This window comes from Paenibacillus sp. NPDC056722 (assembly GCF_042790635.1).
Lineage (GTDB): Bacteria > Bacillota > Bacilli > Paenibacillales > Paenibacillaceae > Paenibacillus_AQ > Paenibacillus_AQ agri.
In genome coordinates, this window is sequence record NZ_JBHTYV010000002.1 from 572,484 (window position 1) to 630,154 (window position 57,671).

The following is a 57,671-nucleotide window of genomic DNA, read 5'->3' on the forward strand; positions in this document are numbered from 1 at the left end:
TTCAGTATTTCCGAATCGGTCATTTACTCCTTAATGGAGAAAGAGGCCGGCGGAGGCGGGAAGGACATTTTCATCATCAACAATGACGGTGTGATCCTGTCTTCTGCCGACAAGCAGCTGTTGAACACGAGTCTGCCGCAGCTGCTGAACCATAAGTTTGACGAGGCGGCATCCGGCAGATTCGATACCACCTACAACGGGGTCAAAGCTTTTGCCGTCTACAATACGCTCAAAAATGGCTGGAAGACGGTGTCCATCTTCCCGTATGACAGCATCATCAAGGATGCCCGGTCATTGTCGCAGATCATCATCAAAATCTCACTGGCCTTCATTGGCGTCGCCCTGTTGCTTATTTATATCACTGCGTCGCTGTTCAGCAAACGTATCCGCATGTTAATCCGCATGACCCGGCGCATTGAGCGAGGGGATTTCAACACAAGCAAGGACGAGCAGCTCGGTAATGATGAGATTGGTCAGCTGCATTTTGCCTTCCGACAAATGACGAACCGCCTGAAAAGCCTCATTACCGAGGTGTATCAGAAGGAGCTGCTGGGCAAGGAAGCGGAGCTGGATTTGTTGCAAGCCCAGATTAACCCTCATTTTCTGTACAATACGCTGGGCTCCATCTCCTCCTTGGCTATTAAGCATCAGGACCAGCGGATTCAGGATATGGTCCTGAATTTGGCCAAGTTCTACCGCATCTCCCTCAATAAAGGGAAGAGCATCCTGACGATCAATGAGGAGATTAAGCTAACGAAAAGCTACAATGCCATTCAGTTGATCCGCTTCAAAGGGCAGCTGAATATTACCTACACGATTGATGAAGCCATCCTGCCCTACTCTACGGTGAAGCTGACCTTGCAGCCTTTTATTGAAAACGCGGTCATACATGCTGTGTGGAATCAAGAAAGCCCGCTGAATATTCACATCAAAGGGATCATCGAGGACAACGACATTATCCTGTCCGTGATCGATGACGGCATGGGCATGAAGCCGGAGAAGCTACAAACACTGCTGGAGGACAAGCCCGGACGGGGCTATGGCATTTCGAACGTGGATCGGCGAATCAAGCTGAAATTCGGGGAGCGTTACGGCGTAAAAGTGTTTAGCAGACTGGGCATAGGGACCACAGTTCAGATTCGCCTGCCGCAAAAGGTGATGTTGTAACAACGACATAGCATGTTCGTTGCTGTGACTGTTGTTACGGGTGTTTGACGTGTTGTTACGAGTAGTTGACGAGTTGTTACGAGTGTTGTTACGAGTAGTTGCTCCGAGCAGGATGCGCGGTCGCTTAGGTGGTTAATTTGGTGTCGCCCCGCCGAGTAACGGACTCCAGATCCCTTATCGTCTATATATTCGACCGCTTGGGATGCTAACGGACTCCAGTGACTCTATGGGCTGGCAGAATGATCAAAATGCAAGGTTTTGGAGTAAATAGCGGCTGTACAGTCCGTTACTCTCCTTGTGTTAGTTATGGCCTCACTGGTGAGGTCCACTTTAGCAAGTATCGAGTAGAACCTGGTGCTGGCCCCGCTGACTAACGGACTCCAGAGACCTTATTGTCTATATATTCGACCGCTAGGGATGCTAACGGACTCAGTTGACCCTATCGGCTGGCAGACTGATCAAAATGCGAGGTTTTGGAGTAAATAGCGGCGCTGGAGTCCGTTACATGTTCCAAAACACAGTTTTATCGCAAATAGCGGCTGTACAGTCCGTTACACTCCTTGCGTTAGTTATGGCCTACGATGAGCGATTGACCAGAAACAAAAAGCAGCAAGTCTCCAAAACGGAGACTTGCTGCTTTTTCACATCATAATATTAGATTAACGGTTCTCCTTACTTCACAATCAAGTTGTAGATAACCTGAGCCGCTTCGGCCCGGGATGCGATACCTTTAGGCGCGAATTGTCCTTGGTTTTGCCCTTTAATCAACCCTAGGCTGGCGGCTTCATTAACAGAATCGGTTGCCCAGGAGGAAACCTGGTTCAAATCCGTGAACGCTGCATCAGAAGCAGCAGGCGCTTTGCCATGCTTCAGTTCATAAGCCTTCATCGTCATCACCGTGATTTCTTCACGGGTGATCTCTGCGCCCGGCTCAAACTTATCTGCACCTCTGCCACTTACGATACCAGCCTTGTAAGCGATGGAGATCGGCTCCGCATACCAAGCCGTCGGTGCAACATCAGCAAAGCTTGCTTCGCTCGTTTCGTTCAGTCCAAGGGAATGCACGAGCATGGATGTGAACTCAGCACGCGTAACTGCGCGTCCCGGTTCAAACTTGTCACCGCTGGTGCCTTGAACGAATAACTTGGCCGCTAGCTCCTTGATAACAGAGCTGGCCCAATGACTGGCCGGAACATCGGTGAACGTCCGATTCAGCTCTAGAACCGCATATTTGCTGAAGTGGCTGATTTGGGCTGTCAATACGCCATCAGCATAATCAGCTTGAATATATTCAAGCTTGCCGTTATCGGCAATATAGTAGATGCCTCCACGCGAAGCATTGAACCCTTCCGCTGCAGTCAGGCTCAGCGTAATTGGTTGATCAAACGTGGAGAGTGTTTGTGTTGCACCTGCTTTTGAAGTGATCGACAGGCTGAATTCATAAATATCACCCTTGAGTGCTACATCCGCATGGTTGCTTCCCGCAGCAGCGGCAATCGCTTCACTGGCTTTGCTGCCAAGCGGTACCATCTTCAGGGAGATTGTACTGTCTGCCCGCTGATCAGCAGGCAGCTTGTTCTGCAGTTCGTGAATCAGATCCGCAGGCACTTGGAGCGAGAGCTTACCGGATTTCACTTCCAGCGTGTGATTTCCGAGTTGAAGAATCGCCGCAGGGGACAGTTGTATTTCCTGTGTATCTTCCTTAATGTTCACAACTGCTTTATTACCTGCACTGTCCACTTTAAGCAAATCTGGTGTGATGCTCAGCGGTTTAGCGGCATTGGATGAATCTACAATACTGCCCGGAACACTGCTGCCGGTATTGCCATTATTTCCGTTATTGCTGTTGTTTCCGTTGTTACTGTTATTTCCACTATTGCTGTTATCCCCGGGATTGGCAGGCACATCTGGATTACCCGGGGTACCCGGATTCTCGGGATTTCCTGGATTTCCCGGATTTTCCGTGGTGGCAGCTTTGACTGTAATCTCAGCTGTTGCTTTAAATCCACCGTCAACCGTCTCTACAGTAATCGTTGTCTTGCCTTCTGCAACAGCGGTTACCGTGCCATTCTCTACAGTAGCTACTGCAGCATTACTTGAATTCCAAGTTACCGATTTGTTAGTCGCCACTTCCGGGTTCACCGTTGCAACCAGCTTGCCGGTTTCGCCAACGGTCAGTGTAAGCTCGCTCTTATCCAGAGCTACGCCTGTTACCGGCTTTGGACTTGCTGTCAATTTGACCAGCTTCGATTCTGTCTTTTGCAAAGTTAATGCCCAGGAACCAGTTACCGAGGAAGTTTCCCCCGTCCACAGGTCTTGCATCGTGTAGGATTCAGAAGCATCCAGTCCAGCACGGGCAAAATCAACGGTTTTGTTGGCCGAAGCATTAGCACTATAGTTGAATACAGCCAGGTAATAATCGTTGCCATCCTTCAGTACAAAAGTATCTGCAGCATTGGCATTCGTGTTGCCTTCCAGCGGTTTGAACGCTTTTCCTTTCAAAGCTACTTCAAGAACATCCTTGTTGTTGTACAACGCTGTCATGTATTCCTGTGCTGTAGCATCGTTCACATCATCACTATCCAGCATCACCGTTCCGGCGATGACACCGGAGTTCACACGGCTGCGAGCTTCAGTCAAGCTGGTAGCACGGCTTAATGCCAAATGATCCGGGTCTGTGTACGGATAGATTGTTCCATTTTGCCAGAAGCCATAGGTTAATGAATTCAGCATGTATTCTGTCTCATTGATCCTGCCGAAAGTGTCACAGGAAATCCGTCTGCTGTGCGCATATTGGCTTGGGAAAATCGGCGCGATGGATTCGCTGATGAACATTTTTCCATCCAGACGGTCTTTGACATAACGCATTCCTTCATTATAAGCCTGAATCCCTGTGGTCACATTCGGATCATAGTGTTGGCCTTCCAATGCACCATGAGTCAGGAAATCCAATTTGATAAAAGTAAACCCAAGATCCTTGAACTTATCCAGGAAATAATTCATACGCAGTTTCGTACCCGGATGTGTCACATCGAGGGCATAAGCCCCGTCCAGAGTCGGCAGCGGGTTACCCTCAGCATCCCTAAGGACGATGTCGCCATACGTATACTGGCCGTTAGTGCCATCTACCGTCTGACTCATATTGTCGCCCCAGTATACAAACGGCCCCCAATAAATACCTGCATGCTGCCCATTGCCTTTAATGTGAGAGACAACGCTTTCAAGCTGCTGATCACTCAGATTATCCCAGTAGGAATCCATATTGATGAATACATTGCCGTTATTGTTGAAGTCCTTCAGGTTCTCTTTAAAATAATTAGAGACATCCACTACGTCTTGATACGACAGTGAGCTTTCGTAAGCTCCCCAGCTGTTCCAGCCGACCGGTACACCTTGCGGCAATTCCGGGTTCAGCTCCAGCGGAGGCGTGATGATCGCATTAGCTTTGCCGTATTCTTCAAGCCCGGTACGGTAATCGCTGAATCCACCCACCATCACCAATGGCGAGGATAGCTCGGTGCCTGTCAGGCTACCGTGTGGCTGGGTGTCGCGGGTAACATCACTTGCTGCACCACCATACACCGCCAGCTCGTTGAGCCGGTTGGAAGAGCCTTTCCAGTCAATGCCTGTCTTCCAGGTGTCGTGCGTCACGGAACCGATGATCAGCCCGTTACGGGTCGTATTGTTAAAAATAGCCGTCATCTCATAGCTGGTATCTGCCCGGTTCATCGTTTGAGATTTGTAACGAATCCACGCATCGTTGTCAAAAGGCACGGTCAGCACACGATTATCCGCGCTGGCGCCAATATCTACACCACCTGTACGTTTCAACGTAATCGGTGACATATAATTGCTCTTGATTGCCGTATCACTGGCTGCATCAAGACGGGTCAAGAAGTATGTTCTGTCCTCATAGAATTTGTAGACTTGCTTCAGTGTTGGCTTGCCTGCCGAGGTATGAACGAACGAAAGCTCTACCCCTTTGCCAAATCCATCCTGAATCTCTACTGGCGCTCCAGCGCTTTTATGATTCTCGTAGCTTTTGGTCTCCACAAGCTCATCACCGAGCTTAATGCTGCCGTAGATCCCTTTCAGCTTCTGTCCATCGGCCCAGCTGTAACCAGCATATCCAGTCTTGGTATTATAGGACACTTGATATTGTCCATTGGACACCAGCTGGCCGTAAGTATAATCGGTAACCGTGATCGCCCCGTAGCTGTGCGTATCGCCCGGTGTTCCGAGGTCATCCTCTTCTTCGCCCGGATTCCCTGGCTCTGAGCCCATCGCAGGCTCTACGATAATCCGGTCCAGATCCGGTGCATACCAGTTACCGTCCGAGAATGTGATCGTATTCTCACCCTCAGTTAGCGGTAGTGTTATGTCATAGTTGCCAACCGTATCCCAGTCTGCCGTCTTCGGCAGCTCGTAGTATTGCTCCGTGCCCCCATTGGCGCTGACATAGAAGCTGCGCGGGTCACCAGAAATGTAGGCTACAGTGATTTTATAATCACCGGTCATAGGGGCAATAATCTTTTTGAAGATCAGAGAGCTGCCTCCATTCAGGTAGCCTACCTTTTTGCCGCCGGAAGCATTGGGGCTGTCAGAAACACGGGCTTCGCCAGTCAATTCATTGACCGGAGATTCCGCTTCATAGCTGATCGTATAAGGAATCACTTCGATCTTATCCATATCCGGGGAATACCAGTCATGGTCTGAGAAAGTGATCGTATTCGTACCCGTTTGTAGAATCACTTCCACATCATAAGTGCCTATCGTGTTCCAACTTGCCGTCTTCGGCAGATCAATCAGCTCATCGGGTCCACTATTCACCTGCATATACACAGGCCGTTGATCGCCCGAAATATATGAAATGCGGATCAAATACGTTCCGTCAGCCGGTGCATTAACATTAGTGAATGTCAAGGAGCTATCCTTGTACAGACCCGTTACTTTCTTACCATTAGAGCTGACACTGCTGTCTTCCACTTTAGCATTGCCTGTAATAATATTCTCAGGCGCTTCAGCCTCAATGACTACACCACGTAGATTCTTCTTCCAGTCGCCTTCATGACCTTCTCCCGGATTGCTATTGTCAAGCCCGCGGATCACGATCTTGTCGATGTCTGGAGAATACCAGTCGTTATCATCGATCAGGATGGTATTGACTCCCGCGTTCAAGGGAAGCGTCACATCGTAGGTACCCACGGTCTCCCAGTTCGCCGTCTTAGGTGGTTCTTCGAACTGCTTGTTGCCACCGTTGGCACTGATATAGAATGGGCGCGGATCGCCAGAAATATAGTACACTGTAATTTTATAATTTCCGGTCTCGCTCACCGTTACATTATTGAACTGCAAGGAACTGCCTTGATAGATACCCCCGACCTTCTTGCCGCCGGAAGCTGTAGTGAGATCCGATATAGAAGCGTTGCCAGTCAGCGTATTCCCTTCTGCCTCAGCCTCATAGGTGTTCGTATCATCGGCATATACCGTCCTGGCGAACTGTCCGCTACCGGTAGCCACCAGGCAGATCATGATAAAGAGCAGAAATCCTTTTTTCATTACCTGTCCAAGCATAACATCCCTCCGTTTGGTGTTGTATAGTTAGTGCTTTCTTGCTGCCAATTCTTCTGTTGTTTCACTGTAATACTCGGGCCATGTTGCTCAAATCAAGTGATACAAAGGAATCCACGCGCCGGAAAATACTATCTAGTCATTAATGATATCGCTTCCACAACAAAGCGTTACAGCCCCTTGACAGTTCGATAGCCAACGAACATCTGTCCAACTGGCCGCAGGCAAATAGCGTCTGCTGTACCAATGTGCAGCTACACGTATTTCTGTAATCGCTTTCGTAAAAGAGCTATCAAATGCTCTCTTCTCCTTTCTGTGTTTGTCTGTCAATCCTGAAAGCGCTGCCGAATTATAATAACTGAAAGATTCCCTTTGATTGGCACTGATGATTTCAGCCCGTCTCTTGCACTATGTTTTGAATACATGCCTAATTGTAAAAAGCGGGCGGAGAATTATCTATACCGTAATCTTACTATTCATAGAGGAAAGCGTCTTTCATTCACCATTCTCTGGAGGATAGCGTCTTCCGTATTGACACTGTCAAATATTTTTCCTGTATTCGTTCGGTGTAACCCCCTGGTTCTTCAAAAATAGCGAAATAAAATAGGACGTACTTTCATAGCCTACTCTCTGGGCGATATCCTGAATCTTGAGTGAACCGTCCGACAGCAATTCTTTGGCCTTATCGAGCCGAATGCGAGTCAAATAATCGTGGATCGTCATACCGGTCTTATCTTTAAAAATAGAGCGTAAATAATTCGGCGACAAATAGACCTGATCAGACAGGCTATTGATCGTAATCGGCTGATCATAATTCTGATCAATCATCGTCCGCACCTTGTGGATCAGCTTTGCATTTTTGTCCATAAAACGCTCGCCCAGCAAGCTCACAGCATTCTCGGCAGTCCCTAAAATCAGATCCTCAATCTCATTCAGGGTCAGCGCATTATAGATGGAATGGTATAGTTCCGCCCGCTTGAAGCCCTCAGGAACAGGCTCGTGAAGCTGCTCCAGAAGCTCATCCACAAGATCAATAGACCAGTCGCAGATGATTTTTTTCTTGATTCTCAGCGTTGCCAGTCCTTCAATATGCCGGTGCAAATCCTGTGCAGCCTGCTCGAAATCTAGCCGATTAATGGCTTCAAACCACTCTTTTCTGGCAAAAGGCGGTATATGTTCGCTGTAGAACTGGTTACAAACGGCATTGGCATGAATAATCGTACCTGTACCTTCATAGAATCGCTCATTCAAAATCACACGCATCCCCTCATAGAGTTGATGCACATGAATTAATTCAGCATCCTGACCGCCGACGGCAGCAGTCACCGTGAAATCCAGCGTACCTCGAATTGCTTCGGCCAAGTCCTCCCATGCATAATGCCCCAGTTGCTCCGACGCTTCCATAAACACGCCTATCTCCCCTTCTTTATAGGGAACAAAGACAACCTCCAGGTTCTTCGCCTTGAAAAATTGGTCCAGAAAAGAGACCAGACGGCCTATACAGTCCTCCAGACTCCGTCCCCCTTCGGCCTCCTTGGGGTCGATGCTGAACAATGCCAACGCATAGCGGTTACTCTCCGGCAGGCGGGTTAGTCTGCTAAAGCTGGAAGCCAAATCGGCAGCGCGTTCTACATTTTTCTCATAGGAAAGCTCCTTCAGGATATTAGCTTTGGCTGCCTCCATCGAGCGTTTCTTCATCCGTACTTCCTCACAGCGCTGTTTCACTTTTTCGATAACGCTTACAATCTCGTTTAAATCAAGCGGTTTCAACAAATAACCGACAGCACCTACATTGAGGGCCGATTTTACATAATGAAATTCATCATGCCCGGTCAGGAACATCACTTGCATCCCTTCGTAGCACTCGTGTATATTTTTAGCCAGTTCAATTCCGTTCATAATTGGCATTTGAACATCCGTAAGGACAATATCCGGCTGCGTGGCCTCGATCTTCTCCAAAGCCTCCCTGCCATTGCCTGCTGTTCCAACGACATAGATACCCATCTCTTCCCAGCGAATATAATCTCTCATCATCTCGAGTCCCAGTTCTTCATCATCTACAAGAAAAATACTGTACATCGAAGTCCCCTCCTCTTTGTTGTCTGCTCTGTCTCTATTATATTCTTTTCCCCCACACCAACCATGGTACATATAAATGAAAGTCATTTTCAAGCATAAATTGTTAAAATGGAGTGTTTCAGCATGCACTTCACACATAAAAAAATAGTGGTGCAGGAAGTTAAATCCTACGCCACCATTTAAATTTTGTCTACTGCCATCCGGATTATTTTGTGAAAACACCAGATTATCGTCATCAAGCACTGTCCTCAAACCCTCAAATCCGGATACAACTCTATAGCACTTCCAACCGGGTATTAAGTCTGTATCTTCCGCCTCTTTCAGCCTGGAAAGTAGTTCTTTGATCACCCCAACGCACCGTTACCGTTCCTGGCGTAAACGTGCGAACCACGGCTTCAGTCAGTTGGCCGCTCTCCCAGACAATGTCGACCTCGGCATTACCTTTGGCCCGCAGCCCGCTTACTTCCCCTGTACTCCATGCTTCTGGCAGCGCCGGCAGCAGATGAATTTCATCCGCATGGCTTTGCAGCAGCATTTCCGCAATGACCGCTGTACCGCCGAAATTCCCGTCGATCACGAAGATGTTACTCTCCGCTCCGGCAATGCCGGATTTGGAGTAAGTGAACAGGTTATCGAAGCATAAACCGCCGATCAAGTGGGAGATATGCTTGTAGGCTTTCTCCCCGTCATGCAATCTGGCAAAGCCCAGGCCGAACAAGGCCGCGGTGAATTCCACATCCTCCAGCTCATCTTGAACCATCCGGTTCTCCAGCGTCACTCTTACTGCCGCACTGAGTTCCAGTGTCCGGTCCGGTGTGATTTGACTTGCCGGATACAGTGCGAATAGGTGGGACAGGTGCCGGTGTTCCGGCTGTGCCTCCTCATAATCCTCCAGCCACTCCTGCAGCTGACCTTTCTTGCCAATCTGCAGCGGCGGTAAGATAGCGATAGCCTCCTCCAGCTTCCGCTGCAGTTCTACGTCCCGATCCAGAAGAGTCGCCGATTTCAGGCAGAATTCGAAAAGCTCGCGTACCAGAATCTGATCCATGGTTGACCCCATGGATAACTGCTGTCCACCCTCACGAGAATCGCTAGGATAGAAAGAATTCTCCGGCGAATTGGAGGGACCAGTCACCAGCCAGCCATACTTCGGATGCACAGTCATGTAGTCCAAGTAGAAAGCAGCAGCCTCTTTGAGTACCGGATAAGCTTGGGTTTCGAGGAAGACCCGATCCTGGCTGTATTCATAATGTTCGATGAGATGTGTTGCGATCCAAAGTCCGCCAGTGACGTTAAGTCCCCATGAGGTCTCCCAGCCTGGAAGCGTAAAGCCCCAGACATTAGAGAATACGTGTGCAACCCAGCCTTCACTACCGTATAAATTACGAGCCGTAGATCTTCCCGCCTGAGCCAGATCTTCAACATAGCGCATCAATGGAAGATGGCTGTCCCCCAGATTCGTAACCTCTGTCGGGTAGTAATTCATCTGGGTGTTGACGTCCAGGTGATAGTCACAGCTCCAGCCCATTCGGCAGGCTTCGCCATCGTTCCAGATGCCCTGAAGATGCAGCGGCAGCGGTGAATCTCCCCGTGAACCGGCGATTGTCAGGTAACGTCCATACTGCAGGAACAAGGCAAATAATTGCGGATCTTCTGTCCCGCCCTGGGCCAGCAATTGAATCCGCTGATCGGTAGGGAGACTCGCCTTGTCAGAGGCCCCCAGTCGGATATTCACCTTGCCATACTGCTGGCTGTAATCGGCGATATGATCCTCTTTCAGCCGGGCATAACCTTTGTCCAAAGCCTGCTTTATGATAGCAGTGCTTTCTGTTTTCCAGTCCTCGCCGGTCCGGCGATAATCAGTGCTGACAGCAAAATAGATTATGGCCTCATCCGCCCCGGCCACTGTCAATCGGCCGTCCCCGCTCTGAATCGTACCGCCAGTGATGACTACCTTGACAGAGCCCTGAGCCCAGACCCCGCATGCACCATTACTGTGCACTTTTTCCGTGGCCTGTCCTTTGAATTCCAGCGTGGTGTTGTTCGAGGCTACAACCTTGAACGACTCTGACCCTCCCTCCAAACGGAGGGTGAAGGACACCTCACCTGGGGCCTCACTCCAAATTCGTGAAGCCACGAGATCATCGGCATGGGTAGCGAAGACCTCACGGTACAGCGTGGTTCCATTGCCCTTAGCCACCGCTCCGGCCACCGCGCTACTCAAATCCAGCTCGCGCTGGAAGGCTCCGGCTTCACCAGATTGTGATGCCTGGTCTGCAAATTCAATTACAACCTCGCATAAACCAAGGTTTGTACCGAAATTCCGCTTCTTCGGCTGCAAATGCTGCTTGGCTAGAGAATCGCCAGTTTCATAATCGCCGGCGAAGAAATGCTGCCGCATCTCTTCCAGTGCAGCTTTCCCGCTTCCAGGAAGAAGCTCTGGATCGGCCTGACCAGACCAGTAGGTGACCTCGCTCGTACTCCATACCTCGCGGTGCGGGGCGGCCATAACAACGGCTCCTATTCTTCCGTTCCCAAGCGGCAGGCCTTGAGACCAGCCCGCTGCAGGGGCCAGATACCATAGTTTAAAATCGCTCATATCCTAATCTCCTGTCTATAATATAATCTGTACAATCGCGTGTAGCTCCAGCACCGGTAGCTCTATGATCGCCCGGGTTCCATCCCATTTCCATGCCAGCTCTATGTTCTCCGGCTGCAGCAGTACCCTGCTTGGCTTCGTAGGAGCCGCTACGTGGAAGGAAATGCCCTGGACCGGCATAATCTCTTCATTATGAATCACATATCCTGGGCGCTTCTGCGCGAAATAATTCAGGAAATGCACCAGAAGCTCCTCGCCGGAATCCATACTGCGAGCATTCAAGACCATCTCAACATGAAGCGGCTTTTGCACTTCGATGATTCGAGTGTCCCGAGGGTAAATATCATTTATGCAAACGTCCAGCCACTCTCTGATCAAACGATGTCCTTCAAGGTAATACAGCGCAAACAGATCACCGTTCAAGTACATAACCCTGCCTTGGCCGTAGTTATGTAGCGTCACCGCTGGAGCTGCCACATGATTCCCCGCGGGGGCAGCGCCTACTGTGGTATAATGACGCCAATCCGAACGCCGTTTCCGGCGATCAGCCCAGACCTCCTCCACCGGCTCCAGCAGCTGGGCTAACGGCTCTGCTCCCTCCAGCTCAGCGTGGAGCGCCGCGCCCCAGGCTTGCAGCCGGATCTGCCCGAACGCCAGCTTACCGGCAAGTTCATCCCCGGCCTGCCAATAATGCAGTGGGGCGGGAAGCTCTGCACCACGTGTCAGACCCAGCAGTCCAGCGAAAGGATCGCCCCCGCGTCTGCGTCCCTGCTCATCCCACAGTCCCGATCTGCCTGTAACGATCAGTCTGCCGCCGTTCTCGACATAGGTCTCCAGAGCAGCAATTGTAGCGGCCTCCATGAGACATTGATCCGGCACTATAACCAGTGCCTGACGGTCCAGCTGCTCCCTTAATGTCGCTTCATCATAGATGAGATGCTGAATGCCCATCTCAACCAGAAACTGCGATGCGCCGTCCACGCGGTCCATTCGTGATTTGGGCAGCGCACCCCAGTGCTTGTCGCGTCCCCATTCCGCTCCGGCCACCGGTCCCAGCAGCTGGGAGGGCAGGCTAGCCAGCACTGCCACCTCCGGCACGATATGTGTGCCTGTAGCATAAGGCTCCCGTTCCTTCAGAAATTCATGAACGGCCCCCAGCTCCCGGTACACCGCAGACTCCAGCCGCCCGTCCGGATAAGGCTGATCCGCGAAGAAGCCTCTCGCCCCCACGGCCAGGATCGTAGCCATCTCCAGCTTCCAGTCGGTGGTTGGACGTATTTGCCACTCGCCCCAACCGTGAAACCGCTCGTTCATATAGTCATAAGTCAGCCCCGTGGTTGCCTGATAACGTCCTTCCTTACTGAAAATCATCTCATGATTGGCCCCGAAATGAACCGGATCACAAGAAAGCCAGTCCAGCCCCAGCTCCTTTGGTGTTAGCCAACGCACAAACTTGCCACCCTCCATCAGCGGGAGGCCGTAGAAATATTTGCCGAGGTTATTCTCAGCCACCAATGTCTCCGGTGAAACCTCCTTCACAGCTGCGACCAGCTTGCGCACATAATGAAAGATCTGTCCCCGCCGCCACAGGCGCCATTGCAGCCAGTCCGGGCTATCCAACTCTTCGCTAGGCTCAGGCATTGGTCCCAGTGGCAGCTCTCTGCCCGTATCTTCAAGGAACTGCTTGCGACAGTTCTCACAGTAGCAAGGGTACTCCACAGTCCAGCTGCCGCCATCGATCCAGACTGCATCCGGCTCGTGACGTGTTACGGCTTCCTTCAGGAGCGGAAGATAATACTCATCCAGGAAACCGGAAGAGATACAAGCCTGCGAAGCCTCATGCTGAAGCCAGGCCCCTCTCGCCAGAGTGCCATCCTCAAGAACGCGCAGCCATTCCGGATGATCCTTTTGCAGATGCACGCTTGTGAACGCGTTCAAGTATAAGATTGTGCGGAGGCCAGCCTCTTTAAGCGCACGTGACATCAGGCCCGTATAATCATTCTGCAGTCCAGGATGCGCCGGGGCGATATCCGAAGGGTAAAAGGTATGTCCATAGTGGTCATAAGCGAAAAATTCAACCGCCTCAATGCCAGCTTCCTTGAACATTGCCACCTGCCGCCGTGCCTCTTCCTCTGAAAATCCGCCAGCCACAGCTTTCATCCATTCCGGCTGATGATAGTCCAGATGCAGTTTGCGGAAGGTACTATTTATCCAATTATTCATTGTTCTCACCTCTGTACACAAGATTGTGCCTTTCGTCTTATGTTGTTAATTACTCCGCTATCCTTCAATAGAATAAGGGGGGATAGACGTCGAAATCACGCCTCTAAATTCAGAACTCTTTTCTCTATTAAGTTTCCTTTATTAACTTACATACATGTTATTTTCCAGTTCAATTTGTATCATTAGAACCTTACGGATTCATTGCATTTATAGTATCATCGAGACGATTAGCTGTCTTTGCCCGCTGGTTCATTCATTTGACGATTTGTACGGTTACTTATATGCTGCAATAGAGACCAGGTCGATGAGACCGGAAAGTGAAGGCACAGCATGAACAAACTATCCGCAATCACGCCTTATGTTGGCGAAACCATGACTTATCAGTATGATGGCAGCAGTAATGAAAATCTGCGGGTCTGCAATGTATATGCATTCCATTTATTTATGGGTGGCCCAGGTGAGATGGAGATTGACGGAAGACGTTATCCGATCGAACGGGGAACACTGATTTTTCTGCGTCCGGGCCAACCCCATGCCTTTCATATTTCCCCCTCCAACCCGCTCTCCTCCTACAATTTCTATTTCGATTTATGGGACAACCAGTCTCCGATGTCTGATAACCATTCGTTTATCTATGCCCCTGAACCCTTAAGCTTTGAAAAAAAAGCGCTACAAGCGGCCTGTCCTGAGCTGGACCAGCTCCCCAGCGTATTCCAACTGGCGACTCATCCCATGCTCAATGACAGTCTGGTGATGATTGCGAAGACGTTCAACGATGCGCAGTTTTACCGGAGCGAGGCTGTGAACAGCTATATGTACGCCTGGATATTGAGCTGGTACAATGCGCTGCACTTGCATCAGCCAAGCGATTACCGTATTGTCCGGTTGCTGGAATACCTGAACGCCCATCCCGAGCGCGGTGAGTCCATTGAGGACTGGGCCAGGATGTGTGGATTGAAACGAACCTATTTCCATGAATTATTTCAGCGCGAGACCGGGGTAACCCCGCGCACCTATCATCACAATCTGGTTATGCGGCGGGCAGCGGGTCTTCTACTGGAAAGTGAACTAAGCGTGACCGCAATCGCCGAGAAGCTGGGCTATCCTTCAATTCATCCCTTCTCCAGACACTTCAGCGCTAGTTACGGAGTGAACCCGACTCAGTATCGCCTGAATCCGCGAAGCCGGATTCGAATGTAGGCCACAGGCCAGTCAACAGACAAAACGCGCTGTCCGCAAGAAGCGGAAGCGCGTTTTGTCTGTTTTTATATAACCGCTTAGCGGTTTTACTTGTCTTGGTGAGGCATCATCACCATGCTACCTTGGCTCTTATGTTGTCTGGCCACCAGCATGTGATCATTTTCAGTCTGCCTTTACCGTCAATTTAAAGATTTTGGATTCAGCTGGCTCCAGATTCAGCGTCAAAGTACCTGTCGCTTCTCCTTGTGAACCCTCCCACAGATCTTGAAGGCTATAACGCGCCGTGCCATCCAATCCGGCACGTTCCAGGGAGATGGATTTATGCGCAGCTTGTGCAGCATCGAAGTTGAAGACCGCCAGATAGAAGGCATTCTCTTCTGTAGCTTCTAGCACAAACGCGTCAGAAGCCTGCTTGCCAAGGTCGCCTTCCACAGGACGGAAGGTCTGGCCCAAGCGAGCTACGTGCATGATCTCCTTGTTGCCCAGCCATTCTCTTGCCCGTGCAGCGGCCTCCTCCTTGCGGAAGTCATCCCCCATCAGCAGCACTGTACCGGCGATGACCGATGCGGTCAGGCGGCTTCGGCCTTCATGCCAGCCAGTAGCCTCCTGGTTAAAACTCTTGTACAGCACGGAATGGTCGGGGTCATTGTAACGGTACAATGTGTTGCTCATCCACCAGCCGTGTGTCAGCGAGTTCAGCAAATATTCGGTGTCCTGCAGCGTACCGAAGACGTCGCAGGATACGCGGCGGCTGTGTGCAAACGCATAAGGGAACAGCGGAGCAATGGACAAATTAATGAAGAACGGCCGGCCGATGACTTCCGGGGAGAGCTTGTTCTGCAAGTAAGTCATGCCGTAATGGTAGGCCGCGATTCCGGTTGTGATCTCCGGATTGTGATGCTGACCTTCCAGCGCACCATGTGCCAGGAAATCCAGCTTGATGTACTCGAACCCTTCCGAGATGAATTTGTTCGTGAACCAGTCGATTCTTTGCAGGTTCCCTGGATGTGTAGGGTCAATAGCCAGACCGCCATCAACATCCGGCAGAATCTCGCCTTCACTGTCGCGCAGCAGAATATCTCCATAAGTGTATTTACCGTCTGTCCCTTCCACAAGCTGCCCAAATTGTGCCGGACTTCCCCAGAAGGCAAATGGCGTCCAGTACGTTCCCGGTCTGTGGCCGTTCTGACGTACACGCTCCAGTGCATCCTTCATTTCTTCCGGGGTAAAGTTGTCCCAGAAAGCATCGAAGTTGATATACACGGTGTCCTCGCTTTGGAAGCCGAGCGGCTGTACTTCATTTTTCAAAAAATCACTGGTCGATGTGTACAAATCATAATCCAACTCGGCCATTGCCGCCGACCAGCTGTTCCAGCCTACAGGAACGCCACCCTCCCATGGGAGCTGGGCTTCGATCCAGGTGTTGGCCAGGCCATAAGCTTCGAGACCTGTCCGGTAGTCGTCATAGAAGCCGATAAATACGAGCGGGGATTCCACTCTCTTTCCCTTCACATAACCGTGCGCTTGACTATCGCGGGTCAGCTCACTGACAGCACCGCCGTAAAGATCAAGTTCTTCGATCCCGCCAAGCTTTTCACTTTTAATACGAATACCCGTCTTCCACACCTTGTGGCTGATGGAACCCATAATAATTCCCCGGCGGCTGTCTGCCGCGAACAAGGCCGTTGCCTCGTAGCTCTCGATATCTAGCGGCGGCTTCACAACCGTATAGCGAACCCATTTATCATTGTCGAACGGCACACGCAGAATGCTCAATTCCTCTGGCTGTCCCGCTGCTCCGCCTACAGTTACCTCTTTGGTCTGCACAACGGCCAGACGGTTGGTCTTCAGCTCTTCATCACTTACAATTGCACTTTGTACAAGGACAAAAGGTGAAGATTCATAAATATAGAAATGCTGCTCCAGCTGCGGCAGCAAGGATGTTTCGTGCAGGATTACCAGATGGATGCCTTTTCCGAAGCCTTCACGAACAACCTCTTCCTGTGACTTCAATTGGTGGCTCTGGTAGTGTTCCGTATTATATTCCCGGCCCTGCCAGCGGAATGCGCTGCGGACTCCCTTCACATGTGAGGTGTTACTCTCGAGGCTAGCTTCACCTTTTTCGAGATCAATCTCCAGGCTTACATGACCGTTCATCACCCGGATCAGGGTTTCATTCTCTTGTTCTACTTGCACTTGTACAGATGTATCGCTAGTTAGCATAAAATGCCTCCTTAATGTTGCGTACTGTTCCTTGAGTTGAACAAGCACTGTTCTTACCCAAGTCTGCCCTCATTATAAAGACAGAATAAAGCGTTTACCATACACCGATCTTCCGATCCATATCGCGATTTAACACATCTTGATCCGCTGTTCTGTACATCTTCTGTGGTGCTGAATTCCTGCCATAAATCAACGCTTAGCGAGTGTACAAAAAAACAGCGGCGGGAATCCGTCTTTCGGGTTCCCACCGCTGCCCTCGTAACCTTGCTGATAAGTCTAGTGCTGTCCGCGAAGGGTCAGTTTGTAGGTCTTTCCTGCTTCCGTGGCAAAGCTTAAGGTTCCCGCAGCGGAATGTTCAACTTCAACCGTATGGCCAGCTTCGGTGACTACCAGCGAAGCCGCGCTGCGAATCACACAATCCGTGCCCAGCAGGGAGACGATCGTAGCTTCCGCTAACTGTCCGTTCTCCCATTGGATATCCACTTCAAAGCCGCCGCGTGCGCGCAGGCCTTCCACGCTTCCCTCCTGCCATTCACCCGGCAACGCTGGAAGCAGCTCCAGGTATGGACGATGCGATTGCAGCAGCATCTCTGCAATTCCGGCGGATGCCGCAAAATTGCCGTCAATCTGGAACGGCGGATGTGCGCCAAGCAGGTTGGCGTATACACCACCGTGATTGTACTGCTCCGATTCTCCGTCCTTCACCAGTCGCAGCATGTTTGAGAGCAGGCGTAAGGAACGGTTACCGTCTCCGAAGCGGCCCCACAGGGCTACTCTCCAGCCCAGGCTCCAGCCTGTGCTCTCATCGCCGCGCCGCTCCAGCGAGGTCTTCGCGGCAGTGAAAAGCTCCGGTGTCTCCTCTTCTGACAGCTGACGTCCCGGATACACCCCGACCAGATGCGAAGTATGCCGGTGGTACGTGTCCTCATCCTCGAAGTCCTTCGACCATTCCTGCAACTGGCCGTACTTGCCAACCTGGAGTGGCAGCAGACGCTCACGGGCGCTCTCCAGTTCTTCTCTGAAGTCTTGATCCGTGCCTAGCTGCGTTGAAGCTTCGATACAGTTGGTGAACAGCTCCCAGATCAGCGAGATGTCCATCGTGGAACCAGGGCTGACTGCAGCTACGCCTTCTGCTGTCCGGAATTTATGTTCCGGGGAAGTCGACGGCGAGGTCACCAGATGACCGCTGCCATCGTCAATGAGCCAGTCCAGTGCGAACAGAGCTGCTTCCTTCAGTACAGGATAAGCGGTACTGCGCAGGTACTCTTCATCTCCGCCAAAAGCATAATGCTCCCACAAATGCTGTGTCAGCCAGATGCCGCCCATCGGCCAGTAAGCCCAGCTCGGATCACCGTCGCCGAAGTCGCCTACCGGAGCGGTCTGTGCCCACAAATCGGCGTTGTGATGCGCGGTCCAGCCCCGTGTTCCGTAGTTGACCCGGGCTGTCTCGGCGCCATTCTTCGCCAAATTCCCGATCATCTCCAGCAATGGCTCATGACATTCTGCCAGATTGCAGATTTCAGCCGGCCAGTAGTTCATTTCCGTATTGATGTTCAGTGTATAGTTACTGCTCCATGGCGGACGGGTAAATGCATTCCAGATGCCTTGGAGATTCGCAGCTTGCGTACCAGGACGAGAGCTGGCAATCAACAAGTAACGTCCATAGTGAAAGAGTAATTCCACAAGCCCCGGATCTTTGGCAGCATAGGTTGTAATCCGCTGTTCAGTGGACATATCCTCCGCTGCAAGCGACTTGCCAAGTGACAGCTTCACCCGATCGAACAAGGAGCGATAATCCGCGACATGTGCTTCTCGCAGGACCGGGTAAGACTTGTCTACCGCACCCACAAGATGGGACGCAGCAATCGCAGAGGCATCCTTCCCTTCTTTACCCGGAATTTTGTCATAGCCATTAAAGCCTGTAGCCGCGCTGAAATAGAACGTAGCCGCTGTCGCATCCAGCACATGAACGCCGCTGCCATCAACGGTTACCTTGCCATCTTCAGCTTTCACAGTAAGCTGGCCCTCAAAGGCCATCCCCTTGCTATCGCCGGGTTCGCCGTATCGGATAGGATTGTCACTTGCAAAATAACTAGGATCAACATGCTCTGGCGCTGTTCCTGATAGTACAAGACTGTCACCCTGTGCATGAAGGCTGTGCCGCAGCGGGCTGTCCAGGGTCGCGTGTACATTCAACGCACCGGGTGCGCTGGCAGTCAGTCGCAGTACAAGTACCTGGTCCGGGTGCGACGCGAACATTTCACGGGTATAGGTGACATTGCCGATCTGGTATTCCACACGATGAATCGCATTCTCCACATCCAGCGTCCGCTTATAGGAACGGTAAATAGAGCCGTGATCAAACCGGAGCAGCAGATCGCCAAAAGGCAGATAAGATTGCGTATACGGCCCCAGCATATTCCGGGTCTCCGTGTCAGCCTCTTCATAGCGGCCTTCTTCAATCAGCTTCCGGACCTTAGGCAAAGCTTCCTTGGCGCCAGGATTGTTCCCATCCTTCGGGTATCCTGACCAGAGCGTATCCTCGTTCAGACTGATTTTCTCCTGCTCTACACCACCGAAAATCATACCACCCAGACGGCCGTTACCAATCGGCAGCCCTTCAGTCCACACATTTGCTGGCTTGTCATATTGAAGTTTCATATGCTCTCTCCCCCACTATCAATCTTTTAACAGTATGTTCGATCAGATCTTATTCAGCTGTGAGCGTATTATCCGCAATATCCACTCCGCTGCAAGCGGTTAAGACAATGGCCTCATCAAGGCTGGACAAAGCGCTTCGGCCATCGCTCACGATTTCATTGGATTGGAAAACCAGGCCGGATGTGCTCTTCGCACTCAAGGCCAGCGTATCCTTCAACTCGAATCGGTTCCCCGTTATGATAATCCCCTGGTGAACGGGAGCGTTCTCATCAATGTCCACGTTCTCCGGCGCAATGAAGATCACTGGATGCTCGCCGCTGCCGCACTCCACAAAACGATTGCCGGTGATGGTCACATCCTCCACCTTTCCAGACTCATACCAGGACTCGGCATCCGCCGCAATCAGAACCGCGTTCATATGCATGCGCTCAAACGTATTATTCGCGATCACCGCTTTACGGCGGCTCGTCACGAGTACGCCACGGGTCGGAACACGGGCAAAGTGATTATTGACTACCTCAACCTCTGCGGTCCAGGTTACGTTCTCGATAACATCGTGGCTGCCAATACCTTCGGGAGCCGGGTCAGCCAGAGTTAATAGAAGCTCACGCGGATTTAAAAAATCCACAGCAACCACTTTCCCCTTCGCGTAGCTGATCAACGAGCCGGAACGGACAAATTCAATCTCATCGCCCGGGTGAAAAGCCAGGAATCCGTAGGTCTGGTGATGCATGAACCGGACCTTAACTTCATTCGGCGCAGGCTGCTCTACAATTCGCAGATAGGTTCCGTGAACATTAACGGGATCATCATGGGAACCGGCAAAATAACCGTCCGCCACGGTAACTTTTCCCCGACAGCTGGACATATGGATGAAATCTGCGAAACCAGCGACAGTCCGCCCCGTTTCTGGTCGTGGTGACAAGTCCATCCGGCGGAAAGTAAGATTTTCGCTGAACTGGCCTACAACTCCAAGTCCATGCAGAAAATGCAGCCCAACATCCGTGAAGGTAACATTGGAGCTCCCCGTAATGAAGACCCCGACCTGATCGCGAATCCCGTCACGGTTCTGCAGGACATGCCCTGGAACTACCTCTGGATGAAAATCAAAGTGCAGACGCAGCTTCATCGGTTCCAGCTCTTCGACAGATGTTGCCTGTTCCAGCCAGTTATCCATCCGCCAGGTCGCATTGCGCACCGGATCATAGGTCTGCATTGGGCCTTCCGTGAAGCTCCAGCCCTCACCGATCCAGACCAGCCGGCCGTCCCTGATCTCATAGCGGGAATCAGGATGAACCTCCGTATCGAAAGAATGCGTGCCGCCGCTAGTAATGGTCATCTCGGTTACGGTAGGCCGGTAATAATCGGTATGCAGGTTGCGGAGCTCCACATTGGAGCAGCCGTCCAGCAGAATCATGGTCTGCTTGCCATGGAAAATAAACAGGGAGCCATTGCCCTCTAGTGTAAAGTTGTGTAGACCTTTCAGTAGAATACCAATGGTCTTGGTCACATCTGGATTTTCAGTCTCACTAGTCGTATTGGAGATATAATAGGGCGCTCTAGTAGCCTCATCTACGTAAAAATGATAGCGTCCTTTGGGACAGTCCAGCACAACAGGCCCGGAAATCCCGGCTGCCGCCTGAAGCGCAGCGGTCATGGCCGCTTGGTTGTCCAGCTCAGTATCCGGCTGTGCTCCGTAATCCGTCAAAGTAATGATTGTCGGCGTTGCAATCAAGTCTTGTTCTGCAGAATGAATGGGTCTCCCCGCCTCTCTATTCTTGTAACCGCTTAATAAGAGGCAGTATAATACCTCTTCACCAGATAATCAATTACTTAATATCTTCATAATGCGCAAACTAGTGCCCTTACTGGCTTCATCCTTCGTTCCGGTGATCCGAACCGTGACCTGTAGTTCCCCTCGCTGCTCCTGTAGTGGAAACATCGTCAGAATAGGTCTGTGCGCCATCGGACACCACTCGTCGAACAGATTTACAGCTGTAAACGAGCTGCCGTTTACCGAATACTCAAAAATCCCGCTATCCGGTCCGTAAAGCAGCAACAGACCTGCGCTTTGACCAGTAACGGTAAATGTGTACACCGCTTCCAGACTGTCCGTATATAAATGCTCCGTTCCGAAACGCCAATTCATCAGCGGATCTTCAGGTGACAACTCACGGAGTTCGAACCCTTCTGTGTGAATACCCGCACGAAAATCAAGCAGACTGCCGTATTCGTAATTCTTTACTTCCAGAGGAGATATAGTTCTTTCCTCCTCAGCGTTCAATACGGTACCCTCTGCGACAAGTGCCATGTCTAAATATTCACGCAAAAAGCCCGCATAGAGGGCATGGCCATCGTCATTGGGATGATATCCGTCCGGAGCCAAGTCTGTCCATTCCATACGACCTGCACGCGTCTGTTCATAGACTCTGGCGGCAAAGTTGACTGACGGAAGATGATAATGTGCTGCCACCTCTTCATGGACGGCAATGTTAAACGGATGACTCCCCGACAGATTCTTCTCCGCTGCCGTATACAGGAAGCAGATATCGGTATCCGGCGACACTCTACGGCACTGGCGGACAATCCCTTCCATGCCCCTGATAGATTCTTCCCGGTCACTGCCGTCATTGACGCTAAATTCAACAAACAACAGATCGATTCTTCCGTGCCGCAGCACATGCTCCTGGAGCCGATGAGCCCCCAGTGTGGAAGTAGTACCGCCCACTCCGGCATTGATGAAGTGGAACTCCTGATCTGCGAACCGTTCCTGCAGATACCTTCCGGTTAATGCTCTCCAGCTAGATGTATCGGCATCCGAAGCCCCTGCTCCCTCTGTAATGGAACCGCCCAGAAAGGCAACGGTCACTGGCGCTTTTTCCGCAAGTCTTGCACGGATACCCGGCAGTCCTCTGCGTGAAATCACAAATGAATGATTGCAATGTTTCTCGTTCGTCATGGCTATCCTCCAGAAATAATGCGTATATCTGCCCTGAATATAAAGAAACCAGGTGCTGGGTCTATCGTACAGCACCTGATTCTGATTTTAATAGTTATTATTTAGAACTATCATAAGCCTTTTGTAAAATTTCGAGATAACGGTCAAGCTTCAAGTTCTGAAGGCCTTTCACATAAGCGTCCCAGTCCTTGTTCAGATCCTTGTTGCCAGTGATGAATTGCAATTGGTTTTGCTCAATGTAGTTCTTCAAGTTGGTTTGCAGCATACTGGCTTCATCAATCTCGTTTGGATCAATCCAGATGGACCAGATTGGGAACAACTCTTTAGGTTCATGACCTTGGTATAGCAGAGTCGCATCATACAGTCTGCGTTCATAACTGCTGGAATCGTAGATATCAGTACCTTGAACGTAGGTATCACGGTATTCTTTTGGCTCATAGAAGTGACCCATTCCGCTCCAGCCCGCATTGGAAGGTGCAGCACCTTCAACCGGTGGAATGGTTTTGACCATTGGTTTAACATCTTTACCCAGCGCTACATCGCCTTCTTCAGGATCTGTCCAGCCAGTCCCCTTCATACCTGCTGCAGCGTTCGTTTGACCTTCAGGTGTAAACATGTAATCCACCATTTTGATCAGAGCAATTTGTGCTTCTTTACTTGCTTTGTTAGTGATCACGAATTTCGCACCTGGAGCTACACCGCCCCCATCATGAGTGGCATAGGAAACCCCTTGAGGTCCGGAAATCGGAGGCAGTGGATTATAATGTGCCGAACGAGTATTGCCCGGATCGATGTTCACGAAGATCGCTGGGTGCATACCCGCACCTGCTCCCAAAATTTCTGCATCGGCGTTTTCACCGATTTTCTTGAACGCTTCGGCATTTTGTGTAAATGCGCCCGGATCAATCAGGCCTTCGTCAAACAGGGATTTGATGTAAGTCAATCCTTCTTTCCACTCTGGTGTAATTGCAGAGGATTGAACTTTTCCATCTGCCATTTGCAGGTAGTTTCGATCGTCATCATAGACAAAGGCATTCATCAAGTAAGGAACAATCCGTACTCCGAACTCCTCGATGGAACCACTCAGTGGTACTTCATCCGCTTTGCCATTGCCATTTGGATCTTGTGTTTTAAAGGCTTTCAGAACGTTCTTGAACTCTTCTGTAGTTTTTGGCATTTCCAAGTTAAGCTTTTTCAACCACTCGGTATTCAACCACATTTTGTTAGGGTAGGAACAGTGGAAACATTCTGTGTAGGCTACAAGTCCGTAGATATTGCCGTCAGGCGCTGTATTAAACGTCTTCAACGCAGGGTTCTGTTCCATGGCTGCTTTAATGTTAGGAGCATATTCATTAATTAGATCGTTTAACGGAATGAGTACGCCTTGCTTACCATATTTCAGCAGGTCAGCTTGCGAGAACTGATCAATATAGTGGGTAAGCAGGTAAGCATCAGGATAGTCACCACTTGCCAGCGAGATCTGGCGTTTTTCCTGAGCACCGTCCGAAGGGTTAATCTGCCATTTAAATTTGAAGTTGAACTTGTCTTCCACAAATTTTGTGAATTTATTGGTCGGAAGGTCGATTCCGGATTCCTGAACAGAGAACACACTGATCTCAACCGGTTTGTCAGACGAGTTGCCGGACTGTGAGTTGGATGTGTTATCTGTATTTTTACTAGCACATCCACTAATTACAACCGTAAACGCCATCACTAGAGTTAGTAAAGTTATCAAGCTTTTCTTCTTCAAATCCCATCACTCCCTTTTGTAGTTTAGCAGTTGATACGAAGATACCTTGAATGTAAAACTGCGGGCATCCCTCCTCTCCATGTAGTTCATTCCAAAGATCAGCCCTTCACAGAACCGACCAGCATTCCCTGTACAAAATAACGCTGTACAAACGGATAGATAACCAGTACTGGCAAGGTGGCGACCACAATCAAAGAATATTTCAATAGCTCGGAAAGCTGCTGTTTCTCCACCATTTTCCCGACGTCCATAGCACCGCCGGCGCTGTTATTCTGAATAATGATGCTTCGCAAGACTAGCTGCAGCGGGAACAGATCTGCTGATTTCAGATAGATCAATGCATCGAAATACGCATTCCACTGGCCTACTGCGTACATAAGAACCAGCACGGCGAGAATCGGCTTCGACAATGGAAGTACGACGCTCCAGATGAATCGCATATCACTGCAACCGTCGATCTCACTGGCTTCCATAAGCTCATCAGGAATTGAGGATTGAAAGAAAGAGCGGGCAATAATGACCTGCCATACCCAAATGGCATTCGGAATCAGCAATGCCCAACGGGTATCAATTAAATTCATTTCTCTTACCACCAAATAGGTGGGAATCAGACCCCCGTTGAAGATCATGGTGAAGGTGATGATCATCATCAGGGTGTTCCGCCCGAAAAAGCCTTTGCGGGATAGCGGGTAAGCAATCATAACCGTCAAAGTTACACTAATCAGCGTTCCCGCCGCGGTGTAAAAAATCGAGTTAGCATAACCGGTAATAATTTCAGGTGTTTTGAATAAAACTTCGAAACCTTTGAAGGATATATCTACAGGCCAGAGCCAGACACGGCCGGAAGTAACCGCTGCCGGGCTGCTGATCGAACTGCTGATGATAAAGATCAACGGGTAAAGCACAGCGATAACCACGAGGCCGAGCACAAGATAGATCGTGAATAGAAACGCTTTGTCTCCGGCGGATTCTTTAATCTTTTTTTGAACTGTTGCTGCCATAAGTGTGCTCCTTTCCTACCAGATGCTGTTCTTAGTAATTCTTTTCGCCAAACCGTTCACTGTAAACAAGAGGATCAGGTTGATGATCGAGTTAAATAGTCCAACGGCAGTTGCGAAGCTGTAGTTGGCATTCAGCAAACCAACCCGATAAACATAGGTCGCAATGATCTCAGAATTGGCCAAGTTTAGCGGATTCTGCAGCAGGTAGACCTTTTCAAAACCGATCGCCATTACATTCCCTACATTCAGGATCAGGATGATGACGATGGTGGGTACAATCCCTGGCAAATCGACGTGACGGATTTTTTGAAAACGTGAAGCACCGTCCACTTTCGCCGCTTCATAAAGGGTCGGGTCTATTCCCGCAAGCGCTGCCAAATATACGACTGCGCTGTAGCCCGCCGTCTGCCAAATATCAGACCAGACATAAATCGAACGGAACATCCCGGGTTCACCCAAGAAGTTAACAGAATCCAGTCCGAAGAAGTTAAGGGCGATGTTGACAAAGCCGAGCCGCGGTGCCAGGAATAGCATAACGATCGACACCATAACAACTGTTGAGATGAAATAAGGTGCAAACGATACAAGCTGTACGAATTTTTTGAACCTTCCTCCGCGCACCTCATTAATCATGAGAGCCAGAATAATCGGGATCGGGAATCCCGCCAGTAACTGATAGCCACTAAGCATAATGGTGTTCTTAACCAGAATCCAAAACTGTGGATTCTCAAAGAATAGTTGGAAATTTTTAAAACCAACCCAAGGACTTCCCCATATTCCCTTGATAACGTTGTAGTCCTTAAAAGCAAGCACTGCGTTTATCATCGGGTAATACTTGAAGATGAGGAAAAACAGCAAGGGCGGAATGACCAGCAGATGCAACTGCCAGTGCTTCAGCATACTTTTGCGGGCATTGTACCAAAAGCCCGGTCCCTTGCTCTGCGGCAACGACTTACGGTTTAAAGCGATTTGTTTCTCCAGAACAATTCCCCCTATCCAACAGCCTCTGTTTTGTATTTTGTGATAGCGCTTTCTACGACTTGATCATAGTAGATCTTCATGTCCCCTGAATAGGTACAATTGCGCGTTTCAGCGTACAGATAACCCGTTTTTGGGGGCACAAAACAGCATAAGAACGGCCATTTTTCCGGTACCCTGCCTGTAAGGGAGAAAAAGGCTACGCTGTCCGGAACCGGACAACGCAGCCTTAGGTCTTGAAGATATTTATTCATCAGCACATTGTCTGTATGCGCTTGGTGATATGCCCATCAACCGCTTAAAAGCCCTTCTGAACGAGTGCGAACTATTGTATCCAACCCGTGTGGCGATCTCGTCAACGGTATATCCGCTCTCTTTTAGCAACACTACAGCCTGATCCATTCTGACTTTGACAAGATGGTCGGAGAAATTAACACCTGTGACCTCCTTGAACAATTGGGAGATATATTTTTCGGGTCTTTCCACTTGCTCAGCAACCCGGTACAAGGTCAGTTCCGAATCAGAGTACATCTCTGCCGTATACTCCTTGATCTGTTTAATGATCTGAATATGAGCGTCCTTCTTCTTATTGGCAATAAGCCCGCAGAGTTCTTCCATAATTTCATTGAATTCAGACTGGATGGTCTCGAGCGTCTCTGAGGACCCGATGTCAATGACCCGCCGTTTGACGCTCTCGATGGAAGCATATTCCGTAAACGCTTTTTGATCCAGCAGCTTAAGGAAGGTACCCTTCATTTCCCCCACAAGCTGATGTTTCATTTCGATAGACAGCTCCCGCTGCTCCATATTCTGCACGATAATAGCATGGACAATCCGCTTGGCTTCCTCAAGTTCTCCGGCCCGGATCGTACTAATCAGCCGCTGCTCTGAATCCAAAGGATAGTAATAGGTCGTGTTCTCAGTCTGGGCCTCATTGTACCACATAATTCCTTTTTTATTCATGTAGACGGCGTATTCCAGGGCCTGGTTGGCCTGATCAAAGGACAGGCTGACCTCAGTTACCGAGGCGAACAGTTCGCCAAAGCCCGCCTGAATCGTAATGCGGTACTCATTAAATACATACTGCGCCAGGTTCTCCATGGTATGGTTGATATCCGCAATCTCATTCTCTTTACCCAATTCTTCATTCATTGAAAAGAACAGAGTGACCACTTTATCGGAGCCTATATCGGTCATCAGAACGTCCACGCCAAGCTCAGACAAGCCCTGCTTCACGAGCAGGCGGGAAGCACTCAGCTCATTCAGAATCTCCACGCTATCCATACCCGCATATCCGTTAATCTGGATGATTCCGGCATACCCCTTGCCTTGTAGCAGGTCGATATCCGCCTGCTCGGCAGCAGAAAGAATCTCATCCCGTGATTTGAACTCACCGGCAATCAACCGCTTCAGGAACGCATCCCTGACTAGCGGAAGCTGACGGTTCAGCTCTGACTCCAGGAACTTGTTCTGGGTAATCATATCGGCGATATTTCCGCTCAAAAAGTCAAATTCATTCCTCGGACCTGCTTCGTCCTTCCCAAACTGCTCCTTCATAACATTGAGCAGACGGTTAATCGGCGCGCTTGTACGATAAGCCAGCACCAGACCGACAATCAGACCAATCAGTAGCGTGCCTCCTGTAATCAGCCAAGTCATTTCCTTAATTGTGTTGGCATTCTCCATCAGAACCTGCCGGGGGATGCCTGCCCTGTATACCCATCCATTCTTATTTGAAGTGGTAGTGATCACCAAATCATCACCATAGAACTGGCTGACTTCATTTTTGTCAAATGACGGATCAGACACCATCTTGACCATTTCCGGCTCACTGCTCCCTTGCAGGACAATGGTCTGCCCTTCAGCATCGCTGATATGAACCCAGCCGCCATACCGCTCCGTCAGACCGGAGAGCAGACTGGCAATGATTTTCTCGTCTATGATTACAACCGCAACAGCTGGTGAAGTATCATTGAAACTGTCCAGAGGTAGTGACTGCATGTACGTAATCACTGAAGTTTGTGTCCCCCTGCTGACAAAAGAACTGAGCGGCTTGATTTCGCTTCGATGAGATTTCTCCAGTACTTCCTTACTCCATTCTTCGAGCGACAAGTCGTTGTAATGGAAATTATCGTAATAATGGTCCGGTCTGTAAGAAGAACCCGGAGTTAGAATCAGCTTGTAATTGGCTAGGTAGATATAATAATCTTGTAGAAAATCATTGGTCTGTCCGAAAGTCAGGACATTCCGCATCGCTTTCCATATGCCGTAGACATTCCTCTCATTATCCCGCTCGTTCATCAGAACGTTCAATTCCTGGTTTATCGCAAGTTGTCTAGTAAAGCCCTCTACCTCCGCCATACGGCGCTCCAAAATATCCTGACTCTTCTGAAGCTGGGTCACACTGTTCTCAATCGAGATGGACCGTGTCACCGAAATCGAAGTTAGATAAGACATGTAGCCGCCAATGCTGGGTATAATCAAAATAACCACATAGGAGATTAGAAATTTGCGGAATACACTGGAATATTTAAGCATGTTGGACCCCTCTCCTGGATGTGGCATTGGTAGCGCTGTCATGATTATAGATTAAAACATTTTTCAGTATAGTCAAGTGTTCAACCTCATTCCGTCACGCTATGTACATTCGGAAATGCATAAAAAGCAGCGATATCCCGCTGCTATCACTGCTTTTTATAAGCAATCCCGAGTTCTGCTTTTTTCCGCGCTTCAATTCCCCTGATTACCGTCTTTCTTGCCTCGAGTTGACCTTACAGGCACAAAACCAAATTCTTCTTTGAACCGATCCATAGTATATAATGGCCTATAATTATGACCCGGGAAATGATAATAATCCAGATTATGGAAATCTCCTAAAATATTACTCATAATCTCCGCCACAGGCAAATTGCTGGTTACATCCGGCCCCACCAGGTTCAAAGTTCGCACTCCCGGCCTAGGTGGAGCATGCAGTGCTGCAGCGATTCCCCGGACTACATCATCAGCATAAACGTGGGCCATTGTGATAAACGGGAGCGGAGGCCTGGAACCCGTTTCCAGAATAGGCGGAATCCAGTCCTCTGCAGCTACGGCACCAAGACGCAAATTAATAAAGTCAGCATCGGTGTGAATACGGTGAAAATAGCGGGTCAGTTCCTCTACCATAGCCTTGCTGAGTCCGTATGCATCCGTGGCCAGACACGAGTGCTCATCAGGAATAGGCAACTCCAGCGGGACAAAATCTTCATCCAGCCCACCTGCCACGGCAATAGAGCTCGCAGTAATAAACTTCCGGCAACCACGATCCAGCAAATATCGGAAGAGCCTCCTTGTGCCTAATACATTAACCGCGAGTCCTTCCTCTTCACTACAGCCTCCCGTCACAGCAGCAAGATGAATAACGGCTTCAATGTCGTAAGCATCAAGCCCTTTCAAGTCCTCTATAACATCAAAAGATCCCTGTACATAAGCCGCCGCTCCCTCTGGAGCTTTCCGTGACAGACAAATAACATAATGCTTGTCCGCCAGGTGCTTGACCAAAGCTCTACCGATAAACCCACTGGCACCGGTAATCAAAATATTCATATGGCTTCCCCTTTCGCTATCGACTCTATTCATTCAGAAAAAAGGGGCCAAAGGGGCCCCTTTTCTCCAGTCCTTCTTGTAATTATTTTACCAGTTGTTCTCCGCCTATTGTTCCGGGCTTGGAGACATGATCTCTCGAAGCTTCTTCAATGTCGCCAAACGCCCAGTGGGACGTTGGAACATCACTCCACTGTGGTTGTAAAACGCCCGTAAGCGGGCCTCTGCCCAGCACTCTGTTGATGGCAACAACCGCTTCCGCACGTGTTAGAATTACACCAGGACGGAAAGTACCGTCAGCATAACCATTCAAGATGCCTGCACCTTGAGCTTTCAAGATGGCTGCTTGTGCCCAGTGGTCTGCAATGTCAGAGAACCCACGCCCCACAGGTGCATCTGTCTCGTCGAGAGCAGCTACTAGAACTGCCAGCTCTGCCCGGGTCAACGATTGGTTCGGCTTGAACGTACCATCCTGGTAACCTTTCATCAGACCCATCTTGGCAACCTTGGCAATAGCTTCTGCAGCCCAGTAATCAGACTTAATATCACTGAATACGACATTTGGTTCAGTGGCCTCTGTCTGAGCGACACCTGCAAGAATAGTTGCCATTTCAGCACGGGTGATCTTGTTATCCGGTTTGAACAAGCCACCAGGATAACCTTTGATATACGCCGTGTGTTGAATGGTTTGAGTATCATCCCCAGCGCCCGGTGCCGGAGTGGCAGTAGGAGCAGGGGTTACTGTTGGAACTGGAGTAGCAGTAGGCTGAACTACTGAGCTAGACGGACCACTTGGATTCGATGGTCCAGTTGGATCAGTTGGTCCAGCAGGATCCGTTGGCACTGGTGTTTCTGTTGGTGCTGGTGTTTCAGTCGGACCCACAGGACCGCCGTTATCTGCAGCAACAACTGTGAACTTCAACTGGTCTGTCAACATGAAATCACCGGATTTTTTGACAGCTTTGAGCGTGTGTACACCGCTCTCCAATCCCGAGACACTATAGATCTCCTGTTGATTTTTACGGCTTGGACTGTAAGCATTTACGGTCTGCACCAGCTGTCCGTCTACATAAATATCTACTTCACCTTGCTCTGGTCCAGTAGGTGTGATCAGGCTGATTCCAGTACCCTTGAATGTATATTCAAAGGAATCACCATCCACCGCTGTATAATGCACATCATTGTGATAATCGCCCCCGAAGGTAAAGCTGAGGTTCAGTGTACCCACCGGTTGCGTAGCCAGATAAGATTTGTTCAGTGTAACATGGTTCCCGGTAAGCGTATAATCTGTCCCTGGAATTAGATTATATGATCCATTGGTAATTCCCGTGAAGCTTTCCGCTTGTTGCAGCAACGTCACATCAATATCCGCCTGGGCAGAAGCTGACTTATCGAAGCTAGCGTGTACCGGATTAATCAAATTCGGAATTTCGACTTTCAGCATGTCTAGCAGCATGAACCGGCCTGATTTCTTCACGGCCTTTAGTGTGTGCATTCCATCCGATAGATCAGAGATACTGTACAGAACCTGCTGAGCCAAACGTCCATTACGGTAAGCACTAACAGTTTCCTTAAATTGACCGTCAATATAGATATCCATATCTCCCTGTGACTGGTCTACTTCTGTGATCAGCTGAATTCCCGTTCCTCTGAAGGTATATTCAAAAGAATCGCCGTTCACCTCAGCGTAATGCACATCATCCTTGTAGTCGCCCATCCCTCTTCCAGTGCTGCGCGACCAGGAGCCGTTGTACTTAATGCCAGGATCGTCGTTATTGATAAGCGCATAACGTATGCCTGTAGAATCGCTGATTCGAATGGTCAGCGGCTGCGGATCACCCGAACTAAAGATTACGTTCAGACTCGTTGTGCCAGCAGGCTGCAATGCGAGGTACTCCTTTTTAATAGTAAGCTTATCATTAACTACCGTATAATCGTCTGTACTGAGGGCCACGTCGTCATTTTCAATGCCGGTCAGCGTATTGCCGTTCAGGGACAATGAAACAGTGACATCCTTCTGTTGTTCTACAGCCTTGTCAAAGCTAGCCGATGCAGGATTAATGGTGCTGTTCTGTCCTCCTGCCGGTGTTTCTGTTGTCACTCTAAGCGCGTCGAGCAGCATATACTGGCCCGAACCCTTAACTACCTTGAGCGTATGTGGACCGTTGTCTAGACCCGACACACTGTATACAGCCTGCTGTACTTCTCTCGGTCCATTGTTATTAGCGCTTACAGTTTGCGGTGTGCCATTATCGAGGGTAACAATCATGTCCCCCAGATTGCTATCCTTCTCTGTCAGCACGTCAATGCCTGTACCCGTAAAGGTGTACTCAAAAGAATCGCCGTCCGTCTCAGTGAAATGCACATCGCCATTGTAATCACCAAAGCTTCTACCGGTGTTCGCACTCCACGATCCGGTGTATTTAATATTGCTGTCATCATCATTAATATAGACTACATTCGTAACGGTTGCATTGTTTGCCAGTGATGAATTTGCAGCATTGTCAGCTGCATTGTTCAGGTTATCAGCTTGTGGAGCAAGCGCTGGATTAGCACTTGTGGTATCTTTGATTGCTATGCTGATATCCTGTGCCCCGTTCAACTGCTCCTTGCCACCATTGCGTTTCCATTCTCCGCTGTAGCGCATGCCTGTATCATCGTCATTGACGGCAGATGTGCCGTTCAGCGCAGTCACTTTAAGCATCCGTGAAGCATGGGGTTCGAGCACACCGCCACTGAATTCTTTTTCAAAATTACCTAGCTCGGAATGGCTCCACAGGTCACGTACCGAAGCTGGGCCCTCAAGTCCGAGATCACTCCATTTCACTTTAACCTCCGCACTCCGATTGCCCAGATTGAACAGGGCTACACTGTAAGTGCCGTCTCCGTTATTGGCATACCACACTTGCTGCTGCGTATCCATAGATACCGGATGACCCGGACGACCAGCCTGATTGACTGCAATTACTTCATCATTGGTAAGCAGTTCCAATCCATAGTCGTCAAGCCTTGTCAAGTCATTGCCTGTATAGAGCTGGGCAGAAGAGATCGACCAGAAGGTCATTGCAGACTTCCGCTCATCTCTGGTCAGACCATCCATGGATCCATTTCCGATATTCAGGGAATCAAAATCATTCCAGCCTCCCGGTCCTGCATCCCGCCACCAGATGGCCGCAAGCGGGAACAAACGGGAAATACTCGGCCATTCCGTTAAGCCCTTACTGCTGTCGTAGGCTTCAATATCCCAGTCAATCCGCCAGCCGTTAGCATACTTTTTCCAGAAATCCACATAGTTATGGTCCAGTGCCCATGAAAGCTCGAACCAGATGTTGTTTCTTGCGAGTGCCTTAGACCAAGCTTCTACATCGCCGCGAGCATCACGGCTCAGGTTGTTGATGCCCGAACCAGGAGTCACACTGTCAAATTTGACAAAGTTAATGCCCCATTCGCCAAGAAGATCCGCGATGGAATCAATATACTTTTGGGCGCATGGGTTACTGAAATCAATTTTATACGTATAGGAATCCCAATAGTCCATAACGGTCAGCGGTTGTGCCGCTATGTCCTGCATACGACATTGTCCGTTAGTTCCATAAATTTCATAGTTCGCGTTATAGCCCGTTATCGACATTCCCGGAATCAGATAAATACCGATCTTCTGTCCATTGTTATGAACATAGTCGATAACCTCCTGAAATCCGTTCGGATACAGGGTCTCACTCGGAATAGGCCGGCCGTATTGATCCTCGCCGCCGTTCCATCCCGCATCAATATTAATATATTCATAACCATGGGCTTGCAGCTTCTCACGCATAGCATCCGATTGCTTCTTGACGCCTTCTGCCGATGTCCAGTTGCCTGCCCCATCATACACCTGCATGCTGTAACTGCTCCAGCCCATATACGGCTTTTGAGCCATACTGGCATCAGCCGCATGCGCCACATTACTTTTCGTTCCTGCAAAGCCCAACTGCGCTACTGCAATAATGAATACCAGCAGACTCATTCTTAACCTTTTCCCGATTACTTTCAAAATCATCCCTACCCCCTCATAGAATGTTGGTGTAAATCATTTTGATAGCGCTTTCTTACGAGAAGATCATAGTAGAAGATGAATTTCCAAGATAGGTACATTTCGGTATTTTGCGTACAATTAACCCTTAAACAGGGGGCAAAACAGCATAGAACGAACAGTTTTCCATTTATAATGAAGAAAAGCAATAAAAACAACAAAACGCCGCCCTCAATAGAACGACGCTCATTTTAGTCCTCTCACCAAATACTGTTGGTTCGTTTGTTCCCTCAATCCCATTTCAATCGGGTACATTATTAGAGATGACGCCAATACTGGGCGAACCTAAATAACCAGTCCCCGGTAGATCTTGGGAGACTGGCTATTTAAACTTGCAACCTTTTGGGATCTCTGCCTCACAAACGAGAAACAATCCCGTAAGCACTGAAAAGAAGTCTTATCGTCACGCTAAACGTTCGAGCTCTATGGACAGCAGTTCTATAGTACCTTGCTGAAGAGCTACTTTTATTACCGATTCCTGTGATCTCTTAAACGGACCTACACGGACATGAGTTTTCTCATCGTCACTCTGCAAATGGACTACCTGAATTTCCTTATTATCTTGCTCTATTGTTAATTGAGCATCTTCTGTACACTTCAACTCCAACTGCGCATAACCTTCGTCATTAATTGCGCTGAAAGTGTAGCAAGCAAACTCCTGCTCTCTGAGTTCAAGTCCTAATAGGTCCCAGCCGCTGTCAAAACCAAAACGCTTCTTCTCCAGCTTATTGGATAACGAGATCAGCTTCATCCCTGTCGTGGACCTGTAGCGATAAATATTGCCTTCTTCCCGCAGACCACTAAAGCTTTGACCTTTACCAGGCAGCTCATCGAAATCTGTTGCACGGACGCGGCAGCCCGGACGCCGGAATGCCGAATCCGTTACCAACGGATTTGCACGGCAATTCTCTAGCTTCATATTCTCAAGGAAAGCATCCAGCGTTCTTTGCACATCCTTTTCCTCCGGTCGAGGGCCACTTTCAGAGTACGCCAGAAATTCTTTCCATCCCTCAGGTTGAGCTATAGAGAACGGAGAATTGGTACACTCCATTTTTTTCCACGGCCACAAATTGTAACCGATTCCCATAGAAACCGCTAAAGGATACATAGCAGCGAACCATTCCGGATAATTCTCTCCCGTCTCACCGAGCCACAAAGGCTGATTCAGACGCTGGGAGGTATCCAGGAACTCCTGCAAAGCTTCGATTCCTGGCATACAGGCGTACCGATGGAAATGAATAACCATGTTGTCATCGTAACGTTTGTAGAACACGGAAACATCTGTAGACCAATGATGACCCTCTATAGATAACATATGCACTGGATCAATAGCACGGATCTCGCGGATAGCCTCATCATAGAAATCTGCCAGCTTTTGCAGAAGATAATACTGGTGGTAACCTTCATTCAATCCTGGACGCAAAGGCTCATTCAGCAGGTCATAACCACCTACAATCCAGCGGTCCTTATAACGGCGGGCCAATTCCTTCCATAGCTCAATACCCTTATTCCAGCTTTCAGGATCGGTGAACAGCCGGGGGGAGTCATCCACCGAATCATCGATATTCGCGCCTGTTTGTCCACCAGGAGCACCGTGCAGATCTAAAAAGGCATACAACTTAAATTCCTCGCACCAATCCAGACATCGGTCCAGCAAAGCAAAGCCCTCTTCGTTCCAGGACGTTCCCGGCTCATCCTTCATAAGCACCCGCCAGCCAATCGGAATCCTCACGGAGTTATAGCCCAGTTCAGCCATCATGCGAATATCCTCGCGGGTAACATAGTTTTCACGAAAACGGGTCCAGAAGCTTTCAGAATACTGGCTACCGGTCAGTTCGCGGATAACCTGTTCCATCCTTCGCGGACGGTCGAATCTTTCCGAGCGAGATAACCACATATACCCTTCAGGCAGTAACCAGTTTCCCAGACCCCAGCCGGTTAGTATAATTTTGTCTCCGTCTCCGTTAACAACATCTGTCCCCTGCGCTCGCAGGAACCCTTTGACCAAACTTCGATCCGTATGTTCAAACATATGCCATGTCCCCTTTCAACGCCTTACTTTTATTATAAAAGAATCCATTTTAATAACCTATCCTTTGAATTTCGGGTAGGGTATTGTTTTTTTGGGTGGCTGCTGGTTCTGATTCCGATACTCCAGAGCCGTTATCCCCTCTGATTCTTTAAAAATCCGGATGAAATGTTTCACATTATCGAAGCCCACCTGTTGACTTATTTCGTATACTTTTTGATCAGAACCCGCAAGGAGCTCCTTGGCCTTCTCCAGTCTAAAATTTCTTAGATATGAAGAAAAACTTGTTCCTGTATATTCTTTAAATGCGTGACTGAAGTAAGTATAGTTAAGTGACAATTGATTCGAGACCACAGCCATGTTCAAGTCTTCGGCAAAATGCTTATGGACGTAATTAATGGCTTTCTGCATACTCTTGTTCTCCTGACTGCTTTGCTCTCTGGCCACTTTCACAAAGGCATCTAAACGCACTAACAGTTCTTCAACCTTTTTATAATAATCTTCAAAGCGCTGAAAATTCCCAATGTGACCCACCTGACTATAGAGCCTCAGAATATGAATGGATTCTTGACCATAGCACCGGTAAACCTTATCAAAAATATCTTCATTCATAATGACACTGATACGCTCCAAATATCCAATCTCACAGTGGCTAATCACCTGGATATTCAATATTTGTTGAAGGAGCTGCTTAACCTCTGGCAGACGATCGGTACCAAGCAGATTGGATAATCGGCGGATCGTCTCTAGAGGTAGTTCGCAATTTGAACTCCGCTTTATAATATGGTCATAGAACAGAACTTCACTGTTATTGATAACCAGGAAATATTTCATCGTCTGTTTGGCTTCGCTATACGCTTTGCGCAATTGCTGAATACCCTCCGTACTAGAACTGAGAGCTATCCGGTATTCCCGCTCACCTAATTTCTTCAGCTCTTCTGCTAGTTGAAGAAGTTCATTCTTATTTTGAGCTACAACTATTATATTTCCTTCTTTGTCTTTGCTAATAATAATATTCTCCGCTTCAGACAGCAGCATAGATATGAGATCATTCTGCCTTATACATATAATTCCTAATATATATTGGCCCTCCATCCAACCGTATCCTGCATTTAGCAAATTGGTGTATGTCTCACTAGAATCGTTGCTATTGGAATTAAGAACATTGGCGATCCAGTCTGAAGGAGAAGACACGGTTAACAATTCATTCTGCAACTTTCGATCCAGTATCTCAATTTTCATTTTCTCCAAAAATGAATATAATTCTTCGCGTACGACGGGCTTGAGCAAATAGTCCCTAACCTGATATCGTATCGCTTTTTGTGCATATTGAAAATCATCGTACCCGCTAAGCAATAAAACCTCCGGCTTATACGGGAACTGCTGAATATGGGATAATAATGTGATTCCATCCATTATAGGCATTCGGATATCCGTTATGATGATGTCTGCTGGATCCTCTTCTAGCTGCTCCAAGGCATCTCTTCCGTCCTCTGCGAATCGAAAAGAGTAGACCTCAGGGAACTTCCTTTCGATCATGGACTGTAGTCCCATTCGAATATTATACTCATCATCAACAATCATTAATTTAATCATCAATGTCCTTCCTCCCTTCAAAATTAAGAAGGGGCATGCTCATTACAACACGGGTATAACTACCTGCCATACTCTCTATGCGTATACCATAGTTAAGTCCATAGCTCATAATCAGGCGTTGATCCACATTTCGCAGACCGATGCCGCTGCTCCCTTCGTTTTGAACCTTTCCCCTTAATTCCTGATAATCTCTTTCCTCCATGTGCAGTAAGTTGGATAGCATCCGGATTTTCTCTTCGGAAATGCCGCAACCATTATCCATAATCTCAATGAAACAAGTATCCTTCTCGACCATAGCGGTAATAGAAATGATGAAGCTCCCAGATTTTGAGTTCATTTGCTTCATCCCATGTTTAACTGCATTTTCTACAATTGGCTGCAAAGACATCTTTAGTGATTCCTGATTTAATAATGCAGGATCAATGGCTACGTTGAGCTCAATTTTACCCTTGTAACGGATATTCATAATGTCAATATAATGATGAACATGATTCAGCTCTTCTGCTAGCTTTACATGTTCTCGTGTCCACTGCAGTGTATAACGCATCATCCCTCCAAGCGAGGTGAGTGTGTCTGAAATCACATATTGCCCTTCCATCTCCGCTAGCATCTTCAGATTTTCCAATGTGTTATACAGAAAATGCGAATCAATTTGGTTCTTCAGCGCTTTCAGCTCAGCTTCCTTACCCGCCGCCTGCCTATTTGCCTGCTCCTCAATGAGTTCATTAATTTTACTAAGCAATTTCCGATAATGATGTCCGAGCTCCCCAATCTCATCCGTTCCGGTTATCGGAAGATCCACGTTAAAGTTGCCGCCTCTCACTTTTTTCATTGAATCTTTCAAGACTCTAAGACGTTTAAGAATCATGGACTGCATGAAATAAGATAATAAACTCAAGAATGCCATCAAAAAGATAATAATTAAGATTAATCTGCTTCGCCTTTCTTTGATATCAGCCATGGTATCTGCCAAACTCACAATATTTATAAGATGGACATCAATAGATGGTATATAGCTCTGAATAGCCAAATAAGGTTGTCCAGCTGTATAAAATTCAACTACTTGGTTGCTTGGCTTATTGTTCAATACAACGCTTTCAATGAATTGCTCGGCGGAGACATTATCGAACATACGCGAAGAATCCAAACTAAATACTTTATGATCCCGAGTTACAATAACCAATTGAGAGCCGGGATCTTGAACTTTACTGAAGGTTTTCAGAAAAAAATTCTGCATGCTCATACTTATCTCTAATATGCCGTTATGCGTAGTATCATCAAGAAATTTAAACTCCTTGAGTAATGATGCTTCAAACCTCACGGGTTCTGAAGGTGCACCCACCAATACGCCTTCCTGCTCTCCCATTGCCCAATAACTACTGCCTTCTTGCCCCAGTACGTCCCTATACCAGTATTTATTTTGAATGCGGGACTCCTGAAGAAGTACAGGCCAAAACTCTTGCACATTAGGGTTGCTTGTAAATAATCTGACTTTGGATACTCTAGGATTGTTAAATAGAAAATATTGAAAATCACTTATTAATTTTGTTTTGATTTCGAGCAATTCTTCAGTGTTAAAATCTTTCTGGGATTGCAGAAAATCGTTCATCTCCCGGTTAGAAAGTGCAAGCTGAGCTGTCCACTCCATAAGTTCAATATTGTTTTCTATATTTGTTTTCTCAATATCCAGGATCGTTTCATTATTTCTGATCAATTCGTCCATAGATTTAGAACTTTCATGAGAAAAGCTATAAGACGAGAAAATCAGCACTGGAATAAAAATCAAAATCATAAACGAGAGGATCAACTTAGCTTGAAGCGAAAGGCTGCGAATAAATTTTTGGATATACACTAGCATTTTGATATTCTTAATCTTCAAATAATTCTCACGTCCTGCATAATGATAGAAGCAAGCCCGGTTATATTCATTCGAAATTACAGAGCGAATATCCGGGCTTGCTTATTAATGAATAAATAATTTATTCAAAGGAACTTAACTTTTTAATATTAGACTCATACGCATTTTGACGGTATGCATCAATAGCATCTTGCTCGCCACGGTTTTTCAAGTAGTCGTTAAACACTTTATCGAAGTCTGCATCTGAGTTCGACATTAACATTTTAGGAAGCGCCTTGCCCCACAAACGAGCGTTTTTACTATTAGCAATACCTTCCTTACTTGTCGCATCCGGATCAAGATTATCATATTGGGCCATGCTGATAGCTTTCCCTTTGGTCCAGTCCGCCATTTGACTGTTAGGTTCTGCTCCCGGCGGGTTCCACGCCAAGTTCATATTGGTATCCATAAGCATCCAGTATCTGAAGGAAGCACCGTACTTTTGATCAAATGTCGTGCGATCGGTATTCAACATTTTTAGCACATCCGGCAGGAATTGATCCTTACCGTCAATTGTATCGTAAGTAACGCCTTTTTCACCTAGGAACAAGTCTTTATTTCCTTCTTCACTGAGCAGATAACTCATAAAGGCAATTGCCCGTTTTTTATCTTTGACGTTCTTGGAAATCAAGGTCACTGTCCAGCCAGAAATTCCCGGACCAGAAAGTGTAGGAGCATCTTTAGCACTGTTGGCTGGTCCATCTACAGCAATATAAACGGAGTTAGGGTCTTTCTGGTACAAAGTTGTATTAACCGGTTCAAAGTCCGTGCGTTGATACAGCATTGCAAAGTAACGTCCTTGAGCAATTTTTTCTTCCATTTGAGCCCGTTTGTCAATGAAGACATCCTTGGCTAGCAGTCCGTCCTGATTAGCTTGGCGGAAAACTTTCAGCCAATTCAGATATTCAGCATCTTGGCGTCTATCGTATAATTTTCCGTCTTTCTCTTGAGGAATCGCCAGGAAATTCTGCAGATAGCCTTCAAGTGAGTAGTTCCCTGTTTCTGTAAACTCATGCAGTCCGAGTGGAATCAGCGGCTGGCCGTTCACTTCCGGATATTTTTCTTTGGCTAACTTAAGCGCATTCAAGAAACCCTCTGGAGTTCTCATATCTGGTTTACCCAGCGCTTCATACATATCTTTACGCACTACGAATGTTTGATTGGAAGTAAATTGCTCTCCATATTTTTTATAATCCGCAGGAGAGGAGGACGCATTGGGATATCCATACACATTTCCATTAGGTTGTGTGTACCAGCCAAGTTTGGCCGGGTCAGCCACCTTTAAGAAGTACGGATCGTATTGCTCTGCCAATTCGTTGAGCGGAAGTACCAGATCCCCTTTAATCATCTTTTTAATGGCTTCTTCATACCAGCCCAGAGTAATGAAATCAGGCATGGAGCCGGAAGCCATCATCGTATTAAGCTTTTCATTCTCATTCCCGGCAGGAATAATAAAATTCACATCAACACCGGTTTTTTTAGTGATATAATCTGTAACCACGTTGTCTCCCCACTTGACATCTGCCCAACTGAAATTGAGATACCAGTCGAACGTAATCGGTGAAGTATCCTGCTTCCAGGTTGGTTCATCCGTTGAAGGAGCTGCGGTTGCCTCTGCGGTTGTATTGGTTGACGGTGTGTTGTTTGTCTTCTCTGCAGAACCATTGGCATTGTTATTCCCGCCAGAACATGCAGTAACCGAAAAAGCCATAATCAGTGCTAGTAGTCCTGAAGTAGTCTTTCGTAAAGAATTCCCCATTGCTCTTCCCCTTTTCTAATTCTTAATTTATCATCAATCCAGCTCTTAAGAGTGGACGGACAATTGTGATCAGAGTGCTATTTCATCCTTTAATGGAACCGATCATAAATCCTTTAACAAAATATTTTTGCAGGAAAGGATATACTACTACAATAGGTGCAGTCGTCACAATCATGGTGGCAAGCTTCAGTGACTGCGAAGTTATATTCTTGGATACTCCGGTAGGCATTGCCGAGATCATCTGATTGGAGCTGGACTGGGCAACCACCCGGTACAAGAAGGTTTGAATAGGCTGCAGATTTGGATTATTGATATAGATCATGCCTGTAAAGTAATCATTCCATTGATAGACACCATGAAAGAGAGCTATGGTTGCTACTACTGGCATAGATACAGGGATAATAACCCTCAGGAATATTTTAAAGTCATTGGCACCATCAATTTTAGCCGCCTCTTCCAAACCTGCCGGGATCTCACGAAAGAAGCTCATAAAGATGATCAGATCGAAAAAGCTAAACGCTGCCGGAATGATATAAACCATGAAATTATCAAGTAGATGAAGATTACGGATTAAAAGATAGGTTGGAATTAGTCCTCCGCCAAAAAACATCGTAATGGTCCCGATAATCATATATAATTTACGCCCATATAATTCTTCGCGACTAAACGCATACGCTACCATAGAAGTAAACAGGACGTGAACCAGAACACCCAAGACCGTTTTTGCAACAGTAACGCCCATAGCCGTCATGATACCCTTACTATTAAATACAGCCTTGAAACTCTCTAAGCTAAACTCCCGAGGCCACCAATAGATCCCGCCCCGCATTGCATCGTTAGCATCATTGAAGGCATTAACGACAACATACCAAATGGGGTAAAGGGTGATGAAGCAGATGGCAAGCATCAAAATGCCATTTATAATCTCGAAAGCGAATTCGCCTTTCGTCTGCCTCTTCATTGAAATCATGTGCATTCCTCTTTTCATGTCAAAATACTAGAATAGTGAAGTATTATTAAGTTTTTTGGTTACAGAGTTAGCTCCGATTAAAAGAGTAAGAGCAATAACGTTTTTCAGCAGACCAACGGCTGTCGAATACGAGTAACGTCCTTCATTCAACCCCGTTTGATATACATAGATATCGATAACATTACTTGCGCTTGCATTAAGCTGATTGCGTAGCACCAGAATTTGATCGAAATTTGAGTTCAATACACCACCAACAGCTAAAATAAATAAGATGGAAATGGTACCCATAATGGACGGTAGCGTAATATTAAGGATTTTTTGAAATCTCCCAGCACCATCTATAGTTGCCGCTTCATACAGTTCAGGGGAAACACCACTAATAGCTGCAAGATATATAATGGCCGACCATCCGAGTTCTTTCCAAATGTCAGATGCAATGATTATTGTCCAAAAGTATTTAGCTTCCGCCAGATAACTTATCGGCGCATCAATTACATTCATAGCCAACAATATTTTATTAATCACACCTACATCAGACAGCCAAGTGGCCAAGATTCCTCCTAGAACAACCCAACTCAGAAAGTGAGGAAGATAGGTAATGGTCTGAACTGATTTTTTAAAGAAAACAGACCGGACTTCATTTAGTAATAAAGCAAATACAATAGGTAAAGGAAAACCAACAATCAGTTTGATTAAACTGATCCCGAGCGTGTTGCGAATGACCTCGATTAGTGCATCGTCCTGCAAAAATTCTTTGAAATGATCCAAACCAACCCATGGAGCCTCTGAAATTGTGGAAATGATGTCATATTCCTTAAATGCGATGATAATTCCATACATAGGGATATAATTGAATACGATCATCCACGCTATACCAAGCAAAGCCATAACCTGAAGGTAGCGCTGCCTATAAATTTTTCTGAATATCGGCTTCCATCCTTCCCTTCTCGCATTAGGCGAGTTTGATTCCATAGTAATTTGTGAGCTGGCTTTCATATCACTTATGCACCTCCAAAAAAACCTCTTTACGTTATTAATTGTAAACGGTTCATTTTTTTGAAACTAGGCACCTCATTCAAGGTAGAGTTACTAATTTTCAGGTGAAGGTCATTTCGCGTGGAAGTAATGGACATACCAAAAAGCCGCCCAAACCTTCAGAAAGAAGGTTCAGGCGACTCACTTAGCTACAGGGAGTTCAAGGTAAACGGTTATTCCCACAATCATCGTGCTGAAGTCAATGCTCCTGCTCTCCAGCTTCTCTTCCAAAAATCCCATAGAAAAACAAATGAAGCGTCTCTTCCATAAAGGTATCCAGACTCTCCTCCGCCTTGGCTTGCTCCAGCATTTCCCCCATACTTTTCATGTACATCTGCATATACATTAGCACAGCGTTGGCCGACACCTTGGAGGAAATTTCCCCGCGGGCCTGACCCTCTTCTACCATCCTTACCATAAGCGGCAGCGTCCGTTCTGCATATTGCATCTGCAAGTACTGGAACATCTCCGGGTCGTCTATCATCAGTGTCTGCACCAGGCTTGGCCGCAGCAAGGTATAGGTTCCTTTCTTCATCCCGAGGATATACTGAACGATCTCCTTCATGGAAGGCTCTTGATGAATAAAAGCTTCGAATTCACTCGTGGATTGCTCCACTAGGTGTTTAAGTGTCTCCCTCAACAGCTCTTCTTTGCTGCCAAAATGCTTATATATTGTCACCTGCGAGACGTTCGCAGTCTTGGCGATATCAGTGATCCGCATCCGCTTCGGCTCCCAGGTCTTTAACATCTCAAGCGTTACGCTCGTAATTTTCTCCTTGATCAGCGCGGATCTCTTCTCAAAACCGTTCATACGCCTCCTCCTTGTTTCTGTTGAATATCGAAATTATGAAATATAAATCAATAAATAGTTCATAATTATGTTGACTTCAGTCCAGCTAAGGCATAGTATAACATATGAAATATATTCCCATTAATAGTTCATTATTTCATTCTACAGGACAGTGGAGGTGTCACCATGCTGACTGTACAAGGCTTGACCAAGCAGTTTGCCAATGGCAAGGGGATTACAGATGTATCGTTCTCCGTCAGGAAAGGAGAAGTCTTCGGCTTTCTAGGGCCGAATGGCGCAGGCAAATCTACAACCATCCGGCATATTATGGGCTTTATGAAGCCTGACCGGGGGACTGTAACCGTAGTCGGCCTGGATGTCTGGAAAGCGCAAGGAACTGTTCAGAGGCATATCGGTTATTTGCCGGGAGAGATTGCTTTTATTGACGGGATGACTGGCAAGGGCTTTCTTGATTTTATGGCGAAAATGCAGGGCTTGAAGGACACCACGAAGCGCGCCTCCCTGATCGAACGCCTGCAATTCGATGCAGGGACACCCATCCGCAAAATGTCCAAGGGAATGAAACAGAAGGTCGGTATCGTGGCTGCGTTCATGCACAGTCCGGAAGTCATGATTCTGGATGAGCCTACCTCTGGCCTCGACCCGCTGATGCAGAAGGTATTTATAGAACTTGTATTGGAGGAAAAAGCCGCCGGAACCACCTTCCTGATGTCGTCGCACAGCTTTCAGGAGATTGAACGCACCTGCGATCGTGCCGCCATTATCAAGGACGGACGTATAATCACCGTCAAGGATGTTCATGAACTGCAATCCATGCAGCGGAAGCTGTTTGATGTAGTGTTTGAACACAGAGAGGATGCGGATAGGTTTAGTACTGGAAGTCTGTACGTGGAGTCCCGTGACGGAAACCGGGTAAGAGTGGCGGTTCAGGGGAATTATGATCAGTTCATCCGGGAAACGGCGGAGTACAATATCCGCAGTTTGGATGTATTCACCCAGAACCTGGAGGATATCTTTATGAATTATTATGAACGGGAGGGGCAAGCGCGATGAACCTTCCCTTATATAAAGAAATGTTAAAAGTTAACCTGAAAGGAATCTTGAATTATGCTTTCGGTTCCGCCTTCTACATTCTGCTGATTATCTGGCTCTATCCGGCTTTGGCGAACAATATGAAGGCTATAAATGATCTGGTGAATGCCATGCCTGAGAGCGTAGGCAACGCCTTCGGGCTAAACAGCGGCTTTTCCAGCGCCGAAGCTTTTATCTCCGGCGAGTACTACGGTCTTATTCTTGTCCTGTTGCTGTCCATCCTCTGTGTGCAGATGTCCACTGGACTCATGGCTAGACTCGTGGACCGCGGTTCCATGGCCTACCTGCTATCCACACCAACGACCCGAAACAAAGTGGCGCTAACACAGGCCCTTGTCCTGATTACAGCCCTGCTGGTTATCGTGACTGCAACGACTGGTGCCGGGTTCCTGGGCGTCTTCTGGTTCCTTGGGAACGGCTACGATTTCAATGGCGAGCGCTTCCTTATGCTTAATACCGTTGCGTTCCTGCTCTTCTTCGCCATCGGCGGCATTTCCTTCCTTATCTCCTGTCTGGCCAATGACGAGAAGAAAGCGCTCGGCATTTCAGGCGCAATCACCTTCGGCTTCTTCACCCTTGATCTACTGGGAAAAATCAGTGACCAGCTAAGCTGGGTGAAGTATTTGACTCTGTTCACACTCTACCGCCCTGGAGAAATTGTGAAGGACGGTGCGCAGGATGGCCTGGTCTCGGTCATCCTGCTGTTAGTGGGCCTGGCCGCCTTCGGCCTCGGCATAACGTTGTTTAAGCGGCGTGACTTGCCCCTCTAGGGCAGTTAATGCGCCCGATGGGCAATCTAACGCACTCACTGCGAAGCCTCACGAAGTGGTCCGTAGACATATACAAGCCCCAGTGGTCACTGCGACCTCTGAGGCTTTTTATATATGAAGCATCCTGATTTCTTCAAATCGTGGTAAGCTAGTTTATTCAGGAACAGGCGTCCCTTGATGAAAGAACATCTGCCATCTGCCCTCTCTGTATCTCCAGATAGAGCTACGTAAGGAATACTGCTGCTTGTTCTCATTAAATATCCTGTACGTTGTTAACGTAGTATCCGAGGATAATGGATGAATTTCAAAATCATTCAAAGTCATATTTACTATACCGATCCCCTCGGCGTGGAGACCTTCTTGCCTGTACCATACGGCTCCTGAGCTGCCAAACTCGAAAAAATCATCATCCAGCAATGCTGAGAGTTTTTCTACCGATGTACGAACCGCCGGTTGTAACAGTCTTTCTTCCAGTTCAAGTAGATGCGCTTTTAACGTAGCATTCGTATCCAATGTTCATCACCTATTTTCAAGATACTATGTTCTCCTGACTTAATTCCCATCTGTCCCCGCGGAACTCTATTTTGTGTAGGCTAGCATTATCTGCCGGGAAAAACTTGTTTGTATTACTCCATTTTAGACCCTTTAAAATATGATAGATAATATTAATCACGCCACCGTGCGTTACAACTAAAACATTTTCAGTGCTGCTTTGGGCGATAGATGTCGCACATAACTGCTGAAAAGCCTCCTCGATGCGAGCGAAGTTCTCCTTAGGGCTCTCACCACCGGGATACCTTTGATCCCATTGCAAACTTGAGAAATATAGCCCAGGGTATAATTTTTCAGCGGCTTCATTGGGCATCCCTGCCAGCACACCATTATTGGTTTCTCTCCAGACAATACTCTCTTCGATATCCAGCGCCAGCTTATCCGCAATCCGCTCCGCAGTTTCTAAAGCTCTGGTCAAGTCACTGCTGATGATATGCCGGATGTTGAAGGATGTTGTATTGGATAAAAGGAAATTCCCTAACTGTTCAGACTGTTCCAGTCCTAGATCTGTAAGTCCCCGCATGCTCCATCCTCCGCGGTATCCTTCTTCATCCGCTCCATGGCGGAGAAAGTACACCCCCATAACCGCACCTCCCCATTAACTTTCAAGATTTAACTTACCTTTTAAAAGAAAACGCTTTCCACTTATAGATGAAAAGGCTCCGGATTCGGCACCCTCACTCCTTTAAGTGTGTAGAGACTCATTCGCCACCATGTTCAAGTACCGGATCAAATCCGCTTTTGCCGGAGCATTATCCCTCCAAGCCCCTAGATTCCAGCTCATAAAACGTAACCCAAGATATCTCGATGCAATCGAGAATAGAGAGGTAAACTGGGCATCCGCCAGTTCAACCCCCTGCACGCCGAGCGCTTCTCTGTATTGAAAAACCTGCTGCGTAGTGCGGCAGCGCAGTGGAAGATCCAGAAACAACGAGCCATACCTTGCTTCCTCCCAATCGATAAAGAACACCTCTTGATTGTCATGCACCAGCACATTCCCAGGATTCAAATCATTATGGATCAGCGTATGGGTAGTTTCATCTTTAATTACGGTTACCATATCGTCGGTTATCGTTCTTGCTGCCGCTTCAACAATCGGTATGTACGGGCCAAACTCTTCATTAAATGCTTCATTCTGCTTCGCGGCCTCCCACTGCGGCTGAAAGCGCGTATGGAGCATGTCTGTAATATGAGAAAGATCAGCGAATAGAAGCCAGGACAATTCATGCCGTAGCCCCCGGTTCTTTCCATGAATATCAGCCAATGCCGAAATCTCGCACTGCTGTAACCGCTCTAGATCAAGCTTCCCGTAATCCGTGCGATAATCCACATCCTGAAAACACACGAGAGAACGTTCTTCAGAAATAGGAGCCCCAGTATCCGGCCAGATAAAAGGAACTTTTGCCCCCTGCTCGTATAGATGTGCGGTTACCCGTTGCTCCAAAGCTGTGGCTACCTTAGTAATTAAGGACAACTCTTCTGTTCCCTTAACAGTCTCTATTAATAGATGATGGCGAGACAAGTCCACAGCCTGAAACCCAAGTCCTAGCCGTGTACTGTCCACCTTAATAATTGCCGCTCCTGGATCAACATATCGCCTCACAGTCGTCTCCAGCAGACGGTGTATCTCGTGCCCCGCTTCTGACACTTCCTTCCCCTCCTCTGCCTTACTATAATAGGCTCCGAATGGCGTCAATAACGACATCCGGCCGGTAAATCTGAATAGAGTGCCAGCTATCCCTTACTACAATATGCTGGGTACAGGATGTAAGCTCTGCCAGCCGAAGCTGCTCCCTATGCCACTCTTTATCCTGCTGGCCTGCACTTAACACAACTACCGGCAAATCTTCACGCAGACGCTCGGCTGTAGCCAACTGCAAGGCACTTTCGTGCGCATCCAGCAGTTCAGCATAAAGCGTCTTGTATGCACTGCTTCTATACCCGGCGGCCTTAACCTGCTCTAGCATAGGAGATGGTAGACGCCGTGAACCGATATGACGGCCCGTCAGCCTGGGGATCGCAGCTGGAGACAGCAGATAGCCTAGCCTCAATTGATTCAGACTATCCTTGTGGCGTCTTCCCTGCTCCGACATCTCTGCTGCAAGATAACGACCCTCATGGACGGCATCCACCAGAATCAAGCCCTTCACTTCATCCGGGTACTCTGCCGCGAACAGCCTCATCACCATTCCGCCAAAGGAATGTCCTACCAGCACGTACGGGGGTTGCAGTTCCAAGGCAGACAGCAGGCTACGTAAATCTTCAACATACTGCTTGCAGGTTGCAGGCTTGCCCGAGCCCTTGCTCCAGCCTAGTCCGGCGCGATCATAGGCTACAACCGTAGCGTCACGTGACAGCTCCGGCTGCACCAATGACCAATCCAGCAGATTCCCGCCCATCCCGGCTTCCAAGACGATCGTCGTTCTGCCGCTTCCGGTGACATGCGCATGAAGCTCGCGGGAGCCGACGCTGATACGCTTTCCTGCAGGCTTATATCGAAATCTATCATATTGCGTCCACAATGCCTGCGTACATGTTAACGGAAAAAAAGCAGCGGCAATCGTGTAACGAAGATAGTTGTCCAGCTTGGGGATCGTTGACAATCCTCTCACCTCTTCCGAGTTCTTGGTATACGGTCAGTATAAAGAATCGGCTGTGGAGAAAAAGAGAAACTTTTCGTCAAGGATTGCCTATTTTGAAAGGAGCGGGGGGATGAAGACGCGCAGTACTGGCATTCTTCGCATCTGGTCGGGGTGTATCAACAAAAGGACTGTGTGTTCCAGATGTCGTATTTATCCCTGTGAATACCATCACTATTTTACCATAAATGGAAGAATAGAAGCGTTCTGAAATGAACTTTACGATGAGAATCAAATTCAAAAAAGCCAGAAGAACGGTTATATAAAATAGCCTTAAATACGATTAATATAGGCAGCAAGCCCACTCTGTCCATAAAAAAAGAAACCGTACCTATCGGTAGGCAAGCTGTAGCTTTGTACGCCAGCCTCTCCTGCAAGGAACGGTTTCTTCTATACGTTATCCTGTAGTCCTTAGCTTAGGAACGGATAACCCCTTTTTTCAAAATCACATTACCATACAGCGCCTCTTCCCCAGTGACTACAACGGCGTAGCTCTGCTTCGAGCGGGTATAAAAATCAAAACGCTCCTCGTACCCGATCACTGCCTCCGGGTCATGCCCTATTATAATCTCCTTGTAGGTGGACCAGATCACCGGGACCGTAGGGTCACCAGGTACCACAGACATGAATGCTGCCTGATGCTCGGCATAATGGTCCAGCGGGAACAGCTCCAGAATCGCATTCAGCAGTTCCGGAATACCGATCCCATCATACCGGATGACTCTAGAATGATGGGAATGACCCGGAAAGTTGGCATCCGCCAGCACGATTTCATCACCATGGCCCATTTCCATTAGCACAGCGACCAGCTCAGGAGACAGCAGCTTGGGAATCTTTTTTAACATCAGAATTCCTCCTCCGAGACTACATGCCGTAGAACGACCGCAATGCGACCAATTCTTCAATACGATGCTGTGGCAATTCCCGCTCTCCGTCAAGCATACGGGCCAGATAGGTCAGCTTGGCAGTGAACTCCAATCGCTCCATATTCATGTACGCACTCATGACATCCTTGCCCCAAGTCAGCGCACCATGGCTCTCCAGCAGCACAGCTGTTTTCTTGCCCAGGAAAGGCTCCAGCGAGTCTGGAATTTCATTGGTGGAAGGCGTACCATACTTGGCAAGCGGAATGTCTCCCATCGCAATGACGGATTCCGGCATCAGCATCTTGTCCAGTGCCTCCCCCTTAATAGCAAAAGCAGTGGAATATGGCGGGTGAGCATGCACAACTCCGTTCATCTCCGGCAGCTCATTGTAAATCTTCAGGTGCATCTTTACTTCCGTAGAAGGACGGTAGCCTTCGGCTGCCTCCAGAATATCCCCTTGCAGATTCACTTTGACCAGCATGTGAGGCTCCAGATAGCCTTTGCTGACACCGGTTGGAGATGCCAGTACTTCGGTGGCCGACAGGCGGGCCGAGATATTGCCGTCATTAGCCGCTACAAAATCCTTGTTAAACAGGTTCTTCCCAATCTCACAAATCAGGCGACGCAACTTCTGTTCATGATTCTCCATACGATAATCTCTCCTCTTATCCATGTGATATATCTATTCAATACCAAAGCCGTTGCTTGATCTCTACGGATCCGTAGATGATGCTACGAGAGTTAAGGATTCTTACGATGGCTCGGCTGGTAGGTGATTAACGAACTGGAATGGGCAATGAGTTCGCTCACCGCAGCCTGTTCTACCAAGCCTAATGCTAGCAGCTGGGTCACTATATTTCCGATCGCACTGGCCTCTACGGGTCCGGCCACAACTTCCCGTCCGGTTCGGTCAGCCGTGAGCTGACAGAGTAGCCGGTTCTGAATTCCTCCGCCGACCATATGAATGACACGTACCGGTTCACCTGTGATTTCCTCCAGCTCATCTATTGCGACGCTGTAAGCATGGGCGAGACTCTCCACAATAACACGGGTCGTCTCCCCAGGGGTACGCGGCTCCGTCTGCCCTGTTCTCCGGCAGTATTCAGCGATTCGCTGCGGCATATCGCCAGGGGTCGCGAACAACGGATCGTCGGGATCGATGATCGCGACGGCCGGACCAGCGGCGACAGCCAGCTCAGCCAGCTCGGCATGACCGATACGCTGACCCGACGCGGCCCAGTGACGCTGAGATTCCTGCAGAATCCACAATCCGGTGATATTTTTCAACACCCGGTTCGTACCGCCATAGCAGCCCTCATTAGTAAAGCCGTAATCATAGCTCTGGTCTGTGATCACAGGCCCTTCACTCTCTCTACCCACTAAGGACCAAGTGCCACAGCTGATGAACGCAGCACCTTCCTTATCCGCATAAGGAATAGAAGCTACAGCCGAAGCCGTATCATGAGAAGCGCCCGCTATCACCTTCATCGCGCCCAGTCCCAGCTCTTCCTGAATAGCAAGTGTCACCTCACCCAGCACCGTTCCAGACGCAGCAACAAGTTCAGGAATCAGCGAGATGGGCAGGCCCAGACGCTTAAAGACTTCATGCGAAGGTTCACCGGTTACCGCGTCAGCCAACCCGCTAGTACTCCAGATCGACTTTTCCGCAGCCGCTACGCCGGAGAACAGATAGTGAAACAAATCGGGCGTCAGCAGCATTGTTTTGACCGATTCCGCAAGGGATGGATGGTCCTGCAAATCAGCGTAAAGCTGATAGACAGTGTTAATCAGCGCCGGCTGATTGCCGGTCAAAGCGAACTGTTCACGAGGCGGAATCCGTTCTTCCAGTCCGGAGCGGTGAGGCTCTGTCCGCTGATCACGGTAATGGTGCGGCGCATAGAGCAGTTGTCCCCGGTGATCAATGAACCCGTAATCCACGCCCCACGTGTCCACGCTCAGTGACAGCAGCTTGCCACGCACCCGTGCGGCCTCACGTACACCTTGTTTGATCTCGTGAAACAGTCTCAGCACATCCCAGTGCAAATGCCCTTGAACCTGTACTGGTATATTGTCAAAACGGTGAATCTCCTCGATCTGAATCGTGGAACCGTCATAACTTCCTAACATGACCCGGCCTGAGCTGGCGCCAAGGTCTATGGCAAGCAGTTTTTGGGTCTCGCTCATCTTCCTTCCCCCTGCCTACTCCAAAGTTTAATAGAGTGGTCCAAAGTTCTGGCAGGCTCTGTAATCTGCACTCTCCAGATCCTCTGTGCCGAACAGCGACCAGACGCGTGGTCTGAAGATCCGTTCTTCCTCCACGTTGTGCATGCTGACTGGAATACGGAGAATAGAAGCCAGCGTGAGCAGGTCTGCACCGATATGGCCATAACTGATAGCACCATGATTGGCTCCCCAGTTATTCATCACATCGTACACCGATTTGAACGAACCCTTGTCCGTCAGTTTCGGTGCGAACCAGGTAGTCGGCCAAGTTGGGTCAGTCCGCTGATCCAGCGTATGATGCACATCCTCCGGCAGATCTACCGTGTAGCCTTCAACCAGCTGGAGAACCGGACCAAGCCCCTTCACCAGATTCAGACGCGCCATCGTTACTGGCATGCCGCCCTTGGTCAAATAATCGGTCGAGAAACCGCCCCCGCGGAAATACTCCTGCGACGCCGGACGGAATTCCGTCTTCTCCAGACAGCTCTTTGCTTCCTCATCCGTGATCTCCCAGAACGGCTTGATTGCCGGCTGGCCGTCAATAGTCTGCTCTCCGGTTCCGTCCAGTGCGGCTGAACCAGAATTGATCAGATGCAGGATGCCGCCTGCCGCTTCGCCTTCCAGCTTGTGACCCGTCACGCGTTCCACCGCTGATGGACTCCAGTACGTACGGACGTCGGCAAAGATTTGTGCCGTATTCGTCAGCAAGTAGTTGAACAGCATAGTTACGCCATTCAAGCTGTCATTCTCTGTCGCTAGAAGATAAGGCGCCCGTCTGCCGTTCCAGTCAAAGGACGAGTTCAGAATCGTCTCCATGAAGTCACCGTTCGGGAAGTGATCTGTCCAGTGCCGTTGTCCCTGGAATCCAGCCGCAATCGCGTTGTGTCCATTGGCTTCTTCCGCGAAGCCAAGTTTATCAAGCTCCGGATTTCCGACCATAAGATCACGGGCAATCAGCGTCATTTTCACGACGGTTTCCCACTGGCTGTCCTTCTGCTCACGGCTAATCTGCAGATGTGCCGGGTTGTTGTCTGCACCCTCAGCGCAGTTCTCCTTCACCCAAGCCAGTGCACGCTCGAATTCCTGCTTATCATAAATGCCCTCTTCCATGCGGCGCACAAATTCAGACATATCCACATATTCATTACGCATCCCAAGGTAATCCTGGAAGAACTGCTCATTCACAATCGAGCCGGCAATCCCCATGGAGACCGAACCCAGGGAAAGGTATGATTGGCCTTTCATAATCGCTACGGCCAGCGCGGATCTTGCAAACTGCAGCAGCTTGCTCTGCACATCATCCGGGATGAGTTCACTGTCAGATTCCTGCACATCTTCACCGTAGATACCGAAGGCCGGAATTCCTTTCTGTGCGTAGGCAGATAGTACAGCTGCCAAATACACCGCTCCGGGACGTTCCGTACCATTAAAGCCCCACACCGCATGCGGGATGGTGGCATCCATATCCATTGTTTCCGAGCCATAACACCAGCAAGGCGTCACAGTAATCGACACACCTACATTGGCTCCGGCAAATTTATCGCGGGCATTCGCTGCTTCCTTCACCCCACCGATTGTTGAATCAGCAATAACGCACTCCACAGGCGAGCCGTCGGGATATTTCAAGTTCTGTTGTAAAAATTGAGCCACCCGCTCCGCCATTCCCATGGTCTGTACTTCCAGCGATTCACGTACCCCGCGTCTTCTGCCATCAATGGTCGGACGAATTCCAATCTTCGGATATTTAGCTGCCACTGTACTTCCTCCTCAGCATCACATTAAGTTTGGTTTAAATAAGGAAATCTATATAATTGCAACTTCAGCCAACAAACATTTCTCCTTCATCATAAAAGGTGTAAACGCTTAAGTCAACATAAAAACCACAGTTAATTGAATAATAATGTGGTATTATGTGATATTATATTAGTGAATTGTGGTTTTTCATTTATTTAGAATTCTTTTGTATTTATAATCCTTGTAGTAAACTAGGAGATAGAGATATTGAAAAAGGTGAGTGGACGGATGAAGGCATTTGAACGGAGAGACCTGATCATTACCGAGTTGTACCGGAACAGAAAAGTTCATGTTGCGGATCTGGCACAGAAGTTTCAGGTGTCCGAGGAAACGATTCGCCGCGATCTGGACAAGCTGGACCGGGACGGTCTGGCCAAGAAAAACTACGGTGGCGCCATCCTGAACGCCCATACCAATGAAGACCCCTCCTATGCCAGCCGGCATCAGGTCAACATTGAAGCTAAGCGGCTGATCGCAGACAACGTGCTGGATCTCATCAACGATGGCGACAGCCTGATGACGGATACCAGCTCGACGGCCTTTGAGGCGTTGCGCCGGATCATCGAGGTGAAGAGCAATCTGACGATCATCACCAACTCGCTGGTGGTGCTGTCAGAATTTCAGCATTCCGGGCAGAAGCTGATCTCTACAGGCGGTACACTGGGCCCCGAGACCAGTTCCTTCGTCGGTCCGAATGCTTCGCATACCATTCAGAAATACAATGTGGATGTGGCCATTTTCAGCTGCAAGGCGTTGTCTATGACGGGCGGGGTTAGCGATTCCAACGAAGCGGAAAGTGAACTGAAGGTGCTCATGCAGCAGCAAGCCAATAAAGTGGTCCTTCTCGTGGACCATGCCAAATTTGACCGGATTGCGTTCATCAAGCTGCTGAGCTTTGATAAAATCGATTATATTGTTACCGACCAGAAGCCGTCCGAAGAATGGGTTGAGTTCTTGAAGAAGCATCAAGTGTCGCTGATCTATTCAAATGAAGAATAGCCTTATCATAGAAAAATGAACAAAAAAAGAATCTCTACGTGAAATAGAGATTCTTTCTTCATTTTAGAAGTATACCAACTATCTTCAATGCCTAAGTATAGTTTCTTAGCTACCAGTTCCATGAATCAGAATTTTGAAAGATGGTTGGCTAGTATTAGCATCTGCAGCATAGGCAGGAACCGCGATGGCCAGTGCCACACTAAAAACAACCAGCAACGTACTCATTTTTCTTTTCATTTAGTCTTTGCACCTCACTAATTAGTTTTTTGTACTTCTCTTGGTTTTCTCTAGTTGTTAGATGTCGGATTTCTTCAAATAACCCGACACATTGAATCACACAGCTGTCATTATTTATTTTAACAGAAAGTTCCAAACTTTTTAATATATAATAGACACTTTTTTTATATTTATTGGTTCTCATATAGTAGGTAGCCAGTTCACACAAAAGATTAGTATATTTATCTGACATGACTTGCATACTAAGTTTCCCCAATTTACTCCGGTGTTCCTTATACATTAAATGAGATTGAAACTGTGTGATAACCTCATCTGCATTGAACCCGATACGGTTCGCTGCTTGCATGATTTTGATAAAAGCTGGTAGAACTTCATTCTCTCTAGTTTTAATATACGCTACGTATTCTGAAAGGACCTCAACTTCCCCGTTCATCAGACGGTGCAGGTATGTATTGGCTACAGCCCATTCTTTGAACTGTTCCATGATCCACTTGGCTTCTTCGCTGTCTTCACGTATCCAGCTAGAATCGGAATACAGTGCCGCATACTGCATGGCCTGCTCATAATCACCATTCTCATGACTGACCGCTGCTCTTAATAAATAGGAGTATAAGATATAAAAGCACAGCGGTTTTTCGGGTTCCTTTTGCTCAGCGCGGCTGATATACTTCTTATATTTGTTCTCATATTGAATGAATGCCTTCTCTCCCATTCGCTTAGCCAGGGAATCAACATTGCTCCAGCGATGAAGCGAAGTATAAATATTCGCCAAATCCCGTAGCGCATCCAGTTGATCGCTTTCATCCAACCGCTCGACAAAATACTCAAAATACACCGCAGCCCGCAGATTGGCATCCTGATCATACCCTAGCGTGATCTTGAACAGCCGGTACTGACAAAGAGCCAGCCGCTCGGAATGCTGATATTTCTCACTTTCGGCAACGCTCTCGTACAGAATTGCGGCAGCTTCATACTTGTCATTGTTAAAAAAATCTTCAGCTGTCTCAAACAGTACTTGTGCATACATCAGATTATCCATCAAATTAGCGGCTATCCTTCGGATACACTCCAGCTTGTTCAACTCGGCACAACGATGAAGGAAGGGACCTAATCGCCGCCAGTTGGGGGCAGAATGCACGAAGCATTCATCAACATACAAATCATACAAAGCGCCTTCGCCAAGTCCCATTCCCGAGGTGATGCGCTCAAGCTGCTGCATGGCAATCGGACGGTTACCGCTGACAAGTCTGCTGAGCGTGCCGGAATGAATCCCGGAAATTTTGGAGAATTGGCTCACCGTCAGGTCATTATCTCTCAGATACTTGTCCAATTCCGCCCGGATTGTGGTCTCTGGATTCAAACAAACACCACCTCCAAACCCATATTTTAGAATTAAAGATCATTTATACCTATATATTAGATGTAAATAATACACAGGTCAATAAAATGGTTGAGTTTTCAAAGATATCTTTAAGAAATTGAGAATTTTTTTCTTTTTCTCTATATTTTCAGGAAATCAGCTTTGATTTCTCTGCCTGTTCTGCGGCCTTGTGAATGAACTGCTCCAACGGCTTTTTAAGTGTCAAGGCCAGCACCAGAGCGATCAGACCGAAGCCAACCAGGTACAAGGCATCACGAATGGCCACCTCTGGCAGGATGCCACCAACCGCTTCCCGCAGCAGACTAATCGCATAAGTAAAGGGCATAAACGGATTCAGTGCCTGGAAAAAAGGACCGGTAGTGCTGATGGGAAACGTCCCCCCGGAGCTGGAAAACTGCAGCACCATGAACACAATAGCAATCCCTTTGCCGATGTTGCCGAACACAGAGACAAAGGTGAAGACGATCGTCACGAATACGATACTGATCAGCATTGCAAACAGGATGAACCACCACTTGTCGGCCACGTAACAGTTCAAGATAAAAATATTACCCAGTGCGGCCACCAGCGCCTGTAAAATACCTACCGTGAGAAAAGTAAGCAGTCGTCCGAAGTAGAGCTGATACGACTTATAAATTATGCCTCCTGTCTCCACAGAGGTTCGCAGCAGCGAAATCAGCAGCGTTCCGCCCACCCATATTGACAGTACCACGTAAAAAGGTGTCATGGCCGACCCGTAGTTCGGGATTGGGTATAGCTTATTCTCCTTGAGGATTACGGGGTTGGCCAAAAAATCACTTTTGGACTTGATGTCGCCCCCAAGCAGATCTGCGATCTGCTCCAGATTCACCTCTTGTTTGATCTGGCGGATCGTCGCCGCCGCTTTGCGAATGGCGGCCTCCAGTAGCGGCAGGTCATCCCGCACCAGCTCTGCGGCGCGCTCTACCCCCTTGTCC

At 48.3% G+C, this 57,671-nt stretch carries 36 protein-coding genes (2 of these 36 cut by a window edge); 5 read left to right on the top strand and 31 right to left on the bottom strand.

Translation table 11 applies throughout. The features are described 5' to 3' along the window. Positions 1 to 1,167: the 3' portion of a cache domain-containing sensor histidine kinase gene (locus tag ACFRAM_RS06970; protein ID WP_379465155.1), read on the top strand. 597 nt of this gene lie to the left of the window's left edge; only the last 1,167 of its 1,764 coding nucleotides appear in the window; its start codon lies off the left edge, out of view; it ends in the stop codon at positions 1,165 to 1,167. A gap of 672 nt (positions 1,168 to 1,839) precedes the next feature. Here ACFRAM_RS06970 and ACFRAM_RS06975 read toward each other — a convergent pair. The 4 genes from ACFRAM_RS06975 to ACFRAM_RS06990 all read right to left on the bottom strand — a co-directional run bounded on the left by ACFRAM_RS06975 (position 1,840) and on the right by ACFRAM_RS06990 (position 13,639). Further along, positions 1,840 to 6,741, bottom strand: coding sequence for an S-layer homology domain-containing protein (locus ACFRAM_RS06975; RefSeq protein ID WP_379465157.1), 4,902 nt, complete (start codon positions 6,739 to 6,741; stop codon positions 1,840 to 1,842). A gap of 537 nt (positions 6,742 to 7,278) precedes the next feature. Next, entirely contained in the window at positions 7,279 to 8,817 is a 1,539-nt protein-coding gene (locus tag ACFRAM_RS06980; RefSeq protein WP_379465159.1) for a response regulator, read from the bottom strand. A gap of 274 nt (positions 8,818 to 9,091) precedes the next feature. Beyond that, positions 9,092 to 11,416, bottom strand: coding sequence for a glycoside hydrolase family 95 protein (locus ACFRAM_RS06985; RefSeq protein ID WP_379465161.1), 2,325 nt, complete (start codon positions 11,414 to 11,416; stop codon positions 9,092 to 9,094). 15 nt (positions 11,417 to 11,431) lie between these two features. Beyond that, positions 11,432 to 13,639, bottom strand: coding sequence for a beta-galactosidase trimerization domain-containing protein (locus ACFRAM_RS06990; RefSeq protein ID WP_379465162.1), 2,208 nt, complete (start codon positions 13,637 to 13,639; stop codon positions 11,432 to 11,434). Between the two features lie 330 nt (positions 13,640 to 13,969). On the opposite strand from ACFRAM_RS06990, the gene ACFRAM_RS06995 reads away from it, so the two are divergent. Continuing rightward, positions 13,970 to 14,839, top strand: a complete 870-nt coding sequence (locus ACFRAM_RS06995; RefSeq protein WP_379465164.1) for a helix-turn-helix domain-containing protein — start codon at positions 13,970 to 13,972, stop codon at positions 14,837 to 14,839. A gap of 162 nt (positions 14,840 to 15,001) precedes the next feature. On the opposite strand, the gene ACFRAM_RS07000 is transcribed toward ACFRAM_RS06995, so the two are convergent. From ACFRAM_RS07000 to ACFRAM_RS07080, 17 genes are all read right to left on the bottom strand, one after another. Then, a complete protein-coding gene (locus ACFRAM_RS07000) occupies positions 15,002 to 17,062 on the bottom strand; it encodes an alpha-galactosidase (protein WP_379465166.1) in 2,061 nt (686 codons plus the stop codon). Between the two features lie 276 nt (positions 17,063 to 17,338). Beyond that, positions 17,339 to 19,723, bottom strand: a complete 2,385-nt coding sequence (locus tag ACFRAM_RS07005; RefSeq protein ID WP_379465167.1) for a glycoside hydrolase family 95 protein — start codon at positions 19,721 to 19,723, stop codon at positions 17,339 to 17,341. Between the two features lie 49 nt (positions 19,724 to 19,772). Then, positions 19,773 to 21,458 (bottom strand): right-handed parallel beta-helix repeat-containing protein, encoded by a 1,686-nt coding sequence (locus ACFRAM_RS07010; RefSeq protein WP_379465169.1) that lies wholly within the window; start codon positions 21,456 to 21,458, stop codon positions 19,773 to 19,775. A gap of 90 nt (positions 21,459 to 21,548) precedes the next feature. Next, positions 21,549 to 22,682: an SGNH/GDSL hydrolase family protein gene (locus tag ACFRAM_RS07015; RefSeq protein ID WP_379465171.1), complete on the bottom strand. Its 1,134-nt coding sequence runs from the start codon at positions 22,680 to 22,682 to the stop codon at positions 21,549 to 21,551. Positions 22,683 to 22,779: 97 nt separating this feature from the next. Continuing rightward, a complete protein-coding gene (locus tag ACFRAM_RS07020) occupies positions 22,780 to 24,393 on the bottom strand; it encodes an extracellular solute-binding protein (protein WP_379465531.1) in 1,614 nt (537 codons plus the stop codon). 137 nt (positions 24,394 to 24,530) lie between these two features. Further along, complete coding sequence (locus ACFRAM_RS07025) at positions 24,531 to 25,433, bottom strand: carbohydrate ABC transporter permease (RefSeq protein WP_175370107.1); 903 nt, start codon at positions 25,431 to 25,433, stop codon at positions 24,531 to 24,533. A gap of 15 nt (positions 25,434 to 25,448) precedes the next feature. After that, positions 25,449 to 26,333, bottom strand: a complete 885-nt coding sequence (locus ACFRAM_RS07030) for an ABC transporter permease (RefSeq protein ID WP_379465532.1) — start codon at positions 26,331 to 26,333, stop codon at positions 25,449 to 25,451. A gap of 324 nt (positions 26,334 to 26,657) precedes the next feature. Further along, positions 26,658 to 28,949, bottom strand: coding sequence for a helix-turn-helix domain-containing protein (locus ACFRAM_RS07035; RefSeq protein ID WP_379465173.1), 2,292 nt, complete (start codon positions 28,947 to 28,949; stop codon positions 26,658 to 26,660). Positions 28,950 to 29,141: 192 nt separating this feature from the next. Then, positions 29,142 to 29,996: an NAD-dependent epimerase/dehydratase family protein gene (locus ACFRAM_RS07040; RefSeq protein WP_379465175.1), complete on the bottom strand. Its 855-nt coding sequence runs from the start codon at positions 29,994 to 29,996 to the stop codon at positions 29,142 to 29,144. Between the two features lie 82 nt (positions 29,997 to 30,078). Next, complete coding sequence (locus ACFRAM_RS07045) at positions 30,079 to 34,032, bottom strand: X2-like carbohydrate binding domain-containing protein (RefSeq protein WP_379465177.1); 3,954 nt, start codon at positions 34,030 to 34,032, stop codon at positions 30,079 to 30,081. A 436-nt stretch (positions 34,033 to 34,468) separates the two neighbouring features. Then, complete coding sequence (locus ACFRAM_RS07050) at positions 34,469 to 36,097, bottom strand: glycoside hydrolase family 5 protein (RefSeq protein WP_379465179.1); 1,629 nt, start codon at positions 36,095 to 36,097, stop codon at positions 34,469 to 34,471. A gap of 57 nt (positions 36,098 to 36,154) precedes the next feature. Then, positions 36,155 to 37,690, bottom strand: coding sequence for a response regulator (locus ACFRAM_RS07055; RefSeq protein WP_379465533.1), 1,536 nt, complete (start codon positions 37,688 to 37,690; stop codon positions 36,155 to 36,157). Further along, the gene (locus tag ACFRAM_RS07060) at positions 37,683 to 39,569 is read right to left on the bottom strand and encodes a sensor histidine kinase (RefSeq protein ID WP_379465181.1); all 1,887 of its coding nucleotides are present in this window, start codon (positions 39,567 to 39,569) and stop codon (positions 37,683 to 37,685) included. The genes ACFRAM_RS07055 and ACFRAM_RS07060 overlap by 8 nt, the downstream gene beginning before the upstream one ends. A gap of 100 nt (positions 39,570 to 39,669) precedes the next feature. After that, positions 39,670 to 41,298: a type 2 periplasmic-binding domain-containing protein gene (locus ACFRAM_RS07065; RefSeq protein ID WP_379465183.1), complete on the bottom strand. Its 1,629-nt coding sequence runs from the start codon at positions 41,296 to 41,298 to the stop codon at positions 39,670 to 39,672. Between the two features lie 130 nt (positions 41,299 to 41,428). Further along, complete coding sequence (locus ACFRAM_RS07070) at positions 41,429 to 42,316, bottom strand: carbohydrate ABC transporter permease (protein ID WP_379465184.1); 888 nt, start codon at positions 42,314 to 42,316, stop codon at positions 41,429 to 41,431. Between the two features lie 27 nt (positions 42,317 to 42,343). Continuing rightward, a complete protein-coding gene (locus ACFRAM_RS07075; protein ID WP_379465534.1) occupies positions 42,344 to 43,288 on the bottom strand; it encodes an ABC transporter permease in 945 nt (314 codons plus the stop codon). Positions 43,289 to 43,550: 262 nt separating this feature from the next. Then, complete coding sequence (locus ACFRAM_RS07080) at positions 43,551 to 44,162, bottom strand: TetR/AcrR family transcriptional regulator (protein ID WP_379465185.1); 612 nt, start codon at positions 44,160 to 44,162, stop codon at positions 43,551 to 43,553. Positions 44,163 to 44,327: 165 nt separating this feature from the next. Between ACFRAM_RS07080 and ACFRAM_RS07085 the strand changes: the two genes are divergently transcribed. Then, positions 44,328 to 45,215 carry an ABC transporter ATP-binding protein gene (locus ACFRAM_RS07085; RefSeq protein WP_379465187.1) on the top strand — a complete coding sequence of 296 codons (888 nt, stop codon included), beginning with the start codon at positions 44,328 to 44,330 and terminating at the stop codon, positions 45,213 to 45,215. Further along, complete coding sequence (locus tag ACFRAM_RS07090) at positions 45,212 to 46,024, top strand: ABC transporter permease subunit (RefSeq protein WP_379465189.1); 813 nt, start codon at positions 45,212 to 45,214, stop codon at positions 46,022 to 46,024. The genes ACFRAM_RS07085 and ACFRAM_RS07090 overlap by 4 nt, the downstream gene beginning before the upstream one ends. 153 nt (positions 46,025 to 46,177) lie before the next feature. On the opposite strand, the gene ACFRAM_RS07095 is transcribed toward ACFRAM_RS07090, so the two are convergent. From ACFRAM_RS07095 to ACFRAM_RS07130, 8 genes are all read right to left on the bottom strand, one after another. Next, a complete protein-coding gene (locus ACFRAM_RS07095) occupies positions 46,178 to 46,537 on the bottom strand; it encodes a nuclear transport factor 2 family protein (protein ID WP_379465190.1) in 360 nt (119 codons plus the stop codon). Between the two features lie 16 nt (positions 46,538 to 46,553). Further along, a complete protein-coding gene (locus ACFRAM_RS07100) occupies positions 46,554 to 47,159 on the bottom strand; it encodes a histidine phosphatase family protein (protein WP_379465191.1) in 606 nt (201 codons plus the stop codon). A gap of 102 nt (positions 47,160 to 47,261) precedes the next feature. Next, entirely contained in the window at positions 47,262 to 48,224 is a 963-nt protein-coding gene (locus ACFRAM_RS07105; RefSeq protein ID WP_379465193.1) for a phosphotransferase, read from the bottom strand. A gap of 22 nt (positions 48,225 to 48,246) precedes the next feature. Continuing rightward, positions 48,247 to 49,188, bottom strand: a complete 942-nt coding sequence (locus tag ACFRAM_RS07110; protein WP_379465195.1) for an alpha/beta fold hydrolase — start codon at positions 49,186 to 49,188, stop codon at positions 48,247 to 48,249. Between the two features lie 443 nt (positions 49,189 to 49,631). Further along, entirely contained in the window at positions 49,632 to 50,060 is a 429-nt protein-coding gene (locus ACFRAM_RS07115; protein ID WP_066373487.1) for an RbsD/FucU family protein, read from the bottom strand. A 19-nt stretch (positions 50,061 to 50,079) separates the two neighbouring features. Then, positions 50,080 to 50,730, bottom strand: coding sequence for a class II aldolase/adducin family protein (locus ACFRAM_RS07120; protein WP_379465197.1), 651 nt, complete (start codon positions 50,728 to 50,730; stop codon positions 50,080 to 50,082). A gap of 92 nt (positions 50,731 to 50,822) precedes the next feature. Further along, positions 50,823 to 52,265 carry a rhamnulokinase gene (locus ACFRAM_RS07125; protein ID WP_379465199.1) on the bottom strand — a complete coding sequence of 481 codons (1,443 nt, stop codon included), beginning with the start codon at positions 52,263 to 52,265 and terminating at the stop codon, positions 50,823 to 50,825. A 27-nt stretch (positions 52,266 to 52,292) separates the two neighbouring features. Continuing rightward, positions 52,293 to 54,059, bottom strand: coding sequence for an L-fucose isomerase (locus tag ACFRAM_RS07130; protein ID WP_175370123.1), 1,767 nt, complete (start codon positions 54,057 to 54,059; stop codon positions 52,293 to 52,295). 255 nt (positions 54,060 to 54,314) lie between these two features. On the opposite strand from ACFRAM_RS07130, the gene ACFRAM_RS07135 reads away from it, so the two are divergent. After that, complete coding sequence (locus tag ACFRAM_RS07135; RefSeq protein ID WP_312876288.1) at positions 54,315 to 55,097, top strand: DeoR/GlpR family DNA-binding transcription regulator; 783 nt, start codon at positions 54,315 to 54,317, stop codon at positions 55,095 to 55,097. 199 nt (positions 55,098 to 55,296) lie between these two features. On the opposite strand, the gene ACFRAM_RS07140 is transcribed toward ACFRAM_RS07135, so the two are convergent. Together ACFRAM_RS07140 and ACFRAM_RS07145 are read right to left on the bottom strand one after the other, a co-directional pair. After that, positions 55,297 to 56,694, bottom strand: a complete 1,398-nt coding sequence (locus tag ACFRAM_RS07140; RefSeq protein WP_379465201.1) for a helix-turn-helix domain-containing protein — start codon at positions 56,692 to 56,694, stop codon at positions 55,297 to 55,299. Between the two features lie 148 nt (positions 56,695 to 56,842). Continuing rightward, positions 56,843 to 57,671 carry the 3' portion of a YhgE/Pip domain-containing protein gene (locus ACFRAM_RS07145; RefSeq protein ID WP_379465203.1) on the bottom strand. 1,847 nt of this gene lie beyond the right edge of the window, so only the last 829 of its 2,676 coding nucleotides appear in the window; the start codon falls outside the window, past its right edge; it ends in the stop codon at positions 56,843 to 56,845.

Bases quoted from the DNA above. Each gene is read 5' to 3' on its own strand.
- ACFRAM_RS06975 (WP_379465157.1), bottom strand. From the start codon at position 6,741: ATGCTTGGACAGGTAATGAAAAAAGGATTTCTGCTCTTTATCATGATC.
- ACFRAM_RS06980 (WP_379465159.1), bottom strand. From the start codon at position 8,817: ATGTACAGTATTTTTCTTGTAGATGATGAAGAACTGGGACTCGAGATG.
- ACFRAM_RS06985 (WP_379465161.1), bottom strand. From the start codon at position 11,416: ATGAGCGATTTTAAACTATGGTATCTGGCCCCTGCAGCGGGCTGGTCT.
- ACFRAM_RS06990 (WP_379465162.1), bottom strand. From the start codon at position 13,639: ATGAATAATTGGATAAATAGTACCTTCCGCAAACTGCATCTGGACTAT.
- ACFRAM_RS06995 (WP_379465164.1), top strand. From the start codon at position 13,970: ATGAACAAACTATCCGCAATCACGCCTTATGTTGGCGAAACCATGACT.
- ACFRAM_RS07000 (WP_379465166.1), bottom strand. From the start codon at position 17,062: ATGCTAACTAGCGATACATCTGTACAAGTGCAAGTAGAACAAGAGAAT.
- ACFRAM_RS07005 (WP_379465167.1), bottom strand. From the start codon at position 19,723: ATGAAACTTCAATATGACAAGCCAGCAAATGTGTGGACTGAAGGGCTG.
- ACFRAM_RS07015 (WP_379465171.1), bottom strand. From the start codon at position 22,682: ATGACGAACGAGAAACATTGCAATCATTCATTTGTGATTTCACGCAGA.
- ACFRAM_RS07020 (WP_379465531.1), bottom strand. From the start codon at position 24,393: ATGGCGTTTACGGTTGTAATTAGTGGATGTGCTAGTAAAAATACAGAT.
- ACFRAM_RS07025 (WP_175370107.1), bottom strand. From the start codon at position 25,433: ATGGCAGCAACAGTTCAAAAAAAGATTAAAGAATCCGCCGGAGACAAA.
- ACFRAM_RS07030 (WP_379465532.1), bottom strand. From the start codon at position 26,333: ATGCTGAAGCACTGGCAGTTGCATCTGCTGGTCATTCCGCCCTTGCTG.
- ACFRAM_RS07035 (WP_379465173.1), bottom strand. From the start codon at position 28,949: ATGCTTAAATATTCCAGTGTATTCCGCAAATTTCTAATCTCCTATGTG.
- ACFRAM_RS07040 (WP_379465175.1), bottom strand. From the start codon at position 29,996: ATGAATATTTTGATTACCGGTGCCAGTGGGTTTATCGGTAGAGCTTTG.
- ACFRAM_RS07045 (WP_379465177.1), bottom strand. From the start codon at position 34,032: ATGATTTTGAAAGTAATCGGGAAAAGGTTAAGAATGAGTCTGCTGGTA.
- ACFRAM_RS07050 (WP_379465179.1), bottom strand. From the start codon at position 36,097: ATGTTTGAACATACGGATCGAAGTTTGGTCAAAGGGTTCCTGCGAGCG.
- ACFRAM_RS07055 (WP_379465533.1), bottom strand. From the start codon at position 37,690: ATGATTAAATTAATGATTGTTGATGATGAGTATAATATTCGAATGGGA.
- ACFRAM_RS07065 (WP_379465183.1), bottom strand. From the start codon at position 41,298: ATGGCTTTTTCGGTTACTGCATGTTCTGGCGGGAATAACAATGCCAAT.
- ACFRAM_RS07070 (WP_379465184.1), bottom strand. From the start codon at position 42,316: ATGATTTCAATGAAGAGGCAGACGAAAGGCGAATTCGCTTTCGAGATT.
- ACFRAM_RS07075 (WP_379465534.1), bottom strand. From the start codon at position 43,288: ATGGAATCAAACTCGCCTAATGCGAGAAGGGAAGGATGGAAGCCGATA.
- ACFRAM_RS07080 (WP_379465185.1), bottom strand. From the start codon at position 44,162: ATGAACGGTTTTGAGAAGAGATCCGCGCTGATCAAGGAGAAAATTACG.
- ACFRAM_RS07085 (WP_379465187.1), top strand. From the start codon at position 44,328: ATGCTGACTGTACAAGGCTTGACCAAGCAGTTTGCCAATGGCAAGGGG.
- ACFRAM_RS07090 (WP_379465189.1), top strand. From the start codon at position 45,212: ATGAACCTTCCCTTATATAAAGAAATGTTAAAAGTTAACCTGAAAGGA.
- ACFRAM_RS07100 (WP_379465191.1), bottom strand. From the start codon at position 47,159: ATGGGGGTGTACTTTCTCCGCCATGGAGCGGATGAAGAAGGATACCGC.
- ACFRAM_RS07115 (WP_066373487.1), bottom strand. From the start codon at position 50,060: ATGTTAAAAAAGATTCCCAAGCTGCTGTCTCCTGAGCTGGTCGCTGTG.
- ACFRAM_RS07120 (WP_379465197.1), bottom strand. From the start codon at position 50,730: ATGGAGAATCATGAACAGAAGTTGCGTCGCCTGATTTGTGAGATTGGG.
- ACFRAM_RS07125 (WP_379465199.1), bottom strand. From the start codon at position 52,265: ATGAGCGAGACCCAAAAACTGCTTGCCATAGACCTTGGCGCCAGCTCA.